Origin of the sequence: Pseudomonas sp. 18175, assembly GCF_050432925.1 — a bacterium.
Classification (GTDB): Bacteria; Pseudomonadota; Gammaproteobacteria; order Pseudomonadales; family Pseudomonadaceae; genus Aquipseudomonas.
Genome location: NZ_JBKFTO010000019.1, coordinates 1 through 55,370, shown reverse-complemented (window position 1 = coordinate 55,370; position 55,370 = coordinate 1). Strand labels below are relative to the sequence as shown.

Annotated in this window: 55 protein-coding genes and 1 pseudogene (1 of these 56 running past the window's edge); 23 read left to right on the top strand and 33 right to left on the bottom strand. The window is 60.2% G+C overall.

What is annotated here, in order from left to right; translation table 11 throughout:
* Positions 1 to 173: the 3' portion of an AAA family ATPase gene (locus ACLD1Y_RS23000; protein WP_429480093.1), read on the top strand. Its footprint begins 2,602 nt before the window's first position; the window shows 173 of its 2,775 coding nt (coding positions 2,603-2,775); its start codon lies beyond the left edge, outside the window; it ends in the stop codon at positions 171 to 173.
* A 230-nt stretch (positions 174 to 403) separates the two neighbouring features.
* Here the strand turns inward: ACLD1Y_RS23000 and ACLD1Y_RS22995 are convergent, their stop codons facing one another.
* Positions 404 to 1,012, bottom strand: a complete 609-nt coding sequence (locus ACLD1Y_RS22995; protein WP_429480092.1) for a LysE family translocator — start codon at positions 1,010 to 1,012, stop codon at positions 404 to 406.
* A 117-nt stretch (positions 1,013 to 1,129) separates the two neighbouring features.
* Between ACLD1Y_RS22995 and ACLD1Y_RS22990 the strand changes: the two genes are divergently transcribed.
* Both ACLD1Y_RS22990 and ACLD1Y_RS22985 read left to right on the top strand, forming a co-directional pair.
* Positions 1,130 to 1,993, top strand: coding sequence for a LysR family transcriptional regulator (locus ACLD1Y_RS22990; RefSeq protein ID WP_429480091.1), 864 nt, complete (start codon positions 1,130 to 1,132; stop codon positions 1,991 to 1,993).
* 174 nt (positions 1,994 to 2,167) lie between these two features.
* Entirely contained in the window at positions 2,168 to 2,524 is a 357-nt protein-coding gene (locus ACLD1Y_RS22985; RefSeq protein WP_429480090.1) for a hypothetical protein, read from the top strand.
* A 4-nt stretch (positions 2,525 to 2,528) separates the two neighbouring features.
* Here ACLD1Y_RS22985 and ACLD1Y_RS22980 read toward each other — a convergent pair whose 3' ends face one another.
* The gene (locus ACLD1Y_RS22980) at positions 2,529 to 2,876 is read right to left on the bottom strand and encodes a hypothetical protein (RefSeq protein WP_429480089.1); all 348 of its coding nucleotides are present in this window, start codon (positions 2,874 to 2,876) and stop codon (positions 2,529 to 2,531) included.
* A gap of 182 nt (positions 2,877 to 3,058) precedes the next feature.
* Here ACLD1Y_RS22980 and solA point away from each other — a divergent pair, with 182 nt between their 5' ends.
* Positions 3,059 to 4,219, top strand: coding sequence for an N-methyl-L-tryptophan oxidase (gene solA, locus ACLD1Y_RS22975; protein WP_429480088.1), 1,161 nt, complete (start codon positions 3,059 to 3,061; stop codon positions 4,217 to 4,219).
* A 136-nt stretch (positions 4,220 to 4,355) separates the two neighbouring features.
* On the opposite strand, the gene ACLD1Y_RS22970 is transcribed toward solA, so the two are convergent.
* The 6 genes from ACLD1Y_RS22970 to ACLD1Y_RS22945 form a co-directional block, all read right to left on the bottom strand.
* Positions 4,356 to 4,982, bottom strand: a complete 627-nt coding sequence (locus tag ACLD1Y_RS22970) for a glutathione S-transferase family protein (RefSeq protein ID WP_429480087.1) — start codon at positions 4,980 to 4,982, stop codon at positions 4,356 to 4,358.
* A 68-nt stretch (positions 4,983 to 5,050) separates the two neighbouring features.
* On the bottom strand, positions 5,051 to 6,778 hold the full coding sequence (locus ACLD1Y_RS22965; protein WP_429480086.1) for an OPT family oligopeptide transporter: 1,728 nt from the start codon (positions 6,776 to 6,778) through the stop codon (positions 5,051 to 5,053).
* Positions 6,779 to 7,000: 222 nt separating this feature from the next.
* A complete protein-coding gene (locus ACLD1Y_RS22960) occupies positions 7,001 to 9,058 on the bottom strand; it encodes a methyl-accepting chemotaxis protein (RefSeq protein WP_429480085.1) in 2,058 nt (685 codons plus the stop codon).
* Between the two features lie 360 nt (positions 9,059 to 9,418).
* Positions 9,419 to 9,718, bottom strand: a complete 300-nt coding sequence (locus tag ACLD1Y_RS22955; RefSeq protein WP_429480084.1) for a DUF3144 domain-containing protein — start codon at positions 9,716 to 9,718, stop codon at positions 9,419 to 9,421.
* A 28-nt stretch (positions 9,719 to 9,746) separates the two neighbouring features.
* A complete protein-coding gene (locus ACLD1Y_RS22950) occupies positions 9,747 to 10,442 on the bottom strand; it encodes a tRNA (adenine(22)-N(1))-methyltransferase (RefSeq protein WP_429480083.1) in 696 nt (231 codons plus the stop codon).
* A 5-nt stretch (positions 10,443 to 10,447) separates the two neighbouring features.
* A complete protein-coding gene (locus ACLD1Y_RS22945) occupies positions 10,448 to 11,158 on the bottom strand; it encodes a FadR/GntR family transcriptional regulator (protein WP_429480082.1) in 711 nt (236 codons plus the stop codon).
* A gap of 340 nt (positions 11,159 to 11,498) precedes the next feature.
* Between ACLD1Y_RS22945 and ACLD1Y_RS22940 the strand changes: the two genes are divergently transcribed.
* Positions 11,499 to 12,860 carry an MFS transporter gene (locus tag ACLD1Y_RS22940; protein WP_429480081.1) on the top strand — a complete coding sequence of 454 codons (1,362 nt, stop codon included), beginning with the start codon at positions 11,499 to 11,501 and terminating at the stop codon, positions 12,858 to 12,860.
* A gap of 19 nt (positions 12,861 to 12,879) precedes the next feature.
* Positions 12,880 to 14,205 carry a glucarate dehydratase gene (gene gudD / locus ACLD1Y_RS22935; RefSeq protein ID WP_429480080.1) on the top strand — a complete coding sequence of 442 codons (1,326 nt, stop codon included), beginning with the start codon at positions 12,880 to 12,882 and terminating at the stop codon, positions 14,203 to 14,205.
* Between the two features lie 65 nt (positions 14,206 to 14,270).
* On the opposite strand, the gene ACLD1Y_RS22930 is transcribed toward gudD, so the two are convergent.
* The 10 genes from ACLD1Y_RS22930 to ACLD1Y_RS22885 all read right to left on the bottom strand — a co-directional run bounded on the left by ACLD1Y_RS22930 (position 14,271) and on the right by ACLD1Y_RS22885 (position 23,361).
* Positions 14,271 to 14,624, bottom strand: coding sequence for an addiction module antidote protein (locus ACLD1Y_RS22930; RefSeq protein ID WP_429480079.1), 354 nt, complete (start codon positions 14,622 to 14,624; stop codon positions 14,271 to 14,273).
* A 1-nt stretch (position 14,625) separates the two neighbouring features.
* Entirely contained in the window at positions 14,626 to 14,928 is a 303-nt protein-coding gene (locus tag ACLD1Y_RS22925) for a type II toxin-antitoxin system RelE/ParE family toxin (protein ID WP_429480078.1), read from the bottom strand.
* A gap of 148 nt (positions 14,929 to 15,076) precedes the next feature.
* On the bottom strand, positions 15,077 to 15,976 hold the full coding sequence (locus tag ACLD1Y_RS22920) for an MBL fold metallo-hydrolase (protein WP_429480077.1): 900 nt from the start codon (positions 15,974 to 15,976) through the stop codon (positions 15,077 to 15,079).
* A gap of 250 nt (positions 15,977 to 16,226) precedes the next feature.
* Entirely contained in the window at positions 16,227 to 17,375 is a 1,149-nt protein-coding gene (gene argE, locus ACLD1Y_RS22915; RefSeq protein ID WP_429480076.1) for an acetylornithine deacetylase, read from the bottom strand.
* A complete protein-coding gene (locus tag ACLD1Y_RS22910; protein WP_429480075.1) occupies positions 17,372 to 18,046 on the bottom strand; it encodes a DUF1028 domain-containing protein in 675 nt (224 codons plus the stop codon). Before ACLD1Y_RS22910 ends, argE begins: the two co-directional genes overlap by 4 nt.
* 9 nt (positions 18,047 to 18,055) lie before the next feature.
* Complete coding sequence (locus ACLD1Y_RS22905; protein ID WP_429480074.1) at positions 18,056 to 18,787, bottom strand: class II aldolase and adducin N-terminal domain-containing protein; 732 nt, start codon at positions 18,785 to 18,787, stop codon at positions 18,056 to 18,058.
* A 53-nt stretch (positions 18,788 to 18,840) separates the two neighbouring features.
* On the bottom strand, positions 18,841 to 19,671 hold the full coding sequence (locus ACLD1Y_RS22900; RefSeq protein WP_429480073.1) for an ABC transporter substrate-binding protein: 831 nt from the start codon (positions 19,669 to 19,671) through the stop codon (positions 18,841 to 18,843).
* A gap of 28 nt (positions 19,672 to 19,699) precedes the next feature.
* Positions 19,700 to 20,572 carry a phytanoyl-CoA dioxygenase family protein gene (locus ACLD1Y_RS22895; RefSeq protein ID WP_429480072.1) on the bottom strand — a complete coding sequence of 291 codons (873 nt, stop codon included), beginning with the start codon at positions 20,570 to 20,572 and terminating at the stop codon, positions 19,700 to 19,702.
* A gap of 26 nt (positions 20,573 to 20,598) precedes the next feature.
* Complete coding sequence (locus ACLD1Y_RS22890) at positions 20,599 to 22,116, bottom strand: amino acid ABC transporter permease/ATP-binding protein (protein ID WP_429480071.1); 1,518 nt, start codon at positions 22,114 to 22,116, stop codon at positions 20,599 to 20,601.
* A gap of 255 nt (positions 22,117 to 22,371) precedes the next feature.
* Positions 22,372 to 23,361, bottom strand: coding sequence for a LysR family transcriptional regulator (locus tag ACLD1Y_RS22885; RefSeq protein WP_429480070.1), 990 nt, complete (start codon positions 23,359 to 23,361; stop codon positions 22,372 to 22,374).
* A gap of 185 nt (positions 23,362 to 23,546) precedes the next feature.
* Here ACLD1Y_RS22885 and ACLD1Y_RS22880 point away from each other — a divergent pair, with 185 nt between their 5' ends.
* The 5 genes from ACLD1Y_RS22880 (at position 23,547) to ACLD1Y_RS22860 (ending at position 27,178) form a co-directional block, all read left to right on the top strand.
* Positions 23,547 to 23,969 (top strand): RidA family protein, encoded by a 423-nt coding sequence (locus ACLD1Y_RS22880; RefSeq protein ID WP_135289701.1) that lies wholly within the window; start codon positions 23,547 to 23,549, stop codon positions 23,967 to 23,969.
* Entirely contained in the window at positions 23,966 to 24,946 is a 981-nt protein-coding gene (locus ACLD1Y_RS22875) for an NAD(P)H-quinone oxidoreductase (RefSeq protein ID WP_429480069.1), read from the top strand. Before ACLD1Y_RS22880 ends, ACLD1Y_RS22875 begins: the two co-directional genes overlap by 4 nt.
* A gap of 13 nt (positions 24,947 to 24,959) precedes the next feature.
* Entirely contained in the window at positions 24,960 to 25,406 is a 447-nt protein-coding gene (locus ACLD1Y_RS22870; protein WP_429480068.1) for a type II 3-dehydroquinate dehydratase, read from the top strand.
* 20 nt (positions 25,407 to 25,426) lie between these two features.
* The gene (locus ACLD1Y_RS22865; RefSeq protein ID WP_429480067.1) at positions 25,427 to 26,680 is read left to right on the top strand and encodes a flavin-containing monooxygenase; all 1,254 of its coding nucleotides are present in this window, start codon (positions 25,427 to 25,429) and stop codon (positions 26,678 to 26,680) included.
* A gap of 90 nt (positions 26,681 to 26,770) precedes the next feature.
* Positions 26,771 to 27,178, top strand: coding sequence for a hypothetical protein (locus tag ACLD1Y_RS22860; RefSeq protein WP_429480066.1), 408 nt, complete (start codon positions 26,771 to 26,773; stop codon positions 27,176 to 27,178).
* A gap of 5 nt (positions 27,179 to 27,183) precedes the next feature.
* On the opposite strand, the gene ACLD1Y_RS22855 is transcribed toward ACLD1Y_RS22860, so the two are convergent.
* From ACLD1Y_RS22855 to ACLD1Y_RS22845, 3 genes are all read right to left on the bottom strand, one after another.
* Positions 27,184 to 28,509, bottom strand: coding sequence for a hypothetical protein (locus ACLD1Y_RS22855; RefSeq protein WP_429480065.1), 1,326 nt, complete (start codon positions 28,507 to 28,509; stop codon positions 27,184 to 27,186).
* A gap of 104 nt (positions 28,510 to 28,613) precedes the next feature.
* A complete protein-coding gene (locus ACLD1Y_RS22850) occupies positions 28,614 to 29,120 on the bottom strand; it encodes a hypothetical protein (RefSeq protein WP_429480064.1) in 507 nt (168 codons plus the stop codon).
* Between the two features lie 117 nt (positions 29,121 to 29,237).
* Positions 29,238 to 30,320 carry a hypothetical protein gene (locus tag ACLD1Y_RS22845; RefSeq protein ID WP_429480063.1) on the bottom strand — a complete coding sequence of 361 codons (1,083 nt, stop codon included), beginning with the start codon at positions 30,318 to 30,320 and terminating at the stop codon, positions 29,238 to 29,240.
* A 406-nt stretch (positions 30,321 to 30,726) separates the two neighbouring features.
* Here ACLD1Y_RS22845 and ACLD1Y_RS22840 point away from each other — a divergent pair, with 406 nt between their 5' ends.
* The 3 genes from ACLD1Y_RS22840 (at position 30,727) to ACLD1Y_RS22830 (ending at position 32,309) form a co-directional block, all read left to right on the top strand.
* A complete protein-coding gene (locus ACLD1Y_RS22840) occupies positions 30,727 to 31,782 on the top strand; it encodes an alpha/beta hydrolase family protein (protein ID WP_429480062.1) in 1,056 nt (351 codons plus the stop codon).
* An 18-nt stretch (positions 31,783 to 31,800) separates the two neighbouring features.
* Positions 31,801 to 31,953, top strand: coding sequence for a DUF2986 domain-containing protein (locus ACLD1Y_RS22835; RefSeq protein WP_429480061.1), 153 nt, complete (start codon positions 31,801 to 31,803; stop codon positions 31,951 to 31,953).
* Between the two features lie 176 nt (positions 31,954 to 32,129).
* Complete coding sequence (locus ACLD1Y_RS22830) at positions 32,130 to 32,309, top strand: DUF1289 domain-containing protein (RefSeq protein WP_429480060.1); 180 nt, start codon at positions 32,130 to 32,132, stop codon at positions 32,307 to 32,309.
* A 3-nt stretch (positions 32,310 to 32,312) separates the two neighbouring features.
* On the opposite strand, the gene ACLD1Y_RS22825 is transcribed toward ACLD1Y_RS22830, so the two are convergent.
* Together ACLD1Y_RS22825 and ACLD1Y_RS22820 are read right to left on the bottom strand one after the other, a co-directional pair.
* The gene (locus tag ACLD1Y_RS22825) at positions 32,313 to 33,104 is read right to left on the bottom strand and encodes a DNA/RNA non-specific endonuclease (protein WP_429480059.1); all 792 of its coding nucleotides are present in this window, start codon (positions 33,102 to 33,104) and stop codon (positions 32,313 to 32,315) included.
* Positions 33,105 to 33,198: 94 nt separating this feature from the next.
* The gene (locus ACLD1Y_RS22820) at positions 33,199 to 34,416 is read right to left on the bottom strand and encodes an MFS transporter (protein ID WP_429480058.1); all 1,218 of its coding nucleotides are present in this window, start codon (positions 34,414 to 34,416) and stop codon (positions 33,199 to 33,201) included.
* 122 nt (positions 34,417 to 34,538) lie between these two features.
* Between ACLD1Y_RS22820 and ACLD1Y_RS22815 the strand changes: the two genes are divergently transcribed.
* From ACLD1Y_RS22815 to ACLD1Y_RS22800, 4 genes are all read left to right on the top strand, one after another.
* Complete coding sequence (locus ACLD1Y_RS22815) at positions 34,539 to 35,177, top strand: TetR/AcrR family transcriptional regulator (protein WP_429480057.1); 639 nt, start codon at positions 34,539 to 34,541, stop codon at positions 35,175 to 35,177.
* A gap of 78 nt (positions 35,178 to 35,255) precedes the next feature.
* The gene (locus ACLD1Y_RS22810) at positions 35,256 to 35,777 is read left to right on the top strand and encodes a sigma-70 family RNA polymerase sigma factor (protein ID WP_429480056.1); all 522 of its coding nucleotides are present in this window, start codon (positions 35,256 to 35,258) and stop codon (positions 35,775 to 35,777) included.
* Positions 35,774 to 36,724, top strand: coding sequence for a FecR family protein (locus ACLD1Y_RS22805; RefSeq protein WP_429480055.1), 951 nt, complete (start codon positions 35,774 to 35,776; stop codon positions 36,722 to 36,724). Before ACLD1Y_RS22810 ends, ACLD1Y_RS22805 begins: the two co-directional genes overlap by 4 nt.
* A gap of 76 nt (positions 36,725 to 36,800) precedes the next feature.
* Positions 36,801 to 39,212, top strand: coding sequence for a TonB-dependent siderophore receptor (locus ACLD1Y_RS22800; protein ID WP_429480054.1), 2,412 nt, complete (start codon positions 36,801 to 36,803; stop codon positions 39,210 to 39,212).
* 81 nt (positions 39,213 to 39,293) lie between these two features.
* On the opposite strand, the gene ACLD1Y_RS22795 is transcribed toward ACLD1Y_RS22800, so the two are convergent.
* The gene (locus tag ACLD1Y_RS22795) at positions 39,294 to 40,190 is read right to left on the bottom strand and encodes a LysR family transcriptional regulator (RefSeq protein ID WP_429480053.1); all 897 of its coding nucleotides are present in this window, start codon (positions 40,188 to 40,190) and stop codon (positions 39,294 to 39,296) included.
* 122 nt (positions 40,191 to 40,312) lie between these two features.
* Here ACLD1Y_RS22795 and ACLD1Y_RS22790 point away from each other — a divergent pair, with 122 nt between their 5' ends.
* The 3 genes from ACLD1Y_RS22790 (at position 40,313) to ACLD1Y_RS22780 (ending at position 43,541) form a co-directional block, all read left to right on the top strand.
* Positions 40,313 to 40,978, top strand: a complete 666-nt coding sequence (locus ACLD1Y_RS22790) for an RraA family protein (protein ID WP_429480052.1) — start codon at positions 40,313 to 40,315, stop codon at positions 40,976 to 40,978.
* On the top strand, positions 40,975 to 42,180 hold the full coding sequence (locus tag ACLD1Y_RS22785) for a pyridoxal phosphate-dependent aminotransferase (RefSeq protein ID WP_429480051.1): 1,206 nt from the start codon (positions 40,975 to 40,977) through the stop codon (positions 42,178 to 42,180). Before ACLD1Y_RS22790 ends, ACLD1Y_RS22785 begins: the two co-directional genes overlap by 4 nt.
* Positions 42,181 to 42,275: 95 nt before the next feature.
* Complete coding sequence (locus ACLD1Y_RS22780; RefSeq protein WP_429480050.1) at positions 42,276 to 43,541, top strand: cation:dicarboxylate symporter family transporter; 1,266 nt, start codon at positions 42,276 to 42,278, stop codon at positions 43,539 to 43,541.
* Between the two features lie 52 nt (positions 43,542 to 43,593).
* Here ACLD1Y_RS22780 and ACLD1Y_RS22775 read toward each other — a convergent pair whose 3' ends face one another.
* The 5 genes from ACLD1Y_RS22775 to ACLD1Y_RS22755 all read right to left on the bottom strand — a co-directional run bounded on the left by ACLD1Y_RS22775 (position 43,594) and on the right by ACLD1Y_RS22755 (position 49,502).
* Positions 43,594 to 44,052, bottom strand: a complete 459-nt coding sequence (locus ACLD1Y_RS22775; protein WP_429480049.1) for an Hsp20 family protein — start codon at positions 44,050 to 44,052, stop codon at positions 43,594 to 43,596.
* 132 nt (positions 44,053 to 44,184) lie between these two features.
* Entirely contained in the window at positions 44,185 to 44,985 is an 801-nt protein-coding gene (gene hpaI, locus ACLD1Y_RS22770) for a 4-hydroxy-2-oxoheptanedioate aldolase (protein ID WP_429480048.1), read from the bottom strand.
* 34 nt (positions 44,986 to 45,019) lie between these two features.
* On the bottom strand, positions 45,020 to 46,501 hold the full coding sequence (locus tag ACLD1Y_RS22765) for an NAD-dependent succinate-semialdehyde dehydrogenase (RefSeq protein WP_429480047.1): 1,482 nt from the start codon (positions 46,499 to 46,501) through the stop codon (positions 45,020 to 45,022).
* Between the two features lie 35 nt (positions 46,502 to 46,536).
* Complete coding sequence (locus ACLD1Y_RS22760) at positions 46,537 to 48,078, bottom strand: UxaA family hydrolase (protein ID WP_429480046.1); 1,542 nt, start codon at positions 48,076 to 48,078, stop codon at positions 46,537 to 46,539.
* A gap of 56 nt (positions 48,079 to 48,134) precedes the next feature.
* Positions 48,135 to 49,502 carry an MFS transporter gene (locus ACLD1Y_RS22755; protein ID WP_429480045.1) on the bottom strand — a complete coding sequence of 456 codons (1,368 nt, stop codon included), beginning with the start codon at positions 49,500 to 49,502 and terminating at the stop codon, positions 48,135 to 48,137.
* A gap of 127 nt (positions 49,503 to 49,629) precedes the next feature.
* Between ACLD1Y_RS22755 and ACLD1Y_RS22750 the strand changes: the two genes are divergently transcribed.
* Entirely contained in the window at positions 49,630 to 50,583 is a 954-nt protein-coding gene (locus tag ACLD1Y_RS22750; protein WP_429480044.1) for a LysR substrate-binding domain-containing protein, read from the top strand.
* A gap of 72 nt (positions 50,584 to 50,655) precedes the next feature.
* On the opposite strand, the gene ACLD1Y_RS22745 is transcribed toward ACLD1Y_RS22750, so the two are convergent.
* Positions 50,656 to 51,735 carry a tartrate dehydrogenase gene (locus tag ACLD1Y_RS22745; protein ID WP_135289673.1) on the bottom strand — a complete coding sequence of 360 codons (1,080 nt, stop codon included), beginning with the start codon at positions 51,733 to 51,735 and terminating at the stop codon, positions 50,656 to 50,658.
* Positions 51,736 to 51,843: 108 nt separating this feature from the next.
* On the opposite strand from ACLD1Y_RS22745, the gene ACLD1Y_RS22740 reads away from it, so the two are divergent.
* Entirely contained in the window at positions 51,844 to 52,755 is a 912-nt protein-coding gene (locus tag ACLD1Y_RS22740) for a LysR substrate-binding domain-containing protein (RefSeq protein ID WP_429480043.1), read from the top strand.
* Positions 52,756 to 53,871: 1,116 nt separating this feature from the next.
* On the opposite strand, the gene ACLD1Y_RS22735 is transcribed toward ACLD1Y_RS22740, so the two are convergent.
* From ACLD1Y_RS22735 to ACLD1Y_RS22725, 3 genes and pseudogenes are all read right to left on the bottom strand, one after another.
* Positions 53,872 to 54,312 (bottom strand): hypothetical protein, encoded by a 441-nt coding sequence (locus tag ACLD1Y_RS22735; protein ID WP_429480042.1) that lies wholly within the window; start codon positions 54,310 to 54,312, stop codon positions 53,872 to 53,874.
* A complete protein-coding gene (locus ACLD1Y_RS22730) occupies positions 54,293 to 54,934 on the bottom strand; it encodes a DUF6036 family nucleotidyltransferase (RefSeq protein WP_429480041.1) in 642 nt (213 codons plus the stop codon). Before ACLD1Y_RS22730 ends, ACLD1Y_RS22735 begins: the two co-directional genes overlap by 20 nt.
* Positions 54,935 to 55,081: 147 nt before the next feature.
* A pseudogene (locus tag ACLD1Y_RS22725) lies at positions 55,082 to 55,258 on the bottom strand (ParA family protein); the annotation flags it as partial.
* Positions 55,259 to 55,370 lie beyond the last annotated feature (112 nt).

Sequence of the window (55,370 nt, the reverse complement as noted above, 5' to 3'; positions counted from 1 at the left end):
TGGAGAAGGCCCGCACCGAGGCCGCTCTCAGGCTACGTGCAAGTGCAATCGCGGGAGCCCAAGGCACAGCGGTGGGGACGTTCGCCTCGACCTTTGCCGCAAGCGTGTTGGGCAGCGACATGAAGCTTTACGGCGGTCTTCTCGCAAGCCTGCTGAAAGCGAAGAAGCCTTGAATCAGACACCTTTACGCTCACCTGCCTAAGCTTCACAAAACTGTAGAGCGAGTAGGCGCTAACCTGTGGCGAGGGAGCTTGCTCCCGTTGGGCTGCGAAGCGGCCCCAAAGATGGGACTGCTACGCAGTCCAACGGGAGCAAGCTCCCTCGCCACAGGTATAGCATTCGCCCTTAACTAATTGGCTCACCACAAACTTCGCTTCGGTGCTGCGTGAGGAAAACCTTGCCCTCAGCCATGAATGGGCAAGGCCAACCCAAACAGCACAAAAAACCCGCCACAGACTTTATTGAAGCGCCGCCCGGTGCGCGCCAGCCATGGCCGCACCCGGTGCGCGGCGCTGGCCACCATGTACTCGACAAAAAACTCGACCACGGCGTAGGTGAGCGCGATGGCGGCGGTCTGCGCGATGATGTTTCGGTGGGGGTCCAGAAATGGCGGGATAAACGCGGTGAACAGCAGCAGCGCCTTGGGGTTGGAAATTGCCGAGACCAACCCTTGGCGAAACAGCGCGCCATTGCGCAGGCTGGCGGTCGCCGCCGCCTCCAGGCTGACAGGGGCTGCGCGCCACAGGCCGAAGCCCAACCAGATCAGGTAGAGCCCACCGGCAATTTTCAACGCGGCAAACCAGGTAGCCGAGGCCTGGATGAGTGCACCCAAGCCCAAGGCGCACAGTGCTAGCACTACGGCAAAGCCCAGCACGCCGCCGCTGATGGTGAACAGAGTGCGGCGGCTGCCGTGGAGTGCGCCGTGGGTGAGCACCAACAGGGCGTTGGGACCGGGCACGACGGCGATGCCGAAGCAGGTGATCACGTAGAGCAGCCAGGTATCAAAGGGCATGGTCAGGTCCGGCAGGGGTGGCTGGGTTTAGGGCTGAATAGTGCGATGCAGACATTCGGCATGAAAAGCGCATAATTCGCACCTCAGCCATTCGATTAACGAATAGAGGTCCCCGCGATGCCATCCAGCGATTTGCAGATCGATTGGCTTAAGTGTTTTGTGGCGGTGGTGGATGCCGGTTCGTTGTCGGGCGCGGCCCATGAGGTCAACCGTTCGCAGTCGGCCGTGAGCATGCAGATGAAAAAACTGGAGGCTGCGCTGGGGCGGCCCATGCTCAACCGTGGCCCCAGGCACCTGCAACTGACCGATGACGGCCAGACGCTGCTGGGTTACGCCCGGCGCATGCTGGCCCTGCATGCGGAGACCCAGGCGGCGTTTCACGGTGAGGCGTTGACCGGGCGAATCCGCCTGGGGGTTGCCGAAGACTATGCGGCCAAGTACCTCACGCCAGTGCTTAAACGCTTTGCGCCGCGTTATGCGGGCGTGGATATCGAACTGACCTGTGAACAGTCGACTGCGCTGATCCCACGGGTGCGCAGCGGCGAGTTGGACCTGGCGCTGGTGTCCAGGGATGCGCCGCAAAGTGGCACGTTTTTGTTCAAGGAACCAATGGTGTGGGTGGGCTCGCCGCAGTTCGAACTGTGGCGCCGCGACCCGCTGCCCATCGCCGTTTACGAAAGCGCCAGCCTGGCGCGGCGGTATGCGGTGAATTCATTGGCCCAGCAGGGGCGGCAGTTCAAGGTGGTGTACAACAGCTCCAGCCTGGCCGGCCAGGTGGCGGCGGTTGAGGGCGGGCTGGCGATTGCGGCGATTACTCAATGCACGGTGCAACCGTCGCTTCAGGTGTTGAGTGGGGAGCATGGGTTAGGGCCTATTGAGCCGATGGAGGTGTCGATTCTGCGCAGCCGGGCGTCGCGGGGGGCCAAGGCGGTCAATAGTCTGCACGCGTTCATCATCAATGCATTGAGGCAGCCGGCGTAACCCTGTGGGAGCTGGATTGCCTGCGAAGACTGTAGTCCAGCCACCACACCTCTATCGCCAAGATCGCCGCCTTCGCAGCCTCGCTAAAGCTCGACAGCTCCCACATTTGACCGTGAGTATTTTCAGGGTTGTGGCAGTATCTGCAGACACTCTGCCCACTTCAAGGAGCCTTTGATGGCCTTATCCAAACGCGAGGCCGACCGCTTAGAGCGCACCCTGGTTGCCACGCTCACCGACGCCTGCGAAACCGCCAAGGCCGAAATCCCGGGCTTTGAGTGGCTGACGCACACGGTCAACTACGCGGCGTTCCCGGCCAGCCTGCGGGTGATTTGGGTGTTCGATACCCAGGCCAACAAAGACCGGGCCCTCGCCAACGGGCAAGACGTGCGCATGCGCGAACTGACTGCCACGGCCCTGCACGACGCCGGGGTAACGCCTGGGCAACCGGGCCGAGGCGTGCACTTCGATTGCGAAGAAGATTGCCGGCTAAAGCATGGCGGCGATTGGCGGCTACGCCTGGCACGCGGCTGACCTGCTACGTCGGACAGTTGCCAACCACCAACACACCGCCGCAGTTATTCAGCGCGGGCACTTTATCCAGTGGCACGGTATAGCTTCCATCCGTGGCGCGGCTGTACTCAAACACACTGGGAAGTGCATTGGTCTTGGCGGGTTTGGGGCCGCCGCCATCGGCACAACTTTGTCGCAGCACACACATAGCGCCTTTCCTTTCTGTCCAGCCCCAGCCGGAGCAGGTGGCATAGGCATGGCTTGCAGACCAAGCATCCTGGCACTGCTTATCATGGGTTTCTGCGAACGCGTGGGTCGCCATTAAAACAAGCGGCAGCGCACTGGCTGCCATCAGAGCGTGGATGCACTTCATGATCATCACCTACCGGCAAACTACTGGGTCGAGACTCAAGCATATCGACGCCCTGCACAGCGCTCCTTTCAACTAATTGGAAAATGCGGCCCCGAGTGGCAATGCCCTTGTTCCCCCACCCATTGTTTTTTGCCCTCCGTTGCCTTCAACTAAGCGCCCTCCTCCTCTAGCGAGCAACCACGATGGAACGCTTTGAATCGCTGGTCATCGGCCTGGGCGCGATGGGCGCCGCCACGGTGTACCAACTGGCGAAAGCCGGTGTGAAGGTCGCCGGTATTGACCGTCATCACCCGCCCCATACGTTCGGCTCAAGCCATGGCGATACGCGGATCACGCGGTTGTCGGTGGGTGAAGGGGCGCAATACGTGCCCATCGTGCGTAACTCGCACCGCATCTGGCGGGAGCTGGAGGCGCTGTCGGGGCAGGTACTGTTCGAACAGTCGGGGTTGCTGGTCCTCACCTCCTGGGACGGCTTTGACCCCAGCGATCAAACCGACTTCACCCTGCGCACCATTGGCCTGGCACAAACCTACGGCATCGAACACGAGGTGCTGGACGCACAGCAGATTCGCCAACGCTTCCCGCAATTTGCCCAGGTGGCCGACAACGCCATCGGCTACTACGAGCCCGAAGGTGGTTTTGTGCGGCCCGAGCGTTGTATCGATGTGCAGCTCAAGCTGGCCGAGCAACATGGCGCGACGCTGTACAAGGGCGAGACCGTGACCCACATCAGCTCGGACGCGCAGGGTGTCACGGTCACCACCGACCAACGCACGCTGCACGCCGACAAACTGGTGGTCAGCGCGGGCAACTGGGCGGGCGGCTTGTTGGGGGCACCGTTTGACCGGCTGCTCAGTGTTTACCGCCAGCAGTTGTTCTGGTTTGAACTGGAGCCTGGGGCGCAGCTGGTGGGTTCGTCGCCCACGTACATCCTCACCCATGGCCCGGACGACACGAACTACGGCTTCCCCGCCCTGCCTGGCGAGGGCAGCTTGAAGATTGCCACGGCGCAATATCACACCCCTTCAACCCCAGAAACCCTAGACCGCTCGGTGTCAGCCACACAGGAACGGGAGATGTATGAACAGCAGGTGCAGGGCCGGATTGCCGGGGTGAAGGCCAAGGTGGTCAAGTCGGCGGTGTGCGCCTACACCGTGACGCCCGATCACCATTTCATCATCGACAAGCACCCAACCTTGCAGCACACGCTGGTGGTGTCACCGTGTTCGGGGCATGGCTTCAAGCATTCGGCGGCGCTGGGGGAGGCGTTTGCGCAGTGGTGTATGCGGGGGGTGAGTGAGCTGGACTTGTCGTCGTTTTCGTTGAAGCGTTTCGATTTGTAGTGAGCGGGCTTGCCCCGCGCTGGGTGGCGAAGCGGCCCCAAAACCAGGCGCCTCGGTTTTACTGAAACACCGAGGTGCCTGGGTTTAGGGCGGCTTCGCCACCCAGCGCGGGGCAAGCCCGCTCACTACAGAGTGTTCACTTGGCAAACGCGTACTCGCCACCCTGCTCCACTGCCTTGCGATACGCAGGCCGCGCCTGGAAGCGTTTTACCCACGCCGCCAGATGCGGATACGCCGCCAACTTGCCCTGTGCCCCGGCCACTTCGCCGATAAAGCTCATCTGGATATCCGCACCGCTCAACTCATCCCCCGTCAGATACGGCGTCTGCGCCAGCACGTCGTTGAGGTAGCCCAGATAATTGGCTACTTCCGACTCGATACGCGGATGCAGCGGCGCCCCCGCTTCACCCAGGCGACCCACATAGAGATTGAGCATCAACGGCAACATGGCCGAACCTTCGGCGAAGTGCAGCCATTGCACGTACGTGTCGTAGTCAGCCGTGGCCGGGTCCGGTTGTAGGCGGCCAGCGCCATGACGGCGGATCAGGTAGTCGATGATGGCGGCGGATTCGATCAGCACTTGGCCACCGTCTTCGATCACCGGGGACTTACCCAGCGGGTGGATGGCCTTGAGTTCAGGCGGGGCGAGGTTGGTCTTCGGGTCGCGTTGGTAGCGCTTGATTTCGTACGGCAGGCCAAGCTCTTCAAGCAGCCACAGGATACGTTGCGAGCGCGAGTTGTTGAGGTGGTGGACGGTGATCATTGGCGACTCCACTGAGTGATAGAGGATGTTCTGCAAGAGACTACGCCAACGCCACACAGTGCCCTCGATTAATTACCCACCATCGACCACAGTGATGCCCCGACCCCCGTGATGCTTTCACCTGCGATCAACCCGGCCGCCGCGGTGATCGCGAAGCGCTCAGTGATACTCGGCCAGCGGCAACTGACCCACCAGGTCAACACCGCCCCCAAGGCCATCATCAGCGACACCGAAGCCGGCAATACAAACGCCAGGCCCAACGCAGCGGCGCTTGGCAGGTAGCGCGCGCGATGGGCAGGCAGGATGCTGTCCAACACACCCAGCAACACGCCGACCAGGCCACCAATGGCAATCGCCCAGCGGATGCTGGTGGACAGTGACTCAAGCCCGTGGGTCAGGGTTTGCGCCACGGCTTTCCAAGTGGCAACAGCTGGCGCCGGCCACTCTTCGGTGAGCAGCATGGTTTGCGGGTCGGGGATCAGCGCCAGGTAGGCGAATACTCCGACAATGCTGCCAATGAAAATGCCCAGGATCTGCGCAATCACTTGCTTATGCGGTGTGGCACCAATGGCCTTGCCCACCTTGAAGTCATTCATCAGGTCGGTGCATTGCCCGGCCGAACCGCCGGCAGTGTTGGCGCTCATCAGGTTGATCGGCACCTGCCCCGGCGCGACGATGCCAAAACTCAGTTGGGACAGCTGCCCGATGGCGCCAATCGGCGGAATGCCCGTGGCGCCTACCACCCGCGCCGCCACGGCGGCGAGGCAGATAGCCAACGGAATAGTCAGCAACGCCATCCACACGTTGATGCCGAACAGCCAAGCTTGCAGGCCGACCACCAGCACGATAGACAGGATAAAACCGGCAACAGGCACAGGCCTGGGCACCGACCACGTGGCGCCGCCGCTGGATCGGGTGGTGCGGTATAAGGCCCATAACCGAATCGCCAACGAAGCCAGAGTGGAACACACCATCAGGCTCACCCCCGGCCACAATAGCCACTCCACCAGCGCGGCGAATTGCGGGCCCGTGCTGTCGGCGGGCAGGGCCACCAGGTGTTGCGCCAATAGCCATGGGCCCAGGCCTCCCCAGGCGAGCAAGGCGCCAAGCAGCAGCGTCAAGCCCACGCGAATGCCAATAATGCCGCCAAACCCCACCAGCAATAGCGAAGGGTCGGCGGTGAAGGTCAACCGTTCCAACTGAGCGCTCGGTGACCAGCGCGGGAAGGCCCACATAAAGGTGTCCACCCACTTCACCAGACCCGACAGCAACGCGGCGCTGAGCAGCACTTTCAAGCGCGTCGCCGCCTCGCGGCCGTGGTTGTAGATATGCCGCAGGGTTTCGAGTGTGGCCATGCCTTCGGGGAATTTCAGCGCCTTGTCATTGAGTAAAGACGGCCTCAGATACCAGGCGATCCAGATGCCCAAGAAGCTCACCGAAAACACCCAGGCAATCATCGGCAGCGCATCCAACTGGTTGCCCGTGAGCAAGGTGTAGGCCGGAATCGGCGCCACCAACCCGCCGGAAATAATCGAGGCCGCCGCCGAGGCCACTGTCTGGTTGATATTGCTTTCGTGCAGCGTCCACGGCAGTTGCTCACTGGACCGTTTGGCCAAGCCTTGCCAGATCGCATAGCCCACCAGCAGGGCAATGATCGACATGTTGAACGACCAGCCGATCTTCAACCCGGCGTACACATTGGAGGGCGTCAACAGGATGCCGAGCACGGTGCCGGTGACGACGGCGCGTAGGCTGAGTTCACGGGTGACCGGGACGGGCTGGGGGAGTGAGGTCATGCGGAGTCCTTTCGGCAAGAAAACAGAGCGACCTAACAAGTGAGCCCTATAGGCCCCGAAGGTTCATCCCCCGCCATAATCCCCACCCAATGACACTCGGATTCACAGGTGAAATGCAGTCAAATGTGGGAGCTGGCTTGCCTGCGAAAGCGGTGGGCCAGGCAACAACTCTATCAGCCATGCCGCCGCCATCGCAGGCAAGCCAGCTCCCACAGAAGGTACTCAGCTCAGGCGGAACCTTGCGGTGTTATCACTTAATGCCTGGCTACCCTTGCTCAAGGTATCCGCCGCCCGATTGACCGCACGGGCGCCATCCAACAAGCGCCCTGCCGCCTGGTCGACCTGCTGGATATTGCCGCTCACTTCATCCGCCGTCGCCGCTTGCTCCTCCACCGCCGTGGCGATCTGCGCCAAGGTGTCGGTGACGTTCTGCACCGCACCGGCGATCTCGCCCAACCGCGTGCCCAGCCCGGTGACGGACTCGGCATCGGTCAACGCCTGTTCGCACGCGGCGCCCATCAAGGTGACCGCCTGGCTCACCGTCGCCCGCAGGCTGTCCACCGTGCCGGCAATTTGCGCAGTGGAGGCCTGGGTGCGCTGGGAGAGGCTGCGCACTTCATCCGCCACCACCGCAAAGCCCCGGCCCTGCTCGCCAGCACGGGCAGCTTCGATGGCGGCGTTGAGTGCCAGCAGGTTGGTTTGCTCGGCGATGCCACGAATGGTGTCGACCACCGATTGAATCTGCTGGCCCTGCTGGCTCACTTGCTCCAACGCATCGGCCGTATCGGTGAGGCGTTGGTTGAGTTGCTGGATGCTCGCCGTGGTGCGCTGGCTGTCGCGGCTGCTGTCTTCGGCGATACGCCGGGTGTGCTGGGCGCTGCCCGAGGCTTGTTCACAACTGCGGGCGACGCCCATGGAAGTGGCCGCCAATTGGGTGGCTGCCGCAGCAATCTGGCTGATTTGTTGTTGCTGGTCTTCGACCTCGGTGAGGGTGCTGCCCGACTGGGAATTGAGGGTGAGCACCGCCGAGCCCAGTTGCTGGGTTTCGTGGTTCACTCCGAGCAGGCTGGTGCGCAACTGCTTCACCGCCACATTGAGTGCGGTGCTGATGGCTGCCAGTTCGTCGCGCCCTTGCACCGCCACTTCCACGCACAGGTTACCGTCGCGCAGGGACTCGGCCAGGGTGGTGATGCTGCTGGCACTGCGGCGGATGGCGGCTTGCAGGCACATGAACAGGTACAACGCCGCCAACGCCAGCAGGCTGAAGGTGGCCGCGACGGGGATGAATTTTTGCAGTGAGCGATCCCGGTAGTAACCCAGGCGCGCGTCCAACGAACTCAGTGACTGGTTGCGCAGCTCGCCCAAGCTGCCAAGCATGGCATCGACACTGTTTTCGAAGGCCGCCGTGTCGAGTTTGATGGTGCCGCCGAACACGCCGTCGTCGAGCACTTTAAGTTCGCTGTCCAGGCGTTGCAGGCTGGTGTCGTACTGCACAGTCCAGGGTTCCATGCCCGCATACTGCTTGGCCTTGAGGGACGCGGCGGCCTTGGCCAGTTGGTCTCGCGCATCACCGATACGGCCGCGCAGGTCGCGCATCTGCAAGCGGCTTTGCAGGGTGAACTGCCCCGAAGCAATAGATGACTGGCCGACGCTGGCCATGCGGCCAATGCGTTCGATTAGGTCGGGAGTGTGCTGGGTGGACATCTGCATCAGCAGGTAGGTTTCCAACCAGGGGTCAAGGATCAAGCCCGAATCCAGGGTGATCTGCTCACGCAGGGTTTGCATCGCCGTCAGGGCGGTGGTGAAACGGTCATAGCCGTCCGGCCACCAGCCCACGGTGCGCAGGGAGGCGGAGTCCATGCCCTTGACCGTGGCTTGCAACGCTTCGAAGCGGGCCAAGGTGTCGGCGCTGGCATTCTGGGTTTTCAGGGAGTCGCCCAGGGCCTGCAGGCTTTGCAGCATCAGCGGGAAATTCGCATCCACTTTGTCCATTGCCGCCTTCGCCGCCGGCGTGGGGGCGTGCAGGATATCCGCCGCTTTCCAGCGTGCAGCCAGGTTGCGTTGGGCGGTCAATTGGCCGTCCAGTGCGTCCATGGCCAGCAACTGATGCACGCCGGACTGCTCATTGGAGATCACGGTTAATTTGGCGCGATAGTCCTGCCCGATCATCCACAGGCTGCCGGCCAATGGCAGCATGAATAGCAGGAACAGGACCTGGAATTTGCGTGCAAAGCCGAGGCGCCCAAGCAGGCGGATACCCGGTGATAAAAGGCTGTGCATGTCCGACTACTCCCCAAAAACGACCCATGCGGTGCACCACGGGACGAAGCCTTGAAATGACTAACGGCAAAACGCCATGTCATTGATTGGGAAGGCCCAAGCAAGATACGGGCCGTTGGGAGAGAGGCCGCAGGTAGGTGGGGTGGCACGCTAAGGGTGCACGGGTTTTGCACTTAAATGGGGCAAAAGCACTCAGCCTTAAGCCCCAATTTGTAACCTCACCACAAATCAACTGTGGAAGGGGCATTGTGTGGGAGCGGGCTTGCTCGCGAATGCGGTACATCAGTCACATAGGTGTTAACTGACACACCGTATTCGCGAGCAAGCCCGCTCCCACATTTTGGACCTCATCAGGCCTGCTTACTCGGGTGTGTCTGCGACCACATACCGGCTGAAATTATTGATGTGATCATCCAGATTATCTTCAAGCATCATGCGGTACTGATCACAAAAATACTTAATCATCGCCTCCCGCGCATCGGCCATTTCGGCGCCGGACTTGAAGTTGCGCGCACTGGCCCAAGCGTTGAACCGGGTGGTGCCGAACATCATCGAGGCGCTGACTTCGCCGAGGTTTTCGCAGGTTTTGAGCTGCTCGTTCGACAACTCGATATGCGCGTCGGCGCGGTCGTAGAAGGGTTGGTTGGTGGCGTCGGCCATTGCGGGGTTCCTTGGTGATAGAGGGTTATCAGGCCAGCAGCGCGATGATCCACTTGATCTGCTGGTTGATGTCTTCAAGTTTGTCTTGCGCCAACGCCTGCTGTGCGCGCTCCAGGCCGGCCAGGGTTTTGTGTTTTTGGCGAAGGAGGCGTTGCCACTTGGCGATAAACATCGGGCTGCGCGCCTGCATCTGCAGGGGGCCGAAGTACAGTTGTTCCGCACTGTAGGTCACAGGCGTTGCACGCTCGGCGACGATGATTTCGTAGTAGAAACCGTTTTCGTGCAGCAGCTCTTCAATCAGGATCGTGTAGCCGTTGTGCATCAACCAGTGGCGCAACGCTTGCTCGCCGCCGTTGGGTTGCAGGATCAAGCGTTCTTCGCCACTCAAGTGCGCCTTGCCGCTGTCGAGAATGTCGCGAATCGTCTCGCCGCCCATGCCGCACACGCTGATCGCCGTGATGCTGTCTGCGGGCGCTATCGCGGCCAGGCCATCGGCCAGGCGAACGCAGATGTGCTGCTCCAGGCCGTTGTCACGCACGGTACGTTGAGCGGCGTGAAAGGGCGTGCTCGCCACCTCCCCCGCCACCGCCGCCGTGATCAGGCCACGGCGCATCAACGCCACCGGTAAATAGCCGTGGTCAGAGCCGATATCGGCCAGGCGCGCACCCGCCGGTACGTTCGCCGCCACGCGCTCCAGGCGCATGGATAAAGTGTGTTCGTTCAACGGCCCTACTCTCCGCAAAATCGGTCGCGACTGTTGGTCAAGTGCAGCACCATCGCGGCGCGTGCAGCGTCTGGGTCCTGGCGTTTGATGGCGTTGAAGATCGCCTCGTGTTCCAGGTTGGCCAACTGGCCGAGCTGGGCAAAGTCGGCACCGCCGCGCTCGGCACCTTTGACTTGGGTGCGCGGAATCATCGCATTGCCCAGGTGCAGCATGATTTCGGTGAAGAAGGTATTGCCGGTGGCTTCGGCGATCAGTTGGTGGAAGCGTTTGTCTTCTTCCACACAGCTGTCGTTGTTGGCCAGCGAGGCCTGGTAGTCGGTGAGCGCTTCGCGCATGCGGGCCAGTTGTTCGTCACTTCGGCGCACTGCTGCCAGGGCCACGGCCTGCACTTCCAGGCCCAGGCGCAGTTCGAGCATGGCGCGCACGCTGGCGACCGTATCGACATTCAGGCGCAACCCCGATTGCGCGTGTGGCGCTAACACAAAGGTGCCGATGCCGTGCCGCGTCTCCACCAACCCCGAGGCCTGCAACTTAGAAAGCGCCTCGCGCACCACGGTACGGCTGACGCCATGTTCGGCCACGATGGTGGATTCGGACGGCAGTTTTTCACCAGGCTTTAGTTGCCCCAACAGGATGCGCTGGGTCAGTGACTCGACCACGCCTTGGGCCAGGTTGTTGGAACGTCGACGAACAGGCGGTTCGCTTTCAATGGGCATCGCTACGGGTCCACGGGGTTGGGCTGGGTGGGAGCTTAACACCCTGCCCGGAGGCCAGGCGGCGCAGATTGAAAAAACCCTCAGCTTGTATGATGACCAATATTAATCTCAGAAACGATGTTTTACAGGACGACCCCACTACCCAAGCACCCACAACCCCAAAAATCGACACAAACCCCAGCAAACACAAGCAAATAACCAAAACAAAGCACCCGTCCCCCTCCTTATAAAAACAAATACACCCTCCCCCACATTGCGATCCCCAGAAACACACTTGTATGATGTCTATTAACAAGACACACAAGCCCGCATAACAATAAATCAGGGGGAGTTTTGAATTGTGACTAATTCAAGCCATGCATCTGCCGCTTCAGAAAGTGATCCCGTCCTCGCACGTGCCGTGCGCAAAGTGAAGGGCCATGTGCTCCCACTGTTCGTGATCATGTTCATCCTCAACTACATCGACCGGGTCAATATCGGCTTTGTGCGCACGCACATGGAACACGACCTGGGCATCGGCGCAGCCGCCTATGGCTTTGGTGCCGGGCTGTTCTTCATCGGCTACGCCCTGTTCGAAGTACCCTCCAATATGCTGCTGCAAAAGGTCGGCGCACGTATCTGGCTGACCCGCATCATGTTCACCTGGGGCATCGTTGCTACGCTGATGGCGTTCATCCAGAACGAAACCCACTTCTACATCCTGCGGTTTCTGCTGGGGGTGGCCGAGGCGGGTTTCTTTCCGGGGGTGATCTACTACTTCACCCGTTGGCTGCCGGGGGTTGAGCGCGGCAAGGCTATTGCGATTTTCCTCAGTGGCTCGGCGGTTGCTTCGCTGATCTCCGGGCCGCTGTCAGGGGTACTGTTGCAGATTGAAGGCTTTGGGTTTCATGGCTGGCAATGGATGTTCGCCATTGAAGGCCTGGCCTCGGTGGTGATCGGTTTCTTCGTGTGGTTCTGGCTGGACTCCAAGCCCCACGACGCCAAGTGGATGACGCGCGAAGAACAAGATGCACTGGTGGGCGCCATCGATGAGGAACAGCGCCAGCGTGAGGCGTTGACCAGCGTCAAACCGACCATCGGCAAGCTGCTCAAAGACCGCCAGATCCTGCTGTTCTGCGCCCTGTACTTCTGCATCCAACTGACTATCTACGCCGCCACCTTCTGGCTGCCGAGCATCATCAAGAAGATGGGCGACCTGAGCGACGTGCAGGTCGGTTTCTTCAATTCGATCCCGTGGCTGATCTCGATCATCGCCATGTACGCGTTCGCATCGCTGTCGGGCAAATTCAAGTTCCAGCAGGCGTGGGTCGCGGCGGCGCTGTTGATTGCAGCGGCGGGCATGTTCATGTCCACCACCGGCGGGCCGGTGTTTGCCTTTGTGGCGATCTGCTTTGCCGCCATCGGTTTCAAATCGGCGTCGTCGCTGTTCTGGCCGATCCCCCAGGGCTACCTGGATGTGCGCATCGCCGCCGCGGTAATCGCACTGATCAACTCCATCGGCAACCTGGGCGGCTTCGTTGCACCGACCACGTTCGGCTTTCTGGAACAGACCACCGGCTCGATCCAGGGCGGCCTCTATGGCCTGGCCGGCACCTCGGTGCTGGCGGCGATCCTGGTGTTTTTTGCCAAGACATCGCCCTCTGCCCTGCTGAACTCGCCAAGCGGGGTGCCAACAGGCGCCGCCCTCAGCAAACCTCTTTGAACCTGCCTAGGAACCTGCCATGAATACGCCCATCGTCACCCACTTCCAGGTCATCCCCGTCGCTGGCCACGACAGCATGCTGCTCAACCTCAGCGGCGCCCACGGCCCTTACTTCACGCGCAACATCGTCATTCTCAAGGACAGCTCCGGCAACACCGGCGTGGGCGAAGTGCCCGGCGGTGAACGCATCCGCCAAACCCTGGAAGACGCCCGCAGCCTGGTGATCGGCCAACCCATCGGCCAGTACCAGCGCATCCTCAACCAGATGCGCACCACCTTTGCTTCCAGGGATAGCGCCGGGCGCGGTCTGCAGACCTTTGACCTGCGCATCACCATTCACGCGGTCACGGCGATGGAAGCCGCCTTGCTCGACCTGCTGGGCCAGTTCCTCGAAGTGCCAGTGGCGGCGTTGCTCGGTGAAGGGCAGCAGCGTGATGCAGTGAAGATGCTCGGTTATCTGTTCTATGTCGGCGACCGCAACGCGACCGACCTGGCCTACCGAAATGAGGCCGACACTGATGATGAGTGGTTCCGCCTGCGCCATGAAAAGGCCCTGACCGCCGATGCAGTCGTGCGCCTGGCCGAAGCCGCCAAAGCCAAATACGGCTTCAACGACTTCAAGCTCAAGGGCGGCGTATTGAGTGGCGATGCAGAAATCGAGGCGGTCACCGCCCTGGCCGAACGCTTCCCCGACGCACGCATCACCCTGGACCCGAACGGCGCCTGGTCGCTTAAGGAAGCCATCCGCCTGTGCCGCGACCAGCACAAGGTGTTGGCCTATGCCGAAGACCCGTGCGGTGCCGAAAACGGCTATTCCGGCCGCGAAGTGATGGCCGAGTTCCGTCGTGCCACGGGGCTTAAAACCGCCACCAATATGATCGCCACCGACTGGCGCGAAATGGGCCACGCCATCCAACTGCAATCGGTGGATATTCCGCTGGCCGATCCGCACTTCTGGACGATGCAAGGTTCGGTGCGCGTGGCACAAATGTGCAATGACTGGGGCCTGACCTGGGGCTCGCATTCCAATAACCACTTCGATATTTCCCTGGCGATGTTCACCCAGGTCGCCGCCGCCGCGCCGGGTGAGATCACCGCCATCGACACCCACTGGATCTGGCAGGACGGCCAGCGCCTGACCAAGGCGCCGCTGAAAATCGAAGCGGGTTATGTGAAGGTACCGGCCAAACCGGGCCTGGGGGTGGACATCGACATGGACGCCGTGGCCAAGGCCCATGAGCTGTACAAGGGCATGGGCCTTGGGGCGCGGGATGACAGCGTGGCGATGCAGTTTTTGATCCCAGGATGGCAATTCAACAACAAACAGCCGTGCCTGGTGCGATAAGGCAAACACAGGCAATCAAGTGTGGGAGCTGGCTTGCCTGCTCCCACATTAGAGCTTCGTCATGTTCAAGTCCGCGTCTTGCCAGCCGCAATCGGCTGCACCGTCAGCTCCACTCCCAACGCCAGCATCAGCTTCTGGACCGTCTCATAACGGGTTTTCGAGCCGCCTTTGAGGGTCTTGTACAGACTCTCCCGATTAACCCCCGCTGCCTCGGCTACCTTGTTCACGCCTTGGGCCTTGGCGACCTCGGCCAGTGCTTTCATCAGTATCTGCGGGTCGTTGGACTTCATGCTTTGCGCCAGGTAAGCACTGATCACTTGCGGGCTGTCGAGGAAGCGCGAGGCTTCGTAGACGCGGGTGCCAGAGATGTCCAGATCGAGGATCGGCATGTCCTCGGGTTTGAATTTCGATTCACTCATTTCATTGACCTCTCAGGGCATCAAGAATCTCTTTTGCCCGTTTGATTCCTCGTTTCTGGTCGGTTTTATCGCTGCCCCACAGCATCAGGTAGGCAACGATCCCCACGCGCACAAAATAGATTCTGTAGCCGGGCCCCACAAACACGCGCATTTCACTCAGGCCGTCGCCTACCGGCTCGCAGTCGCCGAAGTTGTTTTCTTCGGCGCGGTCCAATCGGGTCAGCACCGCCGTTTTCCCGCACACATCCCTCATACCGTCGAGCCATGTATCAAACTCCGGCGTCCTGCCGATCACGTTGGTCACAGTGTCACCTGTAGCCTAGTGGCTACTCCTTGTGGTTGCTAGCGAAATTTCAGTTCCGGCGATGGCCGGTTAGAAAAACGTAGTCCAGCCCTTAGAGGAGCAGCCATTCGATTCTATTAGCGCTTGTTTCCCAAGCACTTGGCCACCCTCAAAAATCCCAAAACGCCGCCACCCAGCGAAACGCATCCCCATCGACCACCACCCGACCTACGGACGGGAATGGCAAGTGAGTCGCCACAAACAACTCACCACTGGCTGCGGCTTCGTTCATCAGCCGTACACGAACACGTACCGACTCTTCAGGGTCGTGCTCGAAGCCGTTGTGCCAGTCGGGGTGTTCGAAGGCCACCGGGAATAGCGCGTCGCCGGCAAAGGTCAGCCGTTCACCACCGGACGTCACATACACCACGCTGTGCCCTGGAGTGTGACCACCGGTCAGCTTGGCGACCACACCGGGCGCGACCTGATGTTCATCGTCGAAGGGGTGCAGATTGCCCTGGTACAGGGCCATGAATTGCTGGGCAGTAGCCCTCAGTACGTCCGGCACCGGTGCGGGCATGTCGGTATAGGTGAAGTCTGGCGCTGCCCAGAAGTCGACCTCGATGGCAGCCACATGGATGCGTACGTCGGGGCGCAGTTTGCTGTTGACCTCATCCACCAGCAGCCCGCCGATATGGTCCATGTGCATGTGGGTGATCACAATGTCGGTCACCGACGACAACGCGACACCGGCAGCCTCCAGGCGCTTGGGAAACTGCCCGGCCCGCGGGAAGCCAGGGAACTGCCCGCCCAGGCCAGCGTCCACCAAAATGACCTGCTCACCGCTGCGCACCACCAGCACATTCAACGCCCAGTCGAAGGCGTCCGGCCCCAGGAACATCGCTTTGAACCACGCAGCGCGCGCGGCCGGGGTGGCGTTGGTGGACATAGTCTGGGTCGGCAGCGGCAGCACGCCGTCACTGATTACCAGCACATCAATTTCACCGACGCGCACGGCGTAGCGCGAGGGCACCAGTTCTTCGGTTGGGGCGTTGAGTCGTGTGGTCATGGTCGCTCTCCTGGAATTTGCGGCGAGGGGATCGCCGGCAAAACAGTGTGCGACGGGGCAACAGGGCTCGGAACCATACATGGGTATAGCGCCCTCACACTTTGTAGTGAGCGGGCTTGTCCCGCGCTGGGGGGCGAAGCCGCCCCAAACGGGACGCCGCGGTGTATCAGATAGACCGAGGTGCCTGGTTTTAGGGCGGCTTCGCCCCCCAGCGCGGGGCAAGCCCGCTCACTACAGGTGATGCATGTGCTTAGACGCGCACGAACTCCGCCACCCGCGCCAACATCCGGTCACAGGCTTCCAACTGTTCAACACTGATAAATTCATCCGGTTTGTGCCCCTGCTCCATGCTGCCGGGGCCGCAGACCACTGTGGGAATACCCGCTTGATCAAACAGGCCGCCCTCGGTGCCGAACGCCACGGTGCCGAATTCCCGGGAGCCGCAGAACTGCGCAACCCACTCGGCAGCCTGGCTTTGCAGCGATGTCGCCAAGCCCGGATAGCTGGACAGTTCACTGAAACTGATCGCCGTTTGCGCACTCACCGCTTGCATCGCGGGCAGCAGTGTCTGCTCGGCATAACGCTGCAATTGCTGCGCAACCTGCCACGGGTCCTGGGCGGGCAACGCACGCACTTCAAAATCGAAGCTGCAATGTTGCGGGACGATATTCAGCGCCTTGCCCCCGTTGATCACGCCGGTTTGCACCGTGGAAAACGGTGGGTCAAACCGTTGATCCAGCAGCTGTGGCGCCTTAAGCCCTTCACCGAGCCGCACCAGTTCACCGATCAAGCGCGCCGCGTATTCGATGGCGTTGACGCCCGACGGTGCATACGCCGAATGACAAGCCGCGCCGTGTACTTCGCAGCGCACCGCCAACTTGCCCTTGTGGCCTAGCACGGGCTTGAGTTCAGTGGGCTCGCCAATGACGCATAACAGTGGCTTGACCGGTTGCCCGTGGAACCTTTGGATCAATGAGCGCACCCCCAGGCAGCCCACCTCCTCGTCATAGGACAACGCAATATGCACCGGCATGCGCAACGGCGCCTTTACCAGCGCGGGCACGCTGGCCAACACGCAGGCGATATAGCCCTTCATGTCCGCCGTGCCGCGCCCGTACAACTTGCCCTCTTTTTCCGTGAGTTCGAACGGCGCCACGCTCCAGCGCTGCCCGTCCACCGGCACCACATCGGTATGCCCGGACAACACAATGCCCGGCACATTCGCCGGGCCAATAGTCGCCAGCAGGTTGGCTTTGCTCTTGTGCTCGTTGTACACCAGCTCACAGGCCACGCCGTGGCTTTGCAGGTAGGTGCGCACAAAGTCGATCAAAGCCAGGTTGGACTCGCGGCTGGTGGTGTCGAACCGCACCAGTTGCGCCAGCAGCTCGCGGCTGTTCATCGGTCGTCTCCCGGCACCGCATAACCCGGTGCGATTTGCGGGTTGAGGGCGCGGTCGATGTAGGCCTGCAGCTGCCCGCGATAGGCTTGCCAGAGCTGGTCGAGGGCGCCGATGGGGTCTTCATCGGCCCAGTCGACACGCAGGTTGATGATGGGCCACTGCACCTCATCCACCACGATCAACGCCGCCGAATGCACCGGCCCTACTTCGCCGCCGTGGGCCTGGCCAGTGTGCATGGCCGCCAGCAGCCGGTCAGCCAGATGCCCCGGTGCGTGTTCAAACGCCCGCACCATCGCCTCGATCACGCCAGGATTGGCGAGCATATTGCCCGCCGCGACACACTGCTCACCGCTGACCGCGTTGTGAATACCCAGGGTCTTGGCACCACTGAAATGCGCCGTGCGCCCCTGGCTATCAATCACCGTCACCTGGCGATATTCACTGTGTTCCTGCCCGGCCACAACGGCCAGCGTCTCATCCGGCGCTGCGCCCTGCGCCAGTAAGTTCAATACCTGCGGGCCCAGGCTCGGCAAGGTGATGTTCTGCGACGCCACCGCGCCCACGCCCGGCTGCAGCCACGGGCAACGGGCGCCCACGGCAATGCTCGACGAACTGATGGCAATGCCCAACTGGCCCGTTTCAGCACAGCGGGCGACAACGGAAAAGGTCATGTGGAATCCTCAGTCGAGCACTGACGGGTCAGCGTCGATCATCAACTGCTTCATTTCTTCAAAATGCTGGCGCGAAAAATCCGCGATGCCTTCCCAGCCCCGTGCGGTTTTTTCCGCCACTTCATCGGACAACACCCGCAGCGGCTGCCCGGTGGACCAGGCCGTGACGAGAATCTGGCAGGAGCGCTCCAGGGTCCATATATCGTCGAAGGCTTCACCGATGGACGATGCCGTCACCATCACGCCATGGTTGCCCATCAGCAGCCGGCTCTTGCCGTCCAGCAGCCCGGCCAGGCGTGCGCCTTCGGCCTCGGTGTCGGCCATGCCGCCGTACAGCTCGTCCACCGCCACGCGGTTGAAATAACGCGCAGTGTTCTGGTCAATCGGCGGGATATGCGGCTTGGCCAGGCATGCCACTGCGGTGGTGTACACCGGATGCAGGTGCAGCACGGCGCGGGTTTGCGGCAATAACCGGTGAATCTGGCCGTGGATCGACCAGGCGGTGGCGTCCACGTTCGGGTGGTCGGCGCAGGAGGCGTCATCCGCGTTCAGCAGCAATAGGTCACTGGCACGGATGCGCGAGAAGTGCTTCCACTTCGGGTTGAGCAAAAACTGTTTGCCATCGGCCGACACGGCGGCGCTGAAGTGGTTGGCCACCGCTTCGTGCATGCCCAAGTGGGCGATGATGCGAAAGGTCGCCGCCAGGTCGATGCGCGTGTGTTCTTCGTGGGATAACGCCATGGATCGGTCTCCGCAAGGCGCGGCCGCAGGGGCTGCGGCACGCGCTTATAGGCTTACTGCGGCATCAGCGCCGCGATGTCAGCATCGGTGGGTGCCTGGAAGTTGTATTTCTTGAGCAAGGCCGCGTATTCCGGGGTTGCACGGTACTTCTCCAGGCCGTCGAGCAGGGCTTTCTTCACGGTGTCGTTGCCCTTCTTCACGCCGAAGCCGTTGAGCACCGGGTAGATCAGGGTGTCGGAAGAAATCACCACGCGGCTGCCCAGCTTGTCGATCACGCCACGGGCCACGGCCGCGTCGGTGATTTGCGCTTCAACGGCGTGGGCCAGCAAGGCTTGGGTGGTTTGCGGGTCGGTGCTGTACTCGCTGATCTGGATCGGCTTCAAGCCCTTGGCCACGCAGTACTCGGTGGACAGCTTGTTCATCTGCGCCAGCCACGAGGTGGCGCCCATGGAACCGATCTTGTGGCCGCAGAATTCTTCCGGGGTCTTGGGCTGGAAGGTGCTGTCCTTGAGGGTCAGGATCGACTCGCCGCTCTTGAGGTAAGGGATCATGTCGATCACCTTGACCCGTTCGGCGGTGATGTACATCGACGAATTGGTCACGTCGAAACGCCCGGCCTGCAAGCCGGTGATCAGGTTGGGAAAACGCGTGTCGAGGGTCTCGACCTTGCGCCCCATGACCTTGCCCAGGCCATCCATGAACTCGATATCAAACCCGGCCGGCTTGTTGTTATCCATGTATTCATAAGGGAAGAAGGTCACGTCGGAACCGGCGATGATCTTGCCTTCCTGCTGGAACGCCGAGGCTGCCAACGAAGTCATTGCCACCGCAGCACCCAACAGGCACACGGCAAGGGGACGAACACGCATACGAAACGCTGTCATGGTTTTTACCCGCAAGGTTTTTAGGAGGTTAGGCAGTGGCTGAATCTTGTCCGGCCTGTTGCACAAAGAACGAGGCGCCACGGGGTTTCTGCGGCAAGCGCATATGGTTGTCCGTGGATCGCACCAAGCCACTTTCTTCACCGGCCACCAACAGGCCGGCGTGTGCACTGGGCAGAGGGTTTTCGCCGAATGGCAGCGCGTCTTCAGCGGCGTACACGCTGATGAAGAGAGTGCGCGGCAGTTCGGTCTCGTTAGGGCTGGAAGCATGCAGAAGGCGGGTGTGCATAAAGCACACAGAACCGGCCGGGCCGTAGCAGGCCACCGGTTGCTGGCAGTGTTCTTCGACGACCGCGTCGTCTACCGAACCGGTGAAACGCTGGTTTTGCCAATGAGACCACAGCGGGCCCTTGTGGCTGCCGGGGATCACATTCAGCGGGCCGTTTTGCGGGGTCACTTCGCTGACCATCAGCAAGGCGGTGACGATGTCGTCGTTGCTATGGGGCGTGAACAAAAAGTCCTGGTGCCACTTCACCTGGGTCGCGGTGTGGGGCAGTTTTGAGTTGATCTTGCTGTGGTGAAAACGTGCGCCGTTGCCGCCGATAAGCTGCGCGGAAATCGCCGCCATGCGCGACTGCAATGCCACGCGTTCATACGCCGGGGAAATCTCGGTGGGCGAACTGACCCGACGCAACGAGGGGTGATCAGCGCGGTGATCGCCCTCCAGGTCAAAGCGTTCACGGCCATCCACCGTGGCGCCCCAACCTTGGTGGTGGCTGCGGCTCTCTTCTACCCATTGATCAAAGTCGTGTTGCAGTGCCGCCACTTCGTCCAGCGACAACACGCCTTCGACCACCAAGAAACCGTCACGCTGGAATTGTTCGATGTGCAATTGCGAGATCATTTTAGTTTTCCTGAACGTTAAAGAGGTCACGCCAGCGAGACGTCCTTGAGGAACGCCTCCACGCGTGGGTTATGGCCGCTGCGCAAGGCGCCCGGGGTGTCGTCGCAGACCACGCGACCCTTCTCCATGAACACGATGCGGTCGGAGACTTTGAAGGCGAAGTTCATCTCGTGGGTGACGATCACCATGGTGATGCCCTCCTCGGCCAAGGCTTCGATCACTTGCAGCACTTCGTTGACTTTCTCTGGGTCCAGCGCTGAGGTGGGCTCATCGAACAGCATGATTTGCGGGCGCATCATCAGGGCACGGGCAATGGCCACGCGTTGTTGCTGGCCGCCGGATAATTGGTGCGGGTACTTCCAGGCGTGGTCGAGCATGCCGACCTTGTGCAGCAGCGCGTAAGCCTGTTGCTTGAGCTCGGACGTGGCGCCCAGGCGGTGGTATTTCGGCGCCATCAGCAGGTTGTCGAGCACGCTCAAGTGGGGGAACAGGTTGAAGCTCTGGAACACCATGCCGATGTTCAGGCGGTGCTCGGCGTGTTCAATGTACTGGGGTTTCTGCGCACCGACTTTGTTCAGGTGAATGAATGGCTGGCCGTTGATGTTGATCTCGCCGTTGTCCAGTTGCTCAAGGCCGTTGAGCAGGCGGATCAGCGTGGTCTTGCCGGAGCCGGACGGGCCAATCACCGACACCACTTCACCGGGCTGGATCTGCAGGTTCACCGAGCCCAGCACTTCGATATCGTTATAGGCCTTGTGCAGCCGCGCAGCGTGCAACGCAGGCTCGCCATTGGTGGCCGGGCGCGCCAACGCCGTGCGCTGTTGGGTGGCCAGTGCCAACACTTGCGCATCTGGCACGCGGGAAACGTTGCGTTGGTTGACGTCGAGAAAGCGCTCCAGGCGTTTGAGCAAAAAATCGAACACGGTGACGATGAAGACGTAGAAGAACGCCACCGCTGCCATGGTTTCGATCACCAAAAAATTCTGCGAGTACAGGCGCTGGCCCACCATCAAAATTTCGGTGAGGGAGATCACCGACACCAGGGAGGTGAGCTTGACGATGGAGATGTATTCGTTGGCCAGCGACGGCAATGCCACCCGCAACGCCTGGGGAATCACCACCCGCCATTGGGTGCCGAAAAACTTCAGGCCCAGCGCCCGCGCAGCTTCACCCTGGCCCTTGGGGATCGACAGCAGGCCACCGCGATGGATCTCGGCAACGTAAGCCGTCTCACAGATCACCAGCGCCAACAGGCCCGACCAGAACGGGTCGGCCAGGATCGCCGAAGTACCCGGCAACGCTTGGGGCAAGTTGTAGATAAAGATCAACAGCACCAGCAGCGGCAGGCTGCGGAACAACCAGATGTAGCCGCGAGCCGGCACGCTGAGCAGGCCATGTTTGGACTGCTTGGCCAGTGCCAGCAGAAAGCCGAGCGCAATGCTCAACACCCAGGTCAGGGTACTGAGCTTGATCACCGTCCACGTCGCGCGCCAGAACTCGGCATCGCCCAGCAAACCAAACATGTAATTCCAGTCGAATGTCATCGTCGCTGTGCCCTGAATAAGTTGATCTACATCGATGGGTTGAGAGTCGTGGCGGGAGGGGGTTGGGGTCAATTCGTAAAAGCCGGGGCACTGGGTAGGTAGAACCTATGCAGCTCAATTTGGTGCTCGCCGGAATGGGTGGCGCATCGCACGCCACATTTCAGTGCAAAATAGATGGGCCGCTTTTCTGTAGGAGCGAGCTTGCTCGCGAAAATCCCAAGCCCTGCGCGTTGATTCAGGTTTCCCGCGTTATCGTTAACGACCTTCGCGAGCAAGCTCGCTCCTACAGTCCCGCACCGCATGCGGGTCAAAAAAGCTCGGCGGCGCCATGCCGGGTATGTATTGGTCGGAGACAAACATGCGGCAACGCTCGGCAAACGCCGACACCACCCGTGACAGCTGCGTGTTGCTGGCCGTGGCGTAGCCCAATTGCATGGCGCGATGGGAACCGGCCAGGCGCAGGCGGATCACGCGCTTGCCATCCTGGGACAGGTTGGATTTGGGCCGCGCATTCGCGAAGGAATAGCCAATGCCATTGCCCACCATGGCACGCACCGTTTCGAGGTTGGTGGAGCGCATGATGATGTTCGGCGTGGTACCCGCCTGGATAAACAGGCTGAGGAAATAGTCACGGCTCCACGGCGTGTCGAGCAGCACCACCGGGTAGGCTTCAAGGTCTTGCATGCTCACGGCGGGCAGGTTCGCCAACGGATGATACTCGCCGACCATCACATAGGGCGGCAGCTTGGCCAGGGGTTGGAAGTCGATATCCGGGCTGGTCACCAGGTCGTAGGTGAGGGCGATGTCCAACTCGCCGCTGCGCAGCTTTTCCAACAGTTCTTCGTGGTTGCCTTCGGCCTGGGTGAGCCTCACGCCGGGAAACGCACGACCAAAACCAAACACCAACTCCGGGGTGATCATCGGCGCCAACGACTCCAGGCAACCCACTCGCAACGGCCCGCGCACGGTGTTCAGCGACTCGGAAGCAATGGTGTAGAGGTTGGTCATCTGCTCCAGGATCAGCTTGGCCTCTTGCATCACCTGGCGCCCCACCGCCGTGAGGGAAATACCCTGGGCGTGGTGGCGGATAAACAGCTGGATACCCAGCTCCGCCTCCATATGGGTGATCGCCGCCGAGATCGACGGCGACGACACATGGATGCGTTCAGCCGCAGCGCTGATGCTGCCTGCCTCGCCGGACGCGACAAAATATTCCAGTTGGCGCTGAGTAATACGACTGAGCATCAGGCCTTCACCTCAACAATAAATGTACAGGTGTGCCGTTGCAGGGTTCGTGCCGGGTCATCGGGCTAACCGACGGGGTGCAGGGCTTCGGTTTTTCCTAAGCACTACCCCGCACAAATGCTGGTTTCGCCAGAACCAGGGTGGTGTGAAGCTGGTTCTATCCCGCTTCCAACGAGCCTTTCGTTATGCCGACCCATACCCGTATCCGCATGTTCAACACCAAAGAGACTTACCCCAACCAGAGCCTGGACAACGACCTGTGCCAGGCCGTGCGCGCCGGCAACACCATCTATGTGCGTGGCCAGATCGGCACCGATTTCGACGGCAACCTGGTTGGCCTGGGCGATCCGCGTGCCCAGGCCGAGCAGGCGATGAAGAACGTCAAGCAACTGCTGGAAGAAGCCGGCAGCGACCTGAGCCACATCGTCAAGACCACCACGTACCTGATCGACCCGCGCTACCGCGAGCCGGTGTACCAGGAGGTGGGCAAATGGCTCAAGGGCGTGTTTCCGATTTCCACCGGCCTTGTGATCTCGGGTCTGGGCCAGCCGGAGTGGTTGATGGAGATCGACGTGATCGCCGTCGTGCCGGATGACTGGAGCGTATGAGAGCCGTGATCGCCCGTGAACCGGGCAGGCCCGAGGTGCTGGCGCTGGTGCAACGTGAGGTGCTGACACCCGCTGCCGGCGAAGTGCTGATTCGCGTGGCGGCAGCCGGGGTCAACCGTCCCGACCTGATGCAACGCAACGGCGCGCCGATCCCGCCCGGGGTGACTGATGTGCTGGGGTTGGAGGCGGCAGGTGTTGTCGTCGCGGTAGGCAGCGGCGTGGATGAATGGGGGGTGGGCGATCGCGTGATGGCGCTACTCAACGGCGGTGGCTACGCCGAATACTGCGTGGCCCAGGCGGCGCACTGCCTGCCGGTGCCTGCGGGGCTGTCGCTGGAGAGCGCTGCCGGAGTACCGGAAGCGGCCTTTACGGTGTGGCACAACCTGTTCGAGCTGGGGCGCCTGCGCAGCGGCGACACGGTGCTGATCCACGGCGCCGCCAGTGGCGTCGGCAGCTTTGCCGTGCAGTGTGCCCATGCTGCCGGTGCGCGGGTGATCGCCACCGCTGGCGGCCCGCTGAAAGTGGCGATGTTGCAGGCGCTGGGGGTGTGGCGCGCGATCGATCGGCATGTCGAGGATTTCGTCTGTGTGGTCAACGACTGCACCGACGGGCGCGGCGTGGAGGTGGTGCTGGATAACGTCGGTGGCCCGTACGTGGCCCGCAACCTGGCGGCGATGGCGATGGGTGGGCGGCATGTGAGTTTGTCGTTCTTGCAGGGCGCCAACATCGAGCTGGATTTGCAGGTGCTGATGCGCAAGAACCTGAGCCTCACCGCCTCGACGTTGCGCCCCAAGAGCCACGCTGAAAAGGCCCGGCTGGCGGTGTGTATTCGCTCGCGGATGCTGCCCTGGCTGGCGTCCGGTTTGGTCGCGCCACAACTCCACGCGCAACTGCCGCTGTCCGAGGCGGCCGATGCCCACCGCTTGCTGGAAGCCAATGCCAATGTCGGCAAAGTCGTGCTGACCGTCGCGCAATAACCTGGAGCGTCCCATGTCCCATCGCGTGTTTTTCCTTAACGGGCCCAACGCCAACCTCTACGGGTTGGACCCGCGTGGCACCTATGGCAGTGAAAGCTTCGCCAGCATCGAAACCCGCTGCCAAGGCCTCGCCACCACGCTAGGCCTGAGCCTCGACTTTCGTCAGAGCAACCACGAAGGCGTGCTGGTGGACTGGGTCCAGGAAGCACGGCTGCACGCCGACGCCATTGTGATCAACGCCGCGGGCTTGAGCTACAGCTCGGTGCCGATCCTCGATGCATTGCTGGCGTTCGACGGCCCGATCATCGAAGCCCATATGAGCAATATCTGGAAGCGCGAAAGCTTCCGCCATCACTCCTACATCTCCAAGGCCGCTACCGGTGTGATCGCCGGGCTCGGGGCTTTGGGTTACGAACTGGCACTCACGGCGGTGGCCGAGTTGCTGGGCCAGAACGCCTAATCACTTTTCAGGAAACGCTTATGTCCATCGAAAAAATCAACACCCTGGTGGTCGGCGCAGGCCAGGCCGGCGTTGCCATGAGCGAACACCTGTCCCTCATGGGCGTGCCGCACATCGTGCTGGAGCGCCACCGCATCGCCGAACGCTGGCGCTCGGAGCGCTGGGACTCACTGGTCGCCAACGGCCCGGCCTGGCATGACCGGTTTCCCGGGCTGAAATTCGACGGCATCTCCCCCGAAGCGTTCCCGCCCAAGGAACGCATGGCCGATTACTTCGAAGCCTACGTCGATAAATTCCAGGCGCCGGTACGCACGGGTGTGGAAGTGCACGCAGTGGAACGCCACGTTGGCCGCCCAGGCTTCAAAGTGAGCACCTCAGCTGGCGAGTTCGACGCCGCCAACGTGGTGGCCGCGACGGGGCCTTTCCAGCGCCCGTCCATCCCGAACATCGTACCGGCCAGCGCACCGCTGCATCAGTTGCACTCGTCTGCCTACAAGAACCCCGGCCAACTGCCCGAAGGTGCCGTGCTGGTGGTGGGCGCCGGCGCGTCCGGCTCACAGATCGCCGAGGAGCTGCAAAAAGCCGGCAAGACCGTGTACCTCTCCGTTGGCGAACACTACCGCCCTCCCCGCGCTTATCGTGGCCGCGATTACTGCTGGTGGCTGGGGGCGCTGGGCTTGTGGGACGAAGTAAAAATCCAGCCGAAGAAAAAGCACGTGGCATTTGCAGTCAGTGGGTATGAAGGCGGCAAGACCGTAGACTTTCGCCGCTTGGCGCATCAGGGCATCAACTTGGTGGGCGTTACCCAGGATTGGAACGAAGGGGTCATGACGTTCCAACCGGGCCTGGCCGAGAACGTCGCCGAAGGGGATCGGGCGTACTTTGATGTGCTGCGCGATGCCGACGCCTATATCGACGCCAACGGGTTGCCGTTTCCACTGGAGCCGTCTGCGTGGGAGTTGTTGCCCGATCCGCAGTGCCTGGTGGAGCCGATCCTGAGCCTGGATTTGGAAGCGGCCGGGGTGACCAGCATTCTTTGGGCTACCGGCTTCAAGTTTGATTTCAGCTGGTTGAAGGTGGATGCGTTTGATGAAAAAGGCGAGCCGTTCCACAAGCGTGGGATTTCGGCGCAGAGCGGAATTTACTTTTTGGGCCTGCCCAACCTGGTAAACCGAGCGTCGTCGTTTATCTATGGGGTTTGGCATGATGCCAAATACGTGGCCGATCATATTGTTTTGCAGAACGACTATATGGCCTACCGCAAGCTCGACTGACGACGCAGGAAGTGCCCCGACCGTGTGCCAGGCACACGGTCGGGGCGTAAATGGCTCTACAATCGCGCTCCCCTCATTCGGAGTGCCGCCATGCCACGTTTCCTGCCGTTGCTTATGCTCCTGTTACCTGGCTTGGCCCACGCCTTCCCGGCGCTGGAAAACACCACGCTCTACACCGAAAAAACCCAAGGCTGCCGCGACGTCGACCTCGCCACCTGGCAACACCCCACTCGCGCTCTGCTGGAGAAAAACGACTTCAAGCTGGAGCGCATCCAACTGTGCAATGACGGGCACTTTCCGATCTTCCAGGTGCAGGCGCCTTACGACCCGCGGGGCCAGACCAAGGATTTTTTCTTGCCGCTGTATGAGCATATGCGTAAGGCCAACGGCAAATGGCCCTACGCATTGGTGGATAGCAGTGATGGGGTGGTGGTGTATGTGAGCTATCCAAAGGACGATGGGATCTCCTTGAGGTATGAGGACTATGCGGCGCCGTAGGGTGCTCAGGGCTTGTAGTTTTTCATCAGCTTGAAGAGATGGCCGGGCCAGATGCGGCGTGTGGCAAGTTGCTCGCGCGTTTCGCGCAAGACGTCCAGGAAGGTGCGCTTGGTTGTTTTACGCTGAGGGGTCAGCGGAGACGTCTCCCCAGGGGGTAACTTTGGCTTGCTCACATGGCCGGTGGCTTTGTCCAATATATAGCCTTGAGATTTGCCTAGCTCGGTGAGGGTCCAGACGCCGTTGACGTTACCGACGAGCGCCTTGGAGGGAGGGAGCTTGATGTGCTTGTGCGTGGTTTGAACGACATGATCCTCGTACCTGACCTTTTTGTAGGTAGCGAACTCACCGCCGAGTGGGGGTTGACCCGCGCCTTCATCGGAGAATTTCTTCACCATCCGCTCCAGGAAGGGAATGCCGCTAACATTTTGGAGCGCGCCATGATCTGGATTCAGGATATATCGTAAAAAGCCCTGGTCGATACGGGTGCTGTTGATTGCCGAACCGGTCAGGATGCTTGAGGCGATTGCGGCATCCTTGGGTTTGAAATCAAACGTCACTCGGTATCCTTCGCTGTCATAGCCGGTATTGCCTCCCCCGCATTGATGGCCGTCACTGTTACGGCGGTAGTCACCCAGCGTCCCGGCTAATACAGTGACAAAAGTAAGATCAGCACCTTGTTCCTTGGCATAAGCGTACATATCCGCGACCACGGCCCGATCATCGAGCGTGAGGAAGTCGCTGGAATTTTGAGCACCGTTCTGTGCAGTCATGGGTGGTTTGGCGACCGGAGGTTCAACGCCGTTGAACAGGATAGAGATCATGATCTCTCGGCCGTTAACAGGGGTCGGTTTCGGATTGGCAGCCACTGGGGGAGCTATTGGCTGAAGCTCTTCCCACGCGGCGCGGCGCTCATTGACGGTGAATGGGCCGCCTTCGTCCCGTGCGATCAGGCTCAGTTGATCACGCGTCAACCCTTTAAACGGGTTGCCGTCGACACCGCTGATAAAGCTGGTGGCTTGCCGGGCGCGCGCCAAGAGTTCCGGATTGTCGGTGCTGGGACGTTCGGCATCGTGTCGTGCTTTATTGGCGAGATAGTTGTCGCCGGTAACGGCGTGTAGCGGGTCGGCACTCTGCTTGCCGGCACGCGTCGCGGCCTCGCTCAATTGCCGGGCCAGGATTGAGACGGTGGTATCTGTAACGTCGCGGCTCGTAGAGGCATTCGCTTCCATCACTTGCTTATCAGAGGCGTTCGAAGAAACGTCAGACGCACTGGCGGAACGATCTGTTGCCATTCGGTTATAAGACGATATATGAGAATTGATGGTATTCATGGGTATTCCCTCCGCATTAGAGAACAGCGGCACCGACATAAGTAAAAGTTATTTTCTTACTCAAAAAAGTGCCTACCCCCCCTGTATAGGGCACTTTCATCTCTTTAATACCTGTACCTAAAAACTACTGAATCAACACCCACAGGCCGGATGCTGGGGCGCTTCCCGCCGACTACCCGATGATAAATCTTAACCTGCGAGAAATAATCAAATAATTCACCATTAAAGTCTGACAGCGTCCCGCTGGAGCTTGGAGAAATCTCTCTACAGTCCTCTTGAGAACTCCAGGTACGCAGATAGCACAACCTTACAGTCTCATTAATACTGTCCGTATAGCGCGTTGTCCTCCACTGAATATCTAACAACCGCTTAGAATCTAGGGCTGTACCTTGAGGGAAGTCCGAGTTTGAAATTCTAAAAACCACAAGCCCCTCTCGACGCATGGTATTTGAGTCAGAAAAAACAAACAACGCAGGAGGCGTCACGATTTTAGTGATCGTCCCTTCCGCTGCACGCACAACTCCACTGCCCGATACCACCAAGGCAATCAACAACACGAGCTGCTTTGTTTTCGAATTAACGCCCCACGCAAACTCAATCACGCTTTTCATATTCATCACCGTCACGTCACGAATTAATCCTAAGGCCCAACTCAAGCAAAACCCAAGAGTCACGCCTACCGAACAACCACCTATTTAAATCGCAACATTCTAGATTAATATAAGCGGTCACCTCTCTCCTGCTTTACTCAACGTCTTCAACAAACTCATCAGCCAGTGCGGCAAATCGCGACTGCGCGCAAGCGCTTCCAGAAAGACGCGCTCCTGAACCTGGCGAGGGTGCGCCTTCACACTGTCACGCACTCGGGCTTGCCCTTCCGGAACCGGCGTGGGAATCCGTGGCCGGCCTGTGACCTTATCCAGTGTGTAGCCTGCCTCCCTGCCTTTTTCAGTGATGGCCCACACGCCGTTGTTTCTGGTGATGTACGGCTCTGGAAGCGTGAACATGACTTCTTTGGAGCGGGTGACCACTACGTTGTCTTTAACATCCATGGGAACGTAGGTCTTAAACTCGCGGCCTAGCAAAGACTGTTCTGTTTCTTCGCTGGAGAACTTCATGACCATTTTCTCCAGAAAGCCTATGGAGTTCCCGAAGCTAGACAAGGCGCCAATTCCCGGGTCAAGAATGTGGCGTAAAAAGCCCTGGTCGAAACTCGTAGTGCTGATCGCCGTGCCGTTGAGGATGCGTGCAGCGGCGGCAGCGTCTTTTTCCAAAAAGTCGTATCTGACCGCATGGCCTTGCGAATCGTAGCCGTTGTTACTGCTCAATAGCCGGCGCCCGTCGTCAAAATAACGGTAGCGACCAAGGACTTCGGCCACACTGTCTACGTAGGCCAGATCAGCACCTTGCGACTGTGCGTAAGCGTACATCTGTGAGACCAGAGCTCGGTCCTCATAGTTAAGGAAGCTGCAGCGCGCTTGGAAAGTGAAAGCATCAACTGCAGAATCCAGAGACACGGGGGGCTCATGCCCTCGGAAGATTCGCGCGACCATCAGTTCCCTACCAATAGCGGATATGGGTAGCGGGCTGTTGGTCGCCGCAAGTATCGGTTTGGCGACCTGCAACTCATTGGAAGCTGTGTGAGCTTCGCTTAATTGTCGAGCCAAGGGCGACAAGTGAGTAACAGTCGCCGTGTCAACGTTGGGTAAGTCGGTATTCGTGTCGTCGACTGAAGAGGGGGACGAGACAGTGGCCGGACCAATGGATAAGTGACCATTGGATATCGGTGGATAAATCTTGAGATTGATCATGAGTATTCCCCATGTGTCGTTCATGCATCGGTTAGTCCGCATAGCGGAAGTTCACCGAGTCATTTCCGGCAGGATAACCAATACGCGCACCGCCACCTTGCACATGATGATAAATAATAACGCCAGCGCCATTTCCGAATCATTGATCATTGAAATCATAATTATCACCACAAGTTAAGAAATCAACACTCAAGGTTCAAATCAAGCCATCTGTAAGAATCACGCCCCTAGCCTTGCACGATTTATTAACCTAATAAACCCACCCACTTCCTAAAATCACGAAGGACCACTCCGACATACTTAGAAGTAGGAATACGTAAGTAACTTCCTAGTCCCGCCTCCCCTCTACCCAAAACTGCGATTTGCGGGCATGCTTGGCCCCCCTCATATCAAGGACGATAAAAAAATGAGAGCCACCCTCGCCGCGCTGTTCCTGATTTGCCTCGCTACCCCCGTATTCGCCGACAACACCCCCATCGGCTTCCAAAACATCACCCTTGCCGACCCGCAAAACAAACGTCCTCTACAGATGGTGGTCTGGTACCCCGCCGCTACCACAGCAACGCCCGAGTTGATCCGCGATGACGCGGTGTTCTTCGGCGCCCTCGCCGTGCCGGATGCGCCACCGGCCAGCGGCGCGCACCCGCTGGTGGTGATCTCCCACGGTAACGGCGGCAATTGGGGTAACCAGGTATGGCTGGCCAGTGCGTTGGCGCACCGGGGTTACATCGTGGCGGCGGTCAACCACCCCGGCACCACCAGCAAGGATCGCAGCGCAGAAGCCGCCGCACAGTTGTGGCAACGGCCCAGGGACTTGAGCCGGGCCATCGATGCGGTGCTCGCCCAACCCAAGCAATTGGGCGCGGTGGCAAGCGGCAAGATTGCCGCAATAGGCCACTCCCTCGGCGGCTGGACCGTGTTGGAAATCGGCGGTGCACGCTTTGATCCCGTGTTGTTCACCCAAGACTGCCAAGCCCACCCGCAACTCTCCGGCTGCAAGGCCTACCAGAAGGTGAACACCGCCAACACCGCCACGTCGAAGGCCGAGTTGGCCGCCGACCTGCGCGACAAGCGCATCACCGCCGTGGTGTCCCTCGACTTGGGCCTGTCACGCGGTATGACCGATGCCAGCCTGGCCGCAATGCAGGTGCCGGTGCTGGTGCTCGCGGCAGGTGTGGCGGCGCCGGAGTTGCCGGCCGAGCTGGAGTCTGCCGACCTGGCCAGGCGCCTGCCCAAGGCCTCGACGCAGTACTTGAAGATCAACGATGCCACCCATTTCAGCTTTATGGCCATCTGCAAGCCGACAGGTGAGGCGCTGATTGAAGAGAGCTCGCCAGGGGATGGGATGATTTGCCACGATGGCAAAGGGGCGCGACCACGGGAGGTGATTCAGCAACAAGTGGTGCAGTTGATCAGCGATTTTCTGGCAGGTGATTTCAAGCTGGTATCATCCCGACCTTGACCCGTCGGATGAAGCCCCATGAACCGCCAGAAAAAACTCCAACAACTCTTTAAGGCCAAAGCCAAAAAGGCCAGCGCCAAGTTGGCGCCCAAATCCAAAGATAAGTACATCAGCAAAGCCGACCGTTTGAAGCTCGCCGAAGCCGCCGAGCAAGCAGTTGAACAAGCGTGACGCCCGTTAACTTGACCGCATTTCAAACGGGTGTACGCGGTGCAAATGTGGGAGCTGTCGAGCTTTAGCGAGGCTGCGAAGGCGGTGGTACTGCTGGCAAATGTCCTGCGCCTGAACCACCGCCTTCGCGAGCAAGCCCGCTCCCACACTTGATCGCATTTCAACGGAAGACCCTCTTGGCCAAAGACATCGAAAACCCCTGCATCTCCCTCTGCCAGCTCAGTGGCGACCTCTGCGTCAGCTGCGGGCGCAGCAAGGACGATATCCGCAAATGGAAACGCATGAAGCGCCCCGAGAAGATGGCCGCCGTGCAACGCGCCACGCAGCGGTTGAAGGCATTGAAAAAAACCAAATAGCGATCAGCCGCGCCCCACCGAGCCCGACACCGGCAGATTGCCCAGCAGTTTCAGGCCGGTACTTTTTACGAAGGTGTCGTAGTCCATCGGCTTCTGGATACGGGTTTCGGCGTTGGGCAGCACATACGCCCAGGCACGTTTGGACGAGGCGTCGTACACCAGCTTGAACAGGCGCGTCGGCACCCACACCTTGTTGTCGCCGATGGTGCTGTAGCCCTCGTCGAACAGCGGTCCGGTAAATACAAACACGTCGCCACCGGCACGCACGGCAAACTTGCGCACGTCGGCCTCGACCTTGCTCCAGATCTTGCGGTTGTTGGTGGGGTCTTGGGGCACCATGTTCGACAGTGCGAACGACTGGGCCATGGCATTGGCATCCGGCGCGTCGGCGGCCGGGGATTGGTGGCCACGGTCCATGTGCTGGGCGCGGTAGTCACTCAGTTCGGCACGCCCGCCCTTGGGGATGCGTGGGTCGGCGTAGAACTGGTTGGTGCGCTCCTCGCCCTTGGCGTCTTTCAACTGCGCGGCGTTCAGGCGTTCAACCACCACCAGCGGGGTCTTGCTGGCTTGTGAATAGAGTACTGCAAAGTGATCGGAGCACAGCGCCAGGGGTTTCATCGCGGCCGGAACGGTGGCGGTCTTGATCGGTGTGGCGGCGGGGAACAGGTCGGCGCAACTGTCGAAGGAAAGCTGTTTTTCCTGGTGGGAGTAAAGGTCCGTCATCGTCCGGGCCTGAGCGCCGGTGGAGAACAAAACAAAGGCCGACAGCCCAACAGCAATAGTGCGTAGGTACATGCATTAAATCTTCGAGAGGGAGTAGAGCGACAGGCTCCGCACTGCGGAGCCAAGTGGATGATATTGTGGGGTTTATTGACCGAACTTTGTCAGATTAGTGCCCGACCGACGCAGGATTTTGCGCACTGCGCGGCCCAGGTGTGAACCCATGCCCGCGCGCCCCCCAGGCAATCGCCAGTGACACACCGATCAATACCAGCATCGCCCATGGAAACGACGCCACACCCCAGGTGTCGAGCAATACACCGCCCACTACGCCGCTGCCGGCAATCGCACTGTTCCAGGCCACCACATTCAGCGACAGCGCCACGTCTGCGCCATCCCCCGCTGCATCGGCCAGGGCGGTTTGCAGCAGGGTCGCGGCGCCGCCGAAGCTCAGGCCCCATACGGCCACGCCGAGGTAAATCACCAGGGGTTGATTGCCCAGCAAACCGAACACCAGGCTCACCAACGCAAAGGTCGCCAGGCTAGCCAACACGGTTTTGCGCAGCAGTGGCTCGACCAACCTGGCCGTGAGCCAGATCCCCGCCAACGCCGCAATACCAAACACCAGCAGCACCAAGTCGACCCGCTCCGCCAACCCTGCCGGTGCCACAAACGGTGCGATGTAGGTATAGAGAATGTTGTGGGCCAGCATCCAACTGATCACCACCGCCAACACCGGGCGCACACCCGGCGTGGTCAGTACCTTGCCCAGGGACACGCGCTGATGCGCCGCTTGGGGGGCAAAGTCCGGGACTTTCACCAGCACCCACACAATCAGCACCAGCGTCAGCGCCGACATCAGCCCAAACGTGGTGCGCCAGCCCACCAGCCCACCCAACCATGTGCCCAGTGGCACGCCCAATGACAGCGCAATGGGCGTGCCCACCATCGCCAACGCCAGCGCCCTGCCCTGTTGATGGGGCGCGACCATGCGCCGCGCGTAACCGGCCAGCAGGCTCCAGGCCAACCCCGCCGCCACACCGGCAAAGAAGCGCGCCACCAGGGTCACGCCATAGTGGGACGACAATGCGGTGATGGAGTTGAACAGCAGAAAACCCACGATGGTCAGCAACAGCACATTGCGCCGACGCCAGCCACGGGTGGCGATCGTCATGGGGATCACTGCCAACACCGAGCCCAGTGCATACGCGGTGACCATCTGCCCGGCCATCGAGGGCGAAATCGCCAGGCCCTCACTGATCAACGGTAGCAAGCCGGCGGGCAGGGTTTCGGTGACGATGCAGATGAAGCCGGTCATGGCCAGGGCGAGCAAGGCGCCAATGGGCAGGCGGTCGGATGCCGCTGATAAGGTGAGTGAGGGTGTCACGGGAAACTCCTTGAGAGGGATTTAGATACTGATCGATACAAATGTTGCGGGCGAGCCCTGCTCGTTGTCAACGACTTATGTATCGACTAGTATTTATCTCGCTTTCCCACCGGAGACCTCACATGGCACAAATGGGCCGCCCCCGCAATTTCGACCGTGACCATGCCGTGGACCAGGCCTTGCACCTGTTCTGGCAGCACGGCTACGACGCCACTTCCTTGGCCCAGCTCAAGGCCGGCCTGGGTGGCGGTATTTCTGCGCCGAGTTTTTACGCCGCGTTCGGCTCCAAAGAGGCGCTGTTTGATGAGTGCGTGCAGCGTTACCTGGCCACCTACGCCCAAGTCACCGAATGCCTGTGGGACGAAACCCTGCCGCCGCGCCAGGCCATCGAAACCGCGCTGCGCCAGTCGGCGCGCATGCAGTGTGAAGACGGTCACCCCAAAGGCTGCATGGTGGCCCTCGGCGTAATGAGTGCGCCGAGCCCGGAGAATGCACGGGTGGCGGATGCCTTGAACCAGTCGCGCAGCCGCACGCGGGCGGGCATCGTGGCCTGTGTGGAACGGGCCGTGCGCGACGGCCAGTTGCCGAACACGATGGAGGCTACGGTGATGGCAACGGTGTTTGACGGTTTCTTGCAGGGGGTGTCGATTCTGGCGCGAGATCACGTCCCACATGCCGTGATTGATGGCGCCATCACCCAGCTGCTGCTGACCTGGGATGCGGCAGCTTCGATTATCACGCCTGGCCATGCGGCCAACTGATCCATCAAGCCGCGCTTGCTTTGTGTGATGGCACCCCGCTACTCTTGCGAATAATTCTTATCCGCAGACTTACCTCCCATGTCGGCCAGCGAACTTCCCCTGAACCAGGTCGTCCATGCGCTCTACACCGAGCACCATGGCTGGTTGTTCGGCTGGCTGCGCAAAAAGCTCGGTTGCCCGCAAAACGCTGCGGATGTTTCCCACGATACCTTTGTAAGAATCCTCGCTTCCCGCGATGCCCTGGGCGGCCTGCGCGAACCCAGGGCCTTTCTCACCACCACAGCACGCCACCTGATCATCGACCGCGCGCGCCGCCGCCAGCTGGAAGACGCCTACCTGCGGGAACTGGCACTGACCATCGAGATGATGGAGCAGTGCCAGCAGTCGCCGGAACAGATCCTGGTCACCCTTGAAGCGCTGGAACAGATCGCCTTCGTCCTCGACGGCCTGGCTCTGAATGCGCGGCAGGCGTTCCTGTTGTATTTCCTCGAAGGCCTGCGCCAAAGCCAGATTGCCAGCCGCCTGGGCATCTCCGAGCGCATGGTGCGCAAACACCTGATGAACGCCCTGCTGCACTGCAACCACGCGCTGGACGTATGAGCGCCGACCTCGACCAGCAAGCCGCCAACTGGGTGATCCGCCTCAACGAAGGCCACCTCAGCGAGCGCGAGCAGCAGCAATTTGAACGCTGGAAGGCCGCCGACCCACGGCATGGCGCCGCCTTTGAGCGCCTGCAAGGTTTTGTCGGGCGCTTGCAGGCACTGCGCCCGCAACAGGCACCGGTGCAGGCCGCGCTGGAAGCGGCGCGGGTGCGTCGTCGCAACCCGACGGGGCGTGTGCTGCTGGGCGTGTTGCTGGCGTTGCCGGTGGCCCTGGCGTTGCGCGCCTATCCGCCGAGCTACCTGCTGGCCGACCAGCGCACCGCGCCTGCGCAATGGCAGCAGGTGAACCTGGAAGACGGCTCGCAACTGACCTTGAGCGGCAACAGCGCCGTGGACCTGACCTTCAACGGCCAGCAACGCCAGGTGCGGTTGCTGCGTGGCGAGATCCTGGTGCAAGTGGCCCACGATGCCGCACGGCCGTTTACCGTGGTCACCGACGACGGCCAGATGCGCGCCCTTGGCACGCGCTTTACGGTCAAGCGCGAAGCGTCGGGCACGCTGCTGAGCATGCTCGAATCCACTGTCGCCGCCACCGATGCCGGGCATCACGACGATGTAAAAGTCAGCGCCGGTGAGCAGGCGCGCATCACGCCGGACGCGGTAAAACGGCTGGGCAAGATCGACCCGCGCACCACCGACGACGCCTGGAAGCACCATCAACTGGTGGTGCAGGACCGACCATTGCCCGAAGTGCTGGACGAACTGGCACGCCAGTACGGTGGGCATGTGCAGTTCAATCGTGAGCAACTCGGCGATCTACGGGTGTCCGCTGTCCTGCCGCTGGACAATCCGCGCCGAGCCCTGCAACTGATTGCCGATGGCCTGCCGGTGCGCATCCGCTCGTTCAGCCCGCTGTGGCTGCACATCGAACGCAAGGAAAAATAGTGTTGCGTGTGGGGTTCCGCTTTTCCCAAGTGCCCCGTCAAGGAAGAAAGCACCTCAAATAACAGGAATTTCTTCCATGCCGCGCCACCTCAAGCGTTCCCCCTTGCCCCTCGCCCTGGCGATCAACCTGGCCAGCCTGACGGCCCTGAGCTTGGCCATCAGCAGCCCGGTGGCCGCACAAGAAGCGGCGCGTTATGCCATCGCTGCCGGCCCCTTGGGCCCGGCGTTGAACCTGTTTGCCCAGCAGGCCCATGTGGCGCTGCTGTTCGACAGCCAGACCGTCGCCGGCCTGAATACCGCCGGCCTGCAAGGTGAATTCCCGGTGACCCAGGGTTTTGCCCAATTGCTGCGCGGCAGCGGTTTGCAGGCGGTGCAAGGCGCCAACGGGTATGTGCTGGTGCCGCTCAACACCACAGGCTCCCTGGAGTTGGGCCCGACCGCAATCACCGGCCGGAGTGAAGAAAGCAGCACCGAACACGTCAAAGGCTACGTGGCCACGCGCAACCTCAGCGCCACCAAGACCGACACACCGATCATCGAGACCCCGCAATCGCTGTCGGTGGTCACCAGCGACGAGATCCGCGACCGCCAATCGGAAACCCTGTCGCAAACCCTCGACCTCACGCCGGGCTTTACCAGCCAGCCCACCAGTTTCAACCGCACCTCCGACCGTTTCCGCATTCGCGGCTTCGATGTGGAATCGGCCACCGGCGGCTCCCTGCGCGATGGCCTGCGCCTGCAAAACAACTCCTATGACGGCGTGCAGGAACCCTATGGCCTGGAACGCGCCGAGGTGATCCGCGGTGCGGCGTCGGTGCTCTACGGCCAACTGTCACCGGGCGGTTTGATCAACACCGTGAGCAAACGCCCAAGCCAAACGCCCTACCATGAGATCAACCTCCAAGCCGGGCAGAACAACCGCAAGCAGCTGTCCGCCGACTTCACCGGCCCAGTCGGCGACAGCGATACCCTGAGCTATCGCCTGACCCTGCTGGATCGCAAAAGCGACACCGCCGCCGACCACATCAACAACGACAAAGTCTATGTGGCCCCGACCCTCACCTGGCGCCCCGATGACGACACTTCGCTGACCCTGCTGTCGTTCTACCAGAAGACCGAGACCGGCTTCTCCGCGCCCCTGCCCTATCAACTCACCAAAGGCGTGGGCAGCGGCAGGTTCCAGATCGGTCGCCATGACTTTATCGGCGAGCCCGACTACGACGAAATGAACGGCGAGATGTCGGCGCTCGGTTACGAGTTCGAGCACCGCTTCGATGAACACACGCGCATCAGCCACAAGCTGCGCTACTACCAATCGGATGTGACCTGGCGCTACCTGCAGGTCAACATCGCCGGCACCAACATCGCCAGCGCGCAAACCACGGGCATCCTGCGTCGCCAATACAGCGACCGCGAAGAACGCTCCCGCGGCCTGGCCAGCGATACCAATGTCGAGAGCAAATGGCAGTTCGGCGACTGGCAGCACACGTTCCTGTTGGGCTTCGATGGTTATGACACCAGCTACGACTCCCACAACTTCCGGGGTACAGCTCAGCCGCTGAACCTGGCGACCTACCAATATGGCCAGCCTGTAGTAGTGAATAAAAACCCGGCCACCGACCGTGGCTCACAGATCGACACCCTGCAAAAAGGCATCTATTTCCAGGACCAGATCAAGTTCGATGAGCGTTGGATTCTGCTGCTGGGCGGGCGGCATGACTGGGCGGACCAGCACACCGAGCTCTTCCGCAATGGGGCCGATAGCGGTAAAAGCGATGAAGCCACCACGTGGCGCGCAGGCCTGGTGTACAAGGCCGACAATGGCCTGGCGCCGTATATCAGCTACAGCGAATCGTTCTTTCCGGTGGCAGGTGCCAACAAAGCCGAGCAAAGCTTTGTGCCCACTGAAGGCCGGCAGTATGAAATCGGTATCCGCTACCAGCCCGAAGGCAGCGCCACCCTGCTGAGTGCGGCGGTGTACCAGCTGGAGCAGAAAAACGTACTGAGCCAGGACCGTACCGATAGCAATTATTCGGTGCAGGTCGGCGAAGTGCGCTCCCGAGGCTTTGAGCTGGAAGCCAAGACTGAGGTCACCGCCAACCTCAGCGTGATCGCGTCCTACGCCTACATCGACGCACGCATCACCAAAAGCGATATCGCCAGCGAAATCGGCCAGCGCAGCGAAGACACCCCTTATCACCAAGCCGCCCTATGGGCCGACTACCGCCTGGCCGCACTGGGCGTGCCACAACTGCGCATTGGCGGCGGCGCACGTTATAAAGGCACCACCCAGGCCTCCGGCGTGCCGTCATCGATGCCTGCCTACACCTTGTACGACGCCCGCGCCAGCTATGAGATCGACCCGCACTGGGAGGTCGCGCTCAATGCCAACAACGTCACCAACAAGCGCTACACCTACTGCGAATTCGCGATTTGCCGGTATGGGGATGAGCGGCAGTTGGTCAGCTCGTTGACCTATCGCTGGTAAGCGCGATGGCGCTTACCCTTCAGTTAAAAGATGACTGCCCGCTCACCACACAAGCCGTGTTGCGCTCAACTGACTGCTTTTTTAGAACAACAACCGCGAAAAATCACAGCACGCCTGAGCCAACCTGGCCACGTCCTGGTTCAGGCCAAACTGGCGGTCCACCCGGTGCAACGCCACGTACTGGATATCCGGCAGTGCCGGTTGGGTGACCAGGGCACGCAAGGTGCCTTGTTCGATCAAATGGGACAGGCACCCCACCGGCAGGTAACTCACGCCAATCCCCGACAACGCAAGCCCCGCCTGCACCAGCAGGTTGTGGCTGGTGAGGGTGCGCGGCAGTTGGATGTTGTGCGCGGCCAGCCAGCGCTCGTAGATCATCCCCGTGCCCGACTGCGAGCCCTGGGTGAGCACGGTGTAGCTGGCCAGGGTTTCCAGGCTGATGGGGTCGGCGTCCGGGATCAGCCCGGGGGAACACATCCAGGCGTTTTCCACGCATTGCAGCGGCGTGCTGTGAAAGCGCGGGTCGCTGTACACGTCGGGCACGATCACCAGGTCCAACTGGTCGCTTTCCAGCTTGCGAAACAGCTCGCTGCTGAGCTCCACCGAGGGTTCGATCTGCACCTTGGGGTAAGCCTGGCGCAGCGCTTCCACCAAGGCTGGCAACCAGGTCAGGGCGGTGAGTTCGGTGACCCCCAGGCGGAACCTGCGCACCAGCACCTCGCGGGCGCTGACCCGTTCGAGCAACTGGTCACGGCTGTTGAGTAGGTCGCGGGCGTAGTCCAGCAGTTCGCCGCCCTTTTCCGTCAGCCGGGCGTTGCGTTTGCTGCGGTCGAAGATCTCCACATCAAAGGTGTCTTCCAGCTCCTGGATGCGCTTGGAGATGGCCGACTGCGACATGTTCAGCTTGTTGGCCGCCGCTTCAAAGCTGCCCAGTTCGGCGATCCAGTACAGCGCGTCGATTTGCTTGAAGGTGATCATGGCAGGCCAGTCATGAAAAAAAGCGATGCTAACACATCATAAAATATCGCTAAAACTCTCCGATCATCACTTCTAAGATCCGGTCATCGCCCTTCGCTATCCAACGATTCTGGAGATTTGCCATGTCCTTGCCCGGTTCACGCATCCTGCCCAACGCGCCGATGGCCCCGGCCGAACTGCTGGAGGCGTTCGCCCATGTCGTCACACCCCACATCAGCGACAACCTCGGCCGCCACATCGGCGCCCGTGGCCTGACGCGCTACAACCGCAGCGGCAAGCTGGTGGGCACGGCGATCACCGTGAAGACCCGCCCCGGTGACAACCTGCTGATCTACAAAGCCATGAGCCTGATGCAACCGGGCCACGTGCTGGTGGTGGACGGCCAGGGCGATACCAACAACGCGGTGATCGGCGAGTTGGTCAAGCTGTACGCCCAGCAACGCGGTTGCGTAGGCTTTGTGATCGACGGCGCGATCCGTGATGTCGCCAGTTTTGAAGACACGCCTTGCTACGCCCGCGCCGTAGTGCACACCGGCCCCTACAAGACCGGCCCCGGCGAGGTGAACGTGCCGGTGTGCATCGGCGGCATGTTGATCAACCCCGGCGACGTACTGGTGGGTGATGAGGACGGCCTGGTGGCGTTCTCCCAGGCCGACGCGGCCGAAGTGCTGCGCCGTGCCGCCCAACACGCCGAGCACGAAGAAGCCGTGAAAGCTGAGATTGCCAGCGGTGCCGTACGCCAGAGCTGGATCGACAAGGTATTGGTCAACGCAGGGCTGGCGCAATGAAGCACTTTTTGTCGGACCGCGTGCTGGGCATCGCGCCCTCCCCCAGCATTGCCGCCAACGCATTGGTGACCGAGTTGCGCGCCCAGGGCCGCGATATCGTCAACTTCACCGTGGGCGAGCCGGACTTCGACACCCCCGCCCATATCCTCGACGCCGCACACCTGGCGATGCACAGCGGCGACACCCATTACACCCCCACCACCGGCACCCTGGCGTTGCGCCAAGCGATCTGCCTCAAGCTGCAGCGCGACAACGACCTGGCCTACGGCCTGGACGAAGTGGTGGCCGGTTGCGGCGGCAAGCACATCATCTATCACGCGCTGGCGGCCACCTTGAATCGCGGGGATGAAGTCATCGTGCACACGCCGTATTGGGTGTCGTACCCGGACATCGCACGGCTGAACGATGCCACGCCGGTGATCATCCCCGGTGACGAACGCCTGGGCTTCAAGCTGTCACCCGAGGCACTGGAACAGGCGATCACCCCGCGCACCAAGTGGGTGATCCTCAACAGCCCGAACAACCCCAGCGGCGCCGTGTACAACGAAACAGAGCTGCTAGCATTGGCGCAGGTCTTGCGCCGCCATCCCCATGTGCTGATCATGGCCGACGAAATCTATGAGCACTTCGTCTACGGCGATGCCCACCACGTGCCACTGACGCGCATCGCACCAGACCTCAAACCGCGCACCCTGATCGTCAACGGCGCTTCCAAAGGCTATGCCATGACCGGCTGGCGACTGGGCTTTGGTGCAGGCCCGGCCTGGCTGATCGCGGCCATCGCCAAACTGCTGTCGCAAACCACCACCTGCCCCAGCTCCCTGAGCCAGGCGGCGGCGGTGGCGGCGTTTGCCGGTGACCAAGCGCCCATTGCCGGGATGCGCGAGCAATACCAACAACGCCGTACACGCATGTTGGCGCTGCTGGCGGACGTTCCCGGCGTGAGCTTCACACCGCCGGACGGTGCGTTCTATGTGTTCGCCAATGTCAGCGCGCTGATGGGCAAGCTCACCCCCCACGGTGACCACCTGGAAAGCGACACGCAGTTGGTGGACTACCTGCTGCGCGACTACGGCCTGGCCACGGTCAGCGGTGCGGCGTACGGCATGTCGCCCTATGTGCGCCTGTCGTTCGCCAGCAGCCTGGACGTGATCGAAGAAGGTTGCCGCCGCCTCAAAGACGCATGCCACGACCTGCGCTGACGGCTACTCGCTACACCCGGTGGCCAACGGATGGCCGCCTTTTGACTGCCTAGAACAACAACTTAAAAATCATTGATCTCAAATGAGGCATTCCCATGCATACGCCCCGTATCGCGCTGGTCTGGCAAATCATGATCGGCTTGCTCGCCGGCATCGCCATCGGTGCCCTGCTGCACCGTTTCCCCGAGTCCCGGCCATGGCTGGTGGACAACCTGCTGCAACCGGCGGGCGATATTTTCATCAAGCTGATGAAGATGATCGTGGTGCCCATCGTATTTGCCTGCATGGTGGTGGGCATTGCAGGGCACGGTGACGGCAAATCCCTGGGCCGCATTGGCGTGCGCTCCCTGGGTTATTTTTTCTGCATCACCACCTTGGCGATCATCGTCGGGTTGGTGCTGGGCAACCTGCTCAAGCCGGGCGCCGGCACCGAGCTGTCCAGCCTGCATGCGGCCAATATCACGCTACCCACCAGCAACGGCGGCGGGCATAGCTTGGGGCAAATCATCGTCGGCATCATCCCTGACAACGTGATCAACGCCATGGCCCAAGGCAGCTTGCTGTCGGTGCTGTTTTTTGCGGTGATGTTCGGCTTGGGCGTGGCGCGCTTGCCTGCCGAACGCAAGGACCCGGTGATCGCCCTGTTGCGCGGTGTGTCGGATGCGATGTTCAAGGTCACTTCAATGATCATGGCCTATTCGCCCATCGGCGTGTTCGGCATGATCAGCGTCACCGTCGCCAATTTCGGTTTCGGCTCGCTGCTGCCGCTGGCCAAGCTGATCCTGGTCAGCTACGTGGCCATCGCATTCTTCGTATTGGTGGTGCTCAACCTGGTGGCGCGCCTGTGTGGGATCAACCTGTTCGCCCTGATGCGGCATATCAAGGACGAACTGATACTGGCCTTCTCCACCGCCAGCTCGGCGTCGGTGATGCCGCAACTGATGAAGAAGCTTGAAACCTACGGCGTACCGCCTTCGTTGGTGAGCTTTGTGGTGCCGGTGGGTTACTCATTCAACCTGGATGGTGCCTCGCTGTTCCTCGGCATCGGCACCTTGTTTGTGGCGCAGCTGTACGGCATCGACCTGAGCCTGGGTGACCAGGCACTGCTGGTGGTGACCATGGTGCTCACCTCCAAGGGCGCGGCTGGCGTGCCAGGGTTTATGTTTGTGATCCTGTCAGCCACCTTGGCCAGTGCGGGCTTGCCGTTGGAAGGCATCGCGTTTATCGCCGGGGTGTATCGGTTGATGGAGATGCCGACCACTGCATTGAATGTGCTGGGTAATGCGTTGGCGCCGTTGGTGATTGCCAAGTGGGAGGGGCGTGGGGCCGAGCTGGGCGCCCAGGCAAATTACACACGCTAGGCTTTGGAACACGAACAAAGGCGCTCCGAAGAGCGCCTTTGTTCATTTCAGGTTACTGCTCGCTGATCGATTTGGGTTCAGCTTTTTCGCCGCCCTCAATCGCAATGCGTTTTGGCTTGGCCTCCTCCGGTACAGCCCTGAGCAAATCAATGCTCAGCAGGCCATTGGAAAGCCGTGCACCCTGCACTTCGATGTGGTCGTCCAGGCGGAACGACAAGCGGAATGCGCGCTGTACGATCCCTTGATGCAGGTAGGTGATGTCATCCCTTTGCTCACGCTTGCTGCCGGAGACGGTCAACACGCCTTTTTCCACCTGGATGTCCAGGTCGTCCTGCGCCATGCCAGCGGCCGAGATGACGACCCGATAGTGGTCATCGCTCAGCTTCTCGACGTTGTGCAATGGGTAAGCCGTACCGGCCTCGCTGCGCAGCGCCGATTCGAACAGGTCGTTGAACCGGTCAAAGCCAACGGAGTGGCGAAACAGAGGTGCCAACGAAGTAGTAGTAGCCATAGCAAAATCTCCTGAGTGTTCTCCAAGTGATTTAACTCGCGACCCGGATGTGGCATCGCGTACCGCCTATGTAGGTTCAGCGTCGAAAAATTCAAGAGCCAAAATTACAAAATGCGGTATCGCTACCTAAAGTCAGTAAGGTGAGGCACCGCTAACGGGGGATGCCGATATGGCGCCAAGACCAAAGTCGTTTGCCAACCCGCGGGTCGCCCGTGCCAACAGGGTCAGATCCAGCCCCACGGCGACGAAGCTGGCGCCCAGTTCGAGATAGTGCCGAGCGAGTTTGGCATCGCCGGTCAGCGTGCCAGCGGCTTTGCCACTGGCCACAATGGTGCGTATGGCTGTCTCTATCGCTAGCTGCACGTCAGGGTGCTCAGGATGCCCACGGTGCCCCATGGACGCGGCTAGATCAGCCGGCCCAATGAACACGCCATGCACGCCGTCGACGGCGCAGATGGCTTCGAGGTTCTCAAGTGCAACCCTGGATTCTGCCTGCACCAGTAAGCACACATCGTCATTGGCTGTCTCCAGGTAGTCCGTGTGGCCGCCCCAACGCGAAGCACGCGCTGCCGCTGCACCGACGCCTCTTGTGCCTTGCGGCGGGTAGCGGGTCGCGGCCGCCAGAGTGATGGCTTGCTCGGCGGTATCGACCATGGGCACCAGCAATGTTTGAACGCCAATGTCGAGCAGCTGTTTGATCATTGCCGGATTGCCATCGACCGTACGGGCCACGGGGTGGGACGGGTAAGGCGCGATGGCCTGCAACTGTGCCAGTGTGCTGCGCACGTCGTTTGGCGCGTGTTCACCGTCGATCAACACCCACTGGAAGCCGGCTGTGGCGCAAATTTCGGCACTGTAGGCATTGGCCAGTGAAAGCCACAGGCCAATCTGCTTATCGCCTCGCGAAAGCGCGGTCTTGAACGGGTTTGCCATGATGGTCTCTACTCCTCTGTTGTTTTTGTCGGAACTAGTTCAGGCCGCCCTGGCACAGGTATTTGATGTGCATGTAATCCTCCAGGCCGTAGCGTGAACCCTCACGGCCATACCCCGACTCTTTGACCCCCCCGAACGGTGCAGCCTCTGCGGCAAGAGCGCCTTCGTTGATGCCCACGATGCCCGACTCCAACGCCTCGGCTACGCGCCAGACGCGTTTGACGTCCTGGGTATAAAAGTAGGCCGCCAACCCAAAGGGCGTGTCGTTGGCCAGTTCGATCACTTGCGCTTCAGTCGTGAAGCGGAAGATGGGCGCCACCGGACCAAAGGTTTCTTCATTACAGAGTTCCATCTGCGCGGTCGCATTGATCAACACGGTCGGCGCGTAGTAGTTCGGACCGTCGGCGACAGCGTCGCGCACAGGTCGACCGCCAGTGGCGATGGCTGCGCCTTTTGCAACGGCGTCATCTACGTGGCGTGCGATCTTGTCGATGGCGCGCGCGTTGATCATCGGACCAATCTGCGAATCACTGTGGGAAGCTGGCCCAACCTTCAGCGCGCTGACTCTGGCCACCAGCTTTTCAACAAATTGATCGTGAACCGCGCTTTGCACATAGATCCGATTGGGGCACACGCAGGTCTGGCCGCCATTACGAAACTTGGAGACCATGAGGCCGTCCACGGCAGCGTCGAGGTCCGCATCGTCAAACACGATGAAGGGGGCATTGCCGCCCAGTTCGAGCGAGCACTTTTTCAAGGTGTCGGCTGACATGCGGGCCAGGTGTTTGCCCACCGGCGTCGACCCGGTAAAGGTGATCTTGCGCACCCGTGAATCAGCCAGCCAAGCGTTGACGACTTCGGGCGTACGCTCACGCGAAGCGGTGACGATGTTGAGTGTTCCTGGCGGAAAGCCGGCTTCCTCAGCCAGGCGCACAAGCGCCAGGGACGTCAGTGGCGTGTCTTCGGCAGGCTTGCAGACCACGGTGCAACCGGCTGCCAATGCTGGCGCGATCTTGCGGGCAATCATCGCCGCCGGGAAATTCCAAGGGGTGATCGCTGCGACCACGCCAACCGGCTCCTTGATTGCCGTCATGCGTCGACCCGAGACCGGCGCCGGGATCACATCGCCATACGCGCGCGTCGCTTCCTCGGCAAACCACTCGACATAGCTGGCGGCGTAGACCACTTCGCCGCGCCCCTCTGCCAGCGGCTTGCCCTGCTCCAGCGAGATGAGCCGGCCCAGGTCTTCTTGATGCTCCAGGATCAGCGCGTTCCAGCGTTTGATCAATTGCGCGCGCTGTTTGGCAGGGGTGTTTCGCCACGCGGCAAACGCCGAATGAGCGGCATCGACGGCGGCACGGGCGTCAATCGCGTTGCTGTCGGGCACTTGGGCGATATAGCTGTCGTCGGCCGGGTTGGTGACCGTCAACAGCGCCTCTGGATCTCGGGTGTGCCATTGGCCGCCAATGAAATTCTGCGTTCGAATCAGGTCAGTGCGGGTCAGTTTCAGGTTCATGCCGAGGTTCCTTAAGTGTGTGCAAAGGGGTTGGATCAACTGACGATGCCCAGGTGCCAGGGCACAAACTCGTGATCCCCAAGCCCCAACAATTCGCTCTTGGTCGAGGCGCCTGAAGCCGCCTGCAAAATGTGTTCGAAGATGCGTTCGCCCATCTGCTCAACCGACAACTCACCGTCAAGAATGAGGCCGCAGTTAATATCCATGTCCTCTTCCAGGCGGGTGAACATCGGGGTATTGCTGGCGAGCTTGATCGTTGGCGCAGGCTTGCTGCCGAACATCGAGCCCCTGCCCGTGGTGAAGCAAATGAGGTTTGCACCACTGGCGATTTGACCGGTTGCCGCGACAGGGTCGTAGCCCGGTGAGTCCATGAACACGAAGCCGGCCTTGTCAATCGGCTCGGCATACTCGTACACCGCCTGCAACGGAGTGGTGCCGCCTTTCATGGCAGACCCCAGGGATTTTTCGAAGATATTGGCCAGACCTCCAGCCTGATTACCGGGGCCTACGACGCCATTGAACTGCCCGTTCTGACCACGTGTGTATTCTTCCCACCAGGCCAGCCGGTCCAGTAGCTTCTGGCCCACCTCGACACTGACCGCACGACGCGTGAGCATGTACTCCACACCGTGGATCTCGGGGGTCTCCGACAGAATCGCGGTACCGCCATGCCGCACGAGTATGTCCATCGCCGCCCCCAACGCCGGGTTGGCGGTGATGCCGGAAAAGCCATCGGAACCGCCGCATTCCAGCCCGATCTTCAGGTGCGCCGCACTCACCGGCACGCGCTTGACCGCGTTGGCTTCGGGCAGCATCGCCTCGATTGCCGCAATGCCTTGAGCGATGGTTGCACGCGTACCGCCGGTGTCCTGCATCACGAATGTGCGCAGGTGGCTATCGGGCACCAACTGCTGGGAATCGACGAGGTTGGCCACCTGGTTGCGCTCGCAACCCAGCCCGACGATCAGCACGGCCGCCAGGTTGGGGTGGCGCGCGTACCCGGCAATGGTGCGCTGCAGCACGTCGAAATGAGGGCTGGGGGACGACATGCCGCACCCGCTGGTCTGGGCGAATGCGACGACACCATCGACATTCGGGTAAGCGGCGAGCCGCTCGGGCGTGAAGTGTTCGGCGATCTTCTTGATCACGGTCGACGAGCAGTTCACCGACGACAGCAACCCGATGAAATTGCGCGTGGCAACGCGGCCGTCTGCTCGCACGATGCCCATGAACGTCGCGCGTTTCTCGGGGGCAACGTAGTCCACCGCACGCACATCCTCACAGAAGCCTGGGTCTCGATCGAAATCGATGAGTGCGATGTTGTGGGAGTGAACGTGCTCGCCCTTGGTGATAGTGCGCGACGCTACACCGATGATCGTGTCGTACTTACGCACGGGTTCACCGCACAGGATGTCCTGCGCTGCAATCTTGTGCCCGGCCGGCACTTGCGCCCGGCTGCGTACGCCCAGCTCAGGCAACTCGTCCCCCAGGCCGATCAATTGGCGAGCGATGAGCACGTTGTCATTGGCATGCAGACGTATCAGTCTGTGAGTGGCATGGGGCGTGGTAGTCGTCATAAAACAGTCCTGGCATCCAGATTACGGCATCGGTGTCGTTGAAACGCAGCGGCGCTTCAGGCTTTAGCGGCGATAGAGGCAGGGCCGTGCTGAGGCTCGGTCGGCATGGGCGCAACGATGGGTTCGACCTTCTTCAGCAGCAGGGCGTAATTCAAGATGCCCAGCATTCCGAGCACCGCCGAGAAGACCAAGGCCATCTTGAACGAGCCGGTCGAGGCCACGATAAACCCGGTAATCACCGGCCCCAGTACGCCGCCGAAGTTCGCCACCATGTTTTGCAATCCGGCGACGGTGGAGGTCATGTTCTTCGGCGCAACATCACCCGGCAGCGCCCAGACTTGCGAGGCCGCGACGGTGGTTCCAGCCTTTGCGATGCACAGCAGCAATACCGTGAGCCCGACCGAGGTGGTCAACGGCGCCAGACCGATACACAGCGCCATTGAAAGCCCCACGATCAGAAACAGTTTGCGTGTCGCGGTTAACGACAGGCGCCCGCTGTGGACCACCCTGTCGGACAGCCATCCGGCAGCGATCTCGGCGAACAGGCCGCAAATCAGCGGAAGCGAAGCGACCAGGCCCATTTTCAGCAGGCCCATGCCCTGCTCTTTTACAAGGTAGGTGGGCAACCAGGTGATGAAGAAGTAAGAGATGTAGTTGATGGTGAAGAAGCCCAGGCACATCGCCCAGATATTGCGGTACTTGAGCAGCTCAAACCATTTCATCGGGATGGTCGCATCGACACCGTGCTGCTGGGTCTGCCCGCCTCGGATGTATTCCACCTCGGCGGCGTTGGCGCTTCGGTGTTTCTCCGGGGTGTCCGAGAAATACCACCACCAGACCAGGCTCCAGACCAGACCGGTCAGGCCCACGATCACAAACGTCATGCGCCAGTCGAACGCCATCATCAACGTCACAATGAGCGGCATCGCCACGGCACCGCCGAATTTCGAGGCACTGTCAAACAGCCCGGAAATAGTTGCTCGTTCCTTGTCCGGGAACCATTTTGACGCGATCCCGGCGTTGGCCGGATAAGCGCCGGCTTCACCGACCCCGAGTGCCACGCGCAGGCCAACCAGGGATGCAAAACCTGTCGCAAGCCCTGTCGCCGCCGTGGCAAGCGACCATGAGCCTACGGCGATCCCAAGCCCCATTTTCTGCCCGAATTTATCAGCCACCCAGCCCGCCGGGATTTGCAGCAGCGCGTAGGACCAGAAAAACGCGGACAAGACGATCCCCATCATTTCGGGGGTCAGGCTGAACTCGTTGATGAGTTCGGGGGCGGCAACCGAGAGCACGGTGCGGTCGATGTAGTTGATGGCGATGGCAAACCACATCAGAGCGGCCACAACCCAACGAGCGTTGGATTTCTTGCCTTGTTTCACCACGGCGTCATTTAACGGTTTTGTAGGCATAGGAGTGCGCATTGCTTGTCTCCGATCATTGTTTTTGTTCTTGGATACTGACTCGCAGCTTCATTGCTGAACAATGAATAAGCAGACATACTTCATAACCATTTTGACATCTAAGCGTCTTCGACCGGAGATAAAGCAGGTGAGCGACATTGATAGGGTTTTGCGCTCCAACCTCAAGCTAAAGCATCTGCAGCTTGTCGTGGCGCTGGATGAATTCCGTCATCTGGGGCGGTCAGCGGAATTTTTGTCGCTTACCCAGCCCGCCGTCAGCAAATCGCTGGCGGAAATCGAAAAGATGTTCGGGCTTGAGTTATTCGTCCGCTCAACGCGAGGCACTCGGCCTACGGCCTATGGCGAGCAAGTGGTCCGATTTGCGCGCTCGGTGCTGGTGGATTTTGACCGTACCTGTGACGACATCGCTTCTGTCGCCAGCGGCGGAGCCGGCCGTATCCGTGTCGGCGCAATGGTGGTCGCCACGCCGGGATTGTTGGTCGGCGCTGTCAGCCGCCTCAAGCTCAGCTCGCCACACACGACAGTGTCAATCGAGGAAGGTGATCTCACGCGCCTGCTACCGAGGCTGCGTACCGGCGAGCTCGATTTCATCGTGGGCCGCCTAGAGCCGGGCTACAGCTCTCCGGACCTGGAAACCGAGGCGTTATACACCGACACCATGCGCGTCGTGGTTGCCGCCGATCATCCACTGGCCGCAGTGGCCAAACCCACTTGGCATCATCTGGCGACGCTGCCCTGGGTCGTTCCCCCTGCTTGGGCCTCCTCGCGCGTCAAGCTCAACCAGATGTTCTACAAGCATAAATTGCAACCACCGGCTGACATCATCGAAACCTCGTCCTTTTTGGTGATGATGGCGTTTATGCGGGAAAGAGGCTGCGTGTGTTTCCTCGCCACTAAAGTCGCGCAGTACCTTGAGTCCGTAGGCCTGGGTTACACCTTGCCGCTGGAGGTGCCGATTGAGTTACCGGCGGTGGGCATCATTCTGCTGCGTAACGGGCTGAGAACCCCGGTTGCAAGCAGCCTCATCGCTGCCTTGCACGAACAGGCGATGGACATTGGAGGCGAGACCGCGCCCGAGTGAATGCACACGGGGCGTGTTGTATGCGCGCAGCAATCTCCCGAGGGAATGGGAGATTGCACGCTATTCTCGGCGTCAGACCGCAGCAGCGATGGCCTTGCCCAGGGATTCAGTGTTGCCGGTGCCACCGATGTCGGCGGTCAAGGGCGCCTGCTCCGGGCCCATCGCAAGCACGGTTTCAATCGCCGTCAGCACGGCGGCGCCGGCTTCGGGATGGCCCAGGTGTTCGAGCATCATCGCACCGCACCAGATCTGCCCGATGGGGTTGGCGATGCCTTTTCCGGCGATGTCGGGCGCCGAGCCATGCACCGGCTCGAACAGGCTCGGGAAGTTGCGCTCCGGGTTGATATTGGCCGAGGGGGCGATGCCGATCGTGCCAGTGCATGCAGGGCCCAGGTCGGAAAGGATGTCGCCGAACAGGTTGCTGGCCACCACCACGTCGAACCAGTCTGGATGCAGGACGAAGTTCGCGGTAAGAATATCGATGTGGTACTTGTCGACGTTGACGTCGGGATACTTTTTGCCCATCTCCACCACGCGCTCATCCCAGTAGGGCATGGTGATCGCGATGCCATTGGATTTGGTGGCCGAGGTCAGGTGCTTCTTCGGACGGCTTTGCGCCAGGTCGTAGGCGAACTTGAGGATACGGTCGACGCCGACGCGGGTCATCACGGTTTCCTGCAGCACGATTTCACGATCGGTTCCGGGGAACATTTTGCCGCCGACACTAGAATACTCACCTTCGGTGTTCTCGCGCACCACCCAGAAATCGATGTCGCCGGGCTTGCGGTTCGCCAGTGGCGCCTTGACGCCGGGCATGAGACGGCAGGGGCGCAGGTTGACGTACTGGTCGAATTCACGACGGAATTGCAGCAGCGAATCCCACAGAGAAATGTGGTCAGGCACCACGTCTGGCCAACCCACGGCACCGAAGTAGATCGCATCGTAGCCCTTGAGGATGTCGAACCAGTCGTCCGGCATCATCTTGCCGTGAGCCAGGTAGTAATCGGCGCTGGCGAAATCGAACCAGTCCCATTGCAGTTCCAGGTTGAACCGGGCAGCCACCGCGTCGAGCACACGTACGCCTTCGGGCATCACTTCCTTGCCAATGCCGTCGCCGGGGATCACTGCAATTTTGTACTGGGATTTGCTCATGAATTTGACTCCTGGGTTGATCGGGGCGTGGCGTTCAGTGTATGCAGTGCTCATGGATTAATAATTAGTCTTGCTGTAAATCCATTCTTAGTTTTTAGGAAAGAATCCATGAGCGTGATCGATGACCTGAGTTTCTTTCAGCAGGTGGCTACCCGCGCCAGCCTGACTGAGGTGGCACGCCATCTGGGGCTGTCGCTGCCAGCCGTGAGCAAACGGCTCAGCCAGTTAGAGGCCAGGCTCGGGGTGCAGTTATTACTGCGCACCACACGCCGATTGTCGCTAACCCCCGAAGGGGCGCTGTACCTGGAAGGAAGTCGCCCGATTCTGCGTCAGCTCGAAGAACTGGAGAGCGCGCTGAGTCGCCGTCAGCCGACCTTGCAAGGCCGGTTGCGGATCAATGGCACGCTGGGTTTCGGGCGCCAGCACCTCGCCCCTGTGGTATCGAGCTTCGCGAGGCTGCACCCGGAGCTTGAGATTTCCCTGGAGCTGACCAGCCAGCCACTGAGCATGCTGGACGATCAATTCGATATCGGCGTGTGCATGGGCGAGCCGCCGGACTCACGGTTGGTCGGCATTCGTCTGCTGGAAAACCCACGCATCCTCTGCGCATCGAAGGCCTACCTTGAAGCGATGCCGGCACTGACCCGTGTGGCGGAGTTGGCGCAGCACAACTGCATCGTTCTGCGCCAGTTCGGCAGCGACTATGCAATCTGGCGCTTCAGTAAGGACGGCCAGGATTACTCACACAAGGTCAGCGGCACGCTGTCGAGTAATGATGGCGAGGTTGCGTTAAGCCTGGCGCTGGACGGGCATGGATTGATTTTGCGGTCGCGCTGGAATGTGCAGCAGTATCTTGAAAGCGGTCGCCTGCAGGCGGTACTGACCGATCACCACGCACCGCAGGCTGACATTTTTGCGGTGTATCAGCATCGGCGGCATATTCCCCAGCGCATTTCGGTGTTCGCCCGTTACCTTGCGCAGGCGCTGGTGGAGCGTTTGCCGTTTGCGGCGCTTAAGTGAGTGAGGACTGCGCTGGTGACGCTGTGCGCTTTGATCACCTCGGCCAAATCCAAGGCAAAAAAAAGCCTGCATCTCTGCAGGCTTCTCTTTATGTCGCTATCTGGCTCCACGACCTGGACTCGAACCAGGGACCCAATGATTAACAGTCATTTGCTACCTGTTAGTCACAACGGTGCAACGAAAACCGTGGTGGAGACATAGAAACGCTGCGTAGCGTGAGTACATGAATACGTCACGCCACGAAAGTTAGTCGCGTTGGATTAGCTTGTCAAAGCACAGCAAATCAATGAACTATAGGAAAAGCAGACAGTTCCCGTCAGCTACCGGACACCCTCCAGTGCGTACCTCACTTGGTCCAAGTCCCCATGAACGTATTTCAGGGGCGAGGCGCATGTGTTACCGGTCTAATCCAGCAAGGTGGGTATTTTCTGCCGCTTATTCCGAGGATTGGAAAACCGGTTTTCGTGATGCGCGTTCGCATCGTTTAGAAGACGTGTACCACAGCGTTAGCGAAAGCTTTGCTCGTTATCTGGCGGTAGCAGGCAGATTTAACTCAGAAGTGAGAATCCGAGCACGAGATCGCCTATAGACTCAGAAGAAAGAGCGGAACTTGCCTGTCGCGGAATATGACGCAATTTCTGATCAGTGGCGAGCCACTCGACGCTACCCCGCTAGACGGGATTTCCGCAGCCATAAGCAGGCAGATAGTTTGATGAAAGGATGAGTTTCGACGCATTTATAGATCTACGATAAAAGCCAGATGAGCTACGCTATACTTAAGTTCGCGTTAGCAGATAGATCGCCTATAGATCTCATCGGAACGCCGAAAAAACCATCAAACTCAGACATTGAAATCTGATAGGTAAGAGCTTAGATTTGAAAAAAATCTGTTCCAGATCATCAGCTTAATCAAAAATAAAGATAACGTCCTCAAATCAGTATTTTTTGAGGGCGCGATTTCGTATGGTCGGGATACCCTACAGGCACACCTGAGGCGCGATTCGCGCCTCAGGTGTGCCTGTAGGGTATCCCGATCTACGCTTTTGTCAACTCAATAAGCGCATACAAAAAAACCGGTCACGATGACCGGTTTTTATAATACTCAACATCACAACATCACGCTGTTTGCATTTCTCGTTGTGTAGCCTCGAAATGCCTTGTCTGATAGGGCATTAGTGCCTGAACCTTCAAGCCCAACCCTTTATCTAGACCCCAAGACAACGCCAGCCGATCAACTCGACCTTTGGTTGCAACGACATCGCTCGGCTTGTGAGACACAACAAGGTTCAGAGCACGATTTGCCTCGGAGACGCGAGAATCCGTAGCACAAGTGAACTGTGTCAGTCGCTCAAAAAGATAGCCAGCACGCCTAACCTCAACATCGCTTCTGCGCTTATGCAAAAATGAGTTGAGTGCAGTTTCCAGGCTATCCGCTGAGTACCAAAATGCACGAGCGGCACGCACCAGGACAGCGTCATCAGCTTGATCTAGCGGCAGCCTCGCCAGCCGTTCCAATTCAGTCGAGAGGACGGTGGCGCTATGGCGCTTCGTCGTCATCGTGAGTCTCCAGATAATCCGCGATTATGCGCCTGAGGATCGAGTGGGGTGGTTCCTTGTTGCCAACGTACACGTCAATAGCTTGTAACGCCAGCCGATTCAGATCTGTGGTCAAGATTAGCCCCATTCGCAAGAGCTTTTCAATATCTTCGACGTCTTGCTCGGTAGCACGCCCGAGCTTAGAGATAGCCAAATCCAATGGAGCAGCAATAAAAATATAAATGGGTGACTCATCGCCAAACTCTTCAAGGCGAATCGCGCGATCAAGGTAGTCCTCGTGCAGCGGCCCAAGCGTCGTATTGAACGTCAGGTCGTAGTTCAGAGCAAGAGTTCGCCCCGCAGGGTCGACGAAGGACTCCGGCGTCGCCCCAAGCCCCTCAATGAGCTGATTTTTGTTCAGTGAACGATCACAGTGAAAAATTTCGCCGTCAATGTCTACCGAAACACGATGATTAGTATACAGATGTACCGCAACACCGCCAAAAATGATGATTTTCACGGCACCTGGCGGGTACCCCTCAAGCTCCTCTTCAACACCTTTAAACATTGCCACGACTGCCTGCCCCAGCGGCTTGCTGGTATCAATGATGGCAGGAAGCACATCCGGAGCCTCTAAAGTCACAAAATTCTCTCCCTGAAGGTAGTGATACGACTTTTGAAAAAGATCTCAACACCACAAAAATCAGTGAATCTTATAGCGCAACCCAGTGAGATTAACTGATTTGTGAAAATCTAAGCATTTATTACCACACCGAATCGTTTCAACAGCACCGAATGCAGCCAACGGTTCCAGGTCCAGATAGAGCTGGAGCATCCCGCGCTGAAGCTCCCGTGCGGTCAACATATCGGGCGTAATTGGAGAAACCGCCATTTGAGAACCCAGCAAGGCCACCTCTAAAACGATGGAGCGAGCCCCCTGGGTATCGATCAGAATCAGATCAAAGTCCTGCGCGCCCCCGGTGTCAGGGTAGTTGTCGTGTCCTCCCCTTTTTAAAAGCAATTCGGGGGCGGCAAGAGTATGGTCATGCCTTTCTACTCAGAAGAACGTAAAGCTGCGC

What these genes read in the sequence shown, in the direction of transcription:
- ACLD1Y_RS22995 (WP_429480092.1), bottom strand. Translation starts at nt 1,012, where the DNA reads ATGCCCTTTGATACCTGGCTGCTCTACGTGATCACCTGCTTCGGCATC.
- ACLD1Y_RS22990 (WP_429480091.1), top strand. Translation starts at nt 1,130, where the DNA reads ATGCCATCCAGCGATTTGCAGATCGATTGGCTTAAGTGTTTTGTGGCG.
- ACLD1Y_RS22985 (WP_429480090.1), top strand. Translation starts at nt 2,168, where the DNA reads ATGGCCTTATCCAAACGCGAGGCCGACCGCTTAGAGCGCACCCTGGTT.
- ACLD1Y_RS22980 (WP_429480089.1), bottom strand. Translation starts at nt 2,876, where the DNA reads ATGAAGTGCATCCACGCTCTGATGGCAGCCAGTGCGCTGCCGCTTGTT.
- solA (WP_429480088.1), top strand. Translation starts at nt 3,059, where the DNA reads ATGGAACGCTTTGAATCGCTGGTCATCGGCCTGGGCGCGATGGGCGCC.
- ACLD1Y_RS22970 (WP_429480087.1), bottom strand. Translation starts at nt 4,982, where the DNA reads ATGATCACCGTCCACCACCTCAACAACTCGCGCTCGCAACGTATCCTG.
- ACLD1Y_RS22965 (WP_429480086.1), bottom strand. Translation starts at nt 6,778, where the DNA reads ATGACCTCACTCCCCCAGCCCGTCCCGGTCACCCGTGAACTCAGCCTA.
- ACLD1Y_RS22960 (WP_429480085.1), bottom strand. Translation starts at nt 9,058, where the DNA reads ATGCACAGCCTTTTATCACCGGGTATCCGCCTGCTTGGGCGCCTCGGC.
- ACLD1Y_RS22955 (WP_429480084.1), bottom strand. Translation starts at nt 9,718, where the DNA reads ATGGCCGACGCCACCAACCAACCCTTCTACGACCGCGCCGACGCGCAT.
- ACLD1Y_RS22945 (WP_429480082.1), bottom strand. Translation starts at nt 11,158, where the DNA reads ATGCCCATTGAAAGCGAACCGCCTGTTCGTCGACGTTCCAACAACCTG.
- gudD (WP_429480080.1), top strand. Translation starts at nt 12,880, where the DNA reads ATGAATACGCCCATCGTCACCCACTTCCAGGTCATCCCCGTCGCTGGC.
- ACLD1Y_RS22930 (WP_429480079.1), bottom strand. Translation starts at nt 14,624, where the DNA reads ATGAGTGAATCGAAATTCAAACCCGAGGACATGCCGATCCTCGATCTG.
- ACLD1Y_RS22920 (WP_429480077.1), bottom strand. Translation starts at nt 15,976, where the DNA reads ATGACCACACGACTCAACGCCCCAACCGAAGAACTGGTGCCCTCGCGC.
- argE (WP_429480076.1), bottom strand. Translation starts at nt 17,375, where the DNA reads ATGAACAGCCGCGAGCTGCTGGCGCAACTGGTGCGGTTCGACACCACC.
- ACLD1Y_RS22910 (WP_429480075.1), bottom strand. Translation starts at nt 18,046, where the DNA reads ATGACCTTTTCCGTTGTCGCCCGCTGTGCTGAAACGGGCCAGTTGGGC.
- ACLD1Y_RS22905 (WP_429480074.1), bottom strand. Translation starts at nt 18,787, where the DNA reads ATGGCGTTATCCCACGAAGAACACACGCGCATCGACCTGGCGGCGACC.
- ACLD1Y_RS22900 (WP_429480073.1), bottom strand. Translation starts at nt 19,671, where the DNA reads ATGACAGCGTTTCGTATGCGTGTTCGTCCCCTTGCCGTGTGCCTGTTG.
- ACLD1Y_RS22895 (WP_429480072.1), bottom strand. Translation starts at nt 20,572, where the DNA reads ATGATCTCGCAATTGCACATCGAACAATTCCAGCGTGACGGTTTCTTG.
- ACLD1Y_RS22890 (WP_429480071.1), bottom strand. Translation starts at nt 22,116, where the DNA reads ATGACATTCGACTGGAATTACATGTTTGGTTTGCTGGGCGATGCCGAG.
- ACLD1Y_RS22885 (WP_429480070.1), bottom strand. Translation starts at nt 23,361, where the DNA reads ATGCTCAGTCGTATTACTCAGCGCCAACTGGAATATTTTGTCGCGTCC.
- ACLD1Y_RS22880 (WP_135289701.1), top strand. Translation starts at nt 23,547, where the DNA reads ATGCCGACCCATACCCGTATCCGCATGTTCAACACCAAAGAGACTTAC.
- ACLD1Y_RS22875 (WP_429480069.1), top strand. Translation starts at nt 23,966, where the DNA reads ATGAGAGCCGTGATCGCCCGTGAACCGGGCAGGCCCGAGGTGCTGGCG.
- ACLD1Y_RS22870 (WP_429480068.1), top strand. Translation starts at nt 24,960, where the DNA reads ATGTCCCATCGCGTGTTTTTCCTTAACGGGCCCAACGCCAACCTCTAC.
- ACLD1Y_RS22865 (WP_429480067.1), top strand. Translation starts at nt 25,427, where the DNA reads ATGTCCATCGAAAAAATCAACACCCTGGTGGTCGGCGCAGGCCAGGCC.
- ACLD1Y_RS22860 (WP_429480066.1), top strand. Translation starts at nt 26,771, where the DNA reads ATGCCACGTTTCCTGCCGTTGCTTATGCTCCTGTTACCTGGCTTGGCC.
- ACLD1Y_RS22855 (WP_429480065.1), bottom strand. Translation starts at nt 28,509, where the DNA reads ATGAATACCATCAATTCTCATATATCGTCTTATAACCGAATGGCAACA.
- ACLD1Y_RS22850 (WP_429480064.1), bottom strand. Translation starts at nt 29,120, where the DNA reads ATGAAAAGCGTGATTGAGTTTGCGTGGGGCGTTAATTCGAAAACAAAG.
- ACLD1Y_RS22845 (WP_429480063.1), bottom strand. Translation starts at nt 30,320, where the DNA reads ATGATCAATCTCAAGATTTATCCACCGATATCCAATGGTCACTTATCC.
- ACLD1Y_RS22840 (WP_429480062.1), top strand. Translation starts at nt 30,727, where the DNA reads ATGAGAGCCACCCTCGCCGCGCTGTTCCTGATTTGCCTCGCTACCCCC.
- ACLD1Y_RS22835 (WP_429480061.1), top strand. Translation starts at nt 31,801, where the DNA reads ATGAACCGCCAGAAAAAACTCCAACAACTCTTTAAGGCCAAAGCCAAA.
- ACLD1Y_RS22825 (WP_429480059.1), bottom strand. Translation starts at nt 33,104, where the DNA reads ATGTACCTACGCACTATTGCTGTTGGGCTGTCGGCCTTTGTTTTGTTC.
- ACLD1Y_RS22815 (WP_429480057.1), top strand. Translation starts at nt 34,539, where the DNA reads ATGGCACAAATGGGCCGCCCCCGCAATTTCGACCGTGACCATGCCGTG.
- ACLD1Y_RS22810 (WP_429480056.1), top strand. Translation starts at nt 35,256, where the DNA reads ATGTCGGCCAGCGAACTTCCCCTGAACCAGGTCGTCCATGCGCTCTAC.
- ACLD1Y_RS22805 (WP_429480055.1), top strand. Translation starts at nt 35,774, where the DNA reads ATGAGCGCCGACCTCGACCAGCAAGCCGCCAACTGGGTGATCCGCCTC.
- ACLD1Y_RS22800 (WP_429480054.1), top strand. Translation starts at nt 36,801, where the DNA reads ATGCCGCGCCACCTCAAGCGTTCCCCCTTGCCCCTCGCCCTGGCGATC.
- ACLD1Y_RS22795 (WP_429480053.1), bottom strand. Translation starts at nt 40,190, where the DNA reads ATGATCACCTTCAAGCAAATCGACGCGCTGTACTGGATCGCCGAACTG.
- ACLD1Y_RS22790 (WP_429480052.1), top strand. Translation starts at nt 40,313, where the DNA reads ATGTCCTTGCCCGGTTCACGCATCCTGCCCAACGCGCCGATGGCCCCG.
- ACLD1Y_RS22785 (WP_429480051.1), top strand. Translation starts at nt 40,975, where the DNA reads ATGAAGCACTTTTTGTCGGACCGCGTGCTGGGCATCGCGCCCTCCCCC.
- ACLD1Y_RS22780 (WP_429480050.1), top strand. Translation starts at nt 42,276, where the DNA reads ATGCATACGCCCCGTATCGCGCTGGTCTGGCAAATCATGATCGGCTTG.
- ACLD1Y_RS22775 (WP_429480049.1), bottom strand. Translation starts at nt 44,052, where the DNA reads ATGGCTACTACTACTTCGTTGGCACCTCTGTTTCGCCACTCCGTTGGC.
- hpaI (WP_429480048.1), bottom strand. Translation starts at nt 44,985, where the DNA reads ATGGCAAACCCGTTCAAGACCGCGCTTTCGCGAGGCGATAAGCAGATT.
- ACLD1Y_RS22765 (WP_429480047.1), bottom strand. Translation starts at nt 46,501, where the DNA reads ATGAACCTGAAACTGACCCGCACTGACCTGATTCGAACGCAGAATTTC.
- ACLD1Y_RS22760 (WP_429480046.1), bottom strand. Translation starts at nt 48,078, where the DNA reads ATGACGACTACCACGCCCCATGCCACTCACAGACTGATACGTCTGCAT.
- ACLD1Y_RS22755 (WP_429480045.1), bottom strand. Translation starts at nt 49,502, where the DNA reads ATGCGCACTCCTATGCCTACAAAACCGTTAAATGACGCCGTGGTGAAA.
- ACLD1Y_RS22745 (WP_135289673.1), bottom strand. Translation starts at nt 51,735, where the DNA reads ATGAGCAAATCCCAGTACAAAATTGCAGTGATCCCCGGCGACGGCATT.
- ACLD1Y_RS22740 (WP_429480043.1), top strand. Translation starts at nt 51,844, where the DNA reads ATGAGCGTGATCGATGACCTGAGTTTCTTTCAGCAGGTGGCTACCCGC.
- ACLD1Y_RS22735 (WP_429480042.1), bottom strand. Translation starts at nt 54,312, where the DNA reads ATGACGACGAAGCGCCATAGCGCCACCGTCCTCTCGACTGAATTGGAA.